Here is a 54,967-nt window from a genome sequence, read left to right as displayed (position 1 = left end):
TATTTGTTTTTTGGTCTCTATTTTTTATATTTTAAGGAAGGAGCCATCTGGCGACTGACGCGACTGAGGCGCAGCGTAGCGGAGTCGAAGTGCCGCATGAGCGAGTAAACGGCAGTAAAGTTATGAGAAAGATATAAGGATACTTAATATCTGTCATTATGAATCTATTTTTTTATGGGGCGAGGCCCCAAACGCAGGCGCAGTGAAACGGAGCGGAGTTGCAGCTTCATTTAACGACAGTAATTTTAGGAGCAATCTGAAACGGATGTATACTATAAAATATCGATAACATGAGAGATTCATGTTATAATAAAGGAATGCACTAATATAATTTCAGTAGTAAATGTCATGGGAGCCGATAATGAAAAAAAACTTACCATTATTATTGCCGGTATTACCATATCTGGTAATGACAGCCGTGATCTTTTTTATCTTGCCGATGCTGGAGCCGGATTCAAAATATTTTTTGTTCTTTATGCTCTTGATTATTCCCGGATATTGTTTAATAGCTGGGTTTGTATATGGATTTAAAAATGGTATCGTCTGGTTTTATCCGGTTTTTATAAGCATCATTTTTCTCCCGCTTGTATTCTCGATGATATATATGAAAGTAGTTATATATGGTTGCATATATGGGTGTTTATCATTAATGGGAATGTATTTGGGCAATCTTTTCAAAAAAAAGAAAGATAAAGATTCTGACGTGTAGGAAAAAAGATTCGAAATCGTCAATTGCAAAAAAAGGGTGTCAACAGTGATTGAAGCGAATGGCTGAATGTGATAAAATGTAAAAATTATAAATGAAATAGAATAGACTCCTTCAAATAATTATCATTAGACGAGACAATCGGCTATAACTAATAACTTTAAAGAGGTGTAAGATGGATGAAGTTGGATTTTTAGAAAAACTTAGGTACAAATTTGACAATCTGATGTCAAAAGGAACGGGTATACTATTATTGTCATTAGCCAGTGCGACGGCAATTATGATTGCTGTGATTTCCTTGATCGTCTGGATTACCCAATCCGGGCCAACCTCAAGTTTTACTGAGCTGCTGTGGATGGGATTAATGCGTGCCATTGATTCTGGAACGGTCAGTGGAGATACCGGTAGTGCTGGTTATATCTTTTTAATGTTTGTCACTACGCTTGGCGGTATCTTTATCCTCAGTATCCTGATTGGGATTTTAACAACTGGGATTGAAGCAAAATTGGAATCGCTAAGAAAAGGAAGATCCCGAGTGATTGAAAAGGATCAAACCATTATTCTGGGATGGTCTGAGCAAATTTTTACAATTATTGAAGAATTGATTGAAGCGAACAGCAATCGTAAACATGCTTGTATTGTTGTGATGGGGAATCATGATAAGTCCGAAATGGATGACGCCATTCGTGAGCGGATCACCGATCTAAAAACGACCCGAATCGTCACCCGTCAGGGAAATCCAATCGATATTGATGATCTGGAAATCGTCAGTTTAAATACGTCCCGATCAATTATCATCATTCCGGAGGATGATACCCGAGTAATAAAGACGATTCTGGCTATTACCAATAATCCGAATAAGCGCAGTGAGCCTTATAATATTGTTACCGTCTTGCGAGATCCTGAGAACGTTCAAGTGGCCCAAATTGCCGGAAACAATCAGGCGGAAATAATTCTCAGTGATACACTCATCTCCCGCATAATTGCTCAAACCTGCCGTCAGCCAGGTCTTTCGACAGTTTACACTGAACTACTGGATTTTGGCGGTGATGAAATTTATTTCAGTGATTGTCCAGAAGCGATTGGAAAAACATTTGGCGAGACCCTGTTTTTGTTTGAGAAATCAACGGTGATCGGCGTTCAGTCCCAGGGGAAAACATATTTGAACCCGCCGATGGACACGGTACTAAAACCGGGAGACCAAATTATTGCCATTTCAGAAGATGATGATACGATTCGAGTAAAATCAGATCAGCAATCTTCGGTTGATGTTGAAGCAATTCGTCAAAACGCATCATCGCAACCGGACCGACCCGAAAAGACGCTGATCCTAGGTTGGAATGACAATGCTCACTTAATTATTCAGGAAATTGACAATTATGTACCGCAAGGTTCGCTTTTGACTGTTGTATCAGATTGTGTTGAAGACGAAGAGTTTCAAATTGCTCTTAGTCAGGTAGTGAATCAGCAAATCGAATTATTGAAGGGAGATCCAAAAGATCGCCGGATTTTAGACGAACTGATGGTCAAAAATTACGATCATGTCATCATCCTGTCAAATAATTCGGAACTCGATGTGCAGGAGTCAGATGCCAATACGCTGGTCGTTCTGCTTCAGCTTCGAGATATTTCCGAAAAACTGAACTGTCGTTTTTCAGTTGTCAGTGAAATGCTGGATTTTAGAAATAAGAAACTGGCCGAAGTAACCAGAGTCAACGACTTTATTGTCAGTGAAAAACTGATCAGTTTAATGCTAACTCAGGTTTCGGAAAACAGAATGATTAATACTGTCTTTGAAGACCTGTTTGATGCAGATGGTTCGGAGCTTTATATAAAAAGGGCGTCAAAATACATTCAGCCAGATAAAGCAGTTAATTATTATACGCTGGTTGAAGCAGCAAAAAGGAAGAACGAAATCGTTATTGGTTATGTGATTGCGGCAGAACAAAAGGATGCTAAAAAGGATTACGGTATTTATATTAATCCCAGTAAATCAACGATGGTTAGCTTGGGAGAAATGGATGGTTTGATTGTAATCGCCGAAGATTAAATGACGATGGATACTATTTTTATCTGTTATAGAAGTCGCTGCAAGAATAATTTTTGCAGTGGCTTTTTTATGGGGATGACGGTTTTTAACGAATTTATATGGGAGGATGCAATTATCGTAAAGATACGATGACATGCAGCGGTTTTAAAAGAAATGGTGTTGAAAAAAATGTCCCGGCAGGACTCAGAAGCAGAACGAGCGGTTATAATCATTCCGGAAATTTATGGGATGAATCAGTATATTCATGACTGGGCAGAGTTTTTTAGAGTGCAGGATTATGACATTTTTTGTGTGGATTTAAGTCCGGAAGAACGTGTTTATCAATACGCTCAAAGCAATGAAGCTTACCAGGCGTTTGTAGAGAATAACAGCTTTGAACGATATCGTGAAATTGCTACCGACATTGAAGAATTAAAGAAATTTTATAATAAAATTATTGTTTTTGGTTCAAGTGTGGGAGCAACCATCGCCTGGCGTTTGACAGAAAATCCATATTGTGATGGAATGATCGGATTTTACGGGTCACGAATCAGAGACTATCTTGATGTCAGCCCAGTCTGTCCCTGCCTGCTGATTTTTTCGGAGCAGGAGGCATCCTTTGAGGTGCGGTCAATCATTCCTCGACTTAATCAGAAGGAAACGGTTGATACTTTTGTGTTATCAGGATGTCATGGATTTGCTGATCGATATGGGGATTGTTATTGTGAACAGTCAGGAAATAAGGGACTGGATATGGTAAAATACTTCCTGAGAAAAATAGGTTAACAAAAAATATTAAAAAAGAGGTCAAATCATGAACGAGATCGAAATGTTACAAGAAATGATTGCCAAGGCTGGAAATATTGTGTTTTTTGGTGGCGCTGGCGTATCCACAGAAAGTGGTATTCCTGATTTTAGGAGTGTCGATGGGCTCTACAATCAAACCTATCGTTATCCGCCGGAAACGATTCTTTCCCATGAATTTTTTATAAATAACACAGAAGAATTCTATCATTTTTACCGGAATAAAATGCTCTATCTGCAGGCAAAACCCAATGATGCCCATCAAAAACTGGCAGAGCTGGAGAAACAACAGCTGTTGACAGCAGTCATTACTCAGAATATTGATGGACTCCATCAATTGGCCGGTAGTAAACGGGTGCTTGAGTTGCATGGATCGGTTCATCGCAATTACTGTATGCGCTGTCATCAGTTTTATCCGGTTAATATGATCGAGGAAAGTCAGGGAGTACCTAAATGCAGTTGTGGCGGAACCATCAAGCCAGATGTGGTTTTATATGGGGAAGGGCTCGATAGCGATGTGATGAATCAGTCGGTTGCGGCCATCAGTAATGCTGACGTGTTGATTATTGGCGGAACGTCGCTGGGCGTTTACCCGGCGGCAGGTTTGATCGATTATTATCGGGGTAGAAATCTGGTTCTGGTCAATAAATCCTCAACCCCGATGGATTCACGGGCGAACCTTGTCATCAACGATAGCATAGGCAAGGTATTTAAACAATTGAAATGGAGTAAAAAATAAAGCACAACGATGGAAAGTCAAACTGAACTGAGATACCGACAGAGCAATCGCTTATTAAGTCTATTACTGGATAATCACACAGTCGAAGAGGTGGTGGAAACCATCAGTTATCTGATGGAAAAACCGGTGGTTTTTATTGATATCAACTTTTCCATTCGCGGCGTCAGCCGAACCAATGAGATCACCGATCCCTCCTGGAATTTAGCCATCGCCAAAGGCTTTTGCAGCCATGAGTTTATATTTGAAATTGTCAACATTGAAGAAGTCAAACGTTTTCCCAAGGAACGAACACCTTATATAGTTGGTCTGGAAAGTGAGTCGAAGGTATTGGTGTCTCCGGTGATTATCCGGGAAAAATATGCTGGTGCCATGGTGATGTTTTTTCAAGATGCAGAAGTGACAAATCAGCATCTAGAGTTGTTGCTTTTGGCCAACGAGGTGTTAACAGAGATTATTCTAAAAATTCCCCAATATAAATATATTCGTGGCAACATGAATGAGGGTATTCTGATGGATTTGATTGAAGGCCGAGATAAGGAAAACGCTGATTTTAAATCATGGGTTCTGGAATCGGAGCTAAACAGCAGTAACAATCTGTGTGTACTGGTTTCGGAGCAAAATGACGATGGTCTCTATCAGGAAGGGATCAAAGATTCATTACGAGATGATTTTTATCATGTTTTTCCGAAATCCCATGCAATTTTTTATGGCAATCAAATGGTTGTTTTATGTACCGACCTGGAAAAAGAAAAAACCGAAAAAGGAATCAGACGTCTGAAGAGTTTTATGGAAAAACACGGCCTACGAATTGGGATGAGTGATTTTTTTAATGGGATTGAAAATTTTCAGTACTATTATTTACAGGCGGGGGCAGCTATCCGAATCGGTGTGTCTGTTCATCAAAAAAAGCGATTCTACCATTATGGGGATTACAAATTTTTTCATCTGATTGAAAAGATTCATGGTGACACAAGAAATAATCTTAAGGACTTTGTGCAAAGCAGCTTGCTGATCCTTGAGAAATATGACCGTCAGCATCAATCAGAATTGTTTTATACGTTAAATACACTGATTGATCATGGATGTAATTACAAAGAAACCTGCGCAAATCTCCACATCCATCGCAATACGCTCAGCTATCGCATGGAGCGGATTAAGGCCCTTACTCAGCTTGATCTTGCTGATCCAAAGGTTCAATTTGATTTAGCCTATTCGTTTCGGATTTTAGAATTTCTTAGACATCAATAAGTGTTGTGATAAAAATGGGATGATAAACCGAAAAGTTTAAAAGTGTATAATGAATTGAGCAATTATCTGTGCAGAATGCACAGATTAACCATGCTGTTTTGTAACCAAGGGCTGATGATTTTAACTAAAAAATAGGATATGATAGCACATAGGGATTGTGACCCCTGTTTAGCATGGCGTAAAGTTTATACTAAACCCCTTAATTTAAGAGAGCTCAGGCTCTTTTTTTATTTTGCGAAGAATAAGTGTTAGATCATAAAACAGTTTGATGGATATTATTGATTGCCCATGATGCTAATCGTTTGACTTGTGATTAATGCACAAAGATGAATAGATATTTTGGCAATGATGACCATAGCAAAATTTTGTTCTTCTTGTTAAACTGATCTTGTAAACATTATCAGAGCCACTCGATGAACGTTAATGTGTTTACGATAATCTCAATACAATTAAAAGGAGAAAAGAAATGGACTTAACATTATTAATTGCTGCGTTTGGCGGCGGGCTGTTTGCAGCTGCCATCGGCGGTGTGCCATCATTTATTTTTACCGGGTTAACAGTTGTTGCCGCAATTCTTGCCGGAGATTTCGGAGCGCCAGCGATTGGTATCGTCAGCTTTGGATCATGGTTCTCACCATGTATTGCTTTTGCTGGTGCAGTAGCAGCTGCCGGTTATGCTAAAAAAATTGGTAAATTGGAAGTCGGCGGCGATATTATCACACCGCTTGCTGGCTTAAAAGACGCTTCAGTACTGCTGGTTGGTGGAATCTTTGGTATTATTGGTTACTTATTAAACTTTACCATTGGCACCCTAATCGGAGCTAATGTATTTGGATCAGCAGCGTGGACCGATACGGTTGCCTTAAGCGTGGTTATTTCGGCGATTCTGGTGCGTTTGCTTTTCACAAATTCTGGTTTAACCGGAAAAACGCCAGCCGGTGTGACCCGGCATTATCTGCCTCAGGGTTCAGACATGATTTTCACCCTGGTGATCGGTGCCGGATTTGGGATTCTGGTTGGCGGAATCGTGGCAGCTTTTGGAAACATGGCGTTGGCTGGTTCTGAAGAAGCCGCATATATTTTCTCACAGATGGGTGGCTTTGCCTTTGGGATCGCCGCATTTGGACTGATTTTTGCCTGCATGGGACTACCTTTCTATGGCTGTCATCATATCGTATTGCCAGCAGCATCCACCGCGATTGTTGTATTCTCGGGTACATTAAGCCCATTGGCAGCGATTATTGCTGCCGCCATCACTGGGGTTTTGGGTGCTTTAATCGGAGAGTTTGCCGGTTTAACCTTTAACAGTTATGCAGATAGTCACATTGACCCGCCAGCCTGTACGATCTGGGTGCTGCAATTGATTAATTTTTCCGTACTACCATTAATTTTGCCATCTATTATGTAGTTTATCATCGAGTGGTAGAGACTTTTGCTTCGGCAGAAGTCTTTTTTTTGCGTACGTACATTACTTTAACGATAAATTGCGTTGCAAGTTGACGACAAAATCCTGGATATTGGTGATAATTGATTTGGAGCTGAGGCTGCCCCGATCTTTGAGTTTATTTACCACAAACTCGGAGATATCAACAGTATAAAAATAAACCGGTCGCACTGCGCCATTAATGACCTGGTAGGAGGGGGTCATATTGCCAGTGGCAATGGTATGGAGTTGGGTTGCCAGACAGATGATCGTGGTGGCTTTTCTGGTGTGTACCCGCAGCGCATCCTGGGCGCTGTAAACATCAGCATAGACGCCCGGTAAGGGGCCATCATCCCGAATCGAACCGGCTAAAACCAGGGGAATATTATTGGTAATACAGGAACTGACGATACCATCCGTAATTTTATATTTTTCGATCAGGTTTTTCAGGGAACCGCAGCTCCTGGCCCGATTGATGGTTTCAATATGATGATAGTGACCCAGGGACTTATTTTCTTTGGAGTAAATGTCCTGACCCAAAGCGGTGTTAAAAAAGTGGGATTCCAAATCGTGGGTTGCCAGTGCGTTACCTGCAAAGAGGGCATCGACATAGCCCATCTCGATCAGATGGGTCATGGCATTGCGGGAGTCCTGATCAAAGGTAACCGCCGGGCCGAGAACCCACAAAATATAGCCGTTCTCTCGTTCAAACTCGAGTAATTCATAAAGTCGGTCATAGTCCCGGGAGTAAGCGGTTTCCCGGGAGTTTGACGTTCGAAACGAGAAGTTATCGCCGTTTTCCTGTTTTTTTCTGAAAGCAAAATGATCGACATAAACACCGTTTTCGCCGTCTTCATGACGTCCAACCACAACCGCATCGCCTTTCTTGACGTTTCTGAATTCAATGGCATGGGGCCGATCATCGGCGATCACGACCACGCAGTCCATCCGGCTTTCAGCCATTAGCTGCCAGCTATCATGAATTTTAAAATATTCGGGGAAGATAGTGGTGGCATAAAAGTTTTCCGGAACCACCCCATTCATGGGAGCTGGCATGGTTCGAACACTGGGGGCTTTAACAAAAAAGCTTTCTGTAAAATCAGGAGCTGTGTAAGTTGGCAGAGTAAACATCGGTATACCTCGTTCGATAATTATAGGTTTATTGGTTGCCTATAGTATACCATATCAGCGTCGCCAGCTGGTATCATAAATCGGTGATCGCATAGCGATTAAAAAACACCGCCACCACAGTGATTAGAGACTGAGCTTGACGGTGTTATTAAAAATATCGAGGGAATTAAGCCTGTTCAGGCAATTCAAAATGGGGTTTTTCAAAATCAAATAAATTTGATGCATCAGGTTCATTCAGCAGGAAGTCTTCCATTTCATCACGCTCCATTGCTGGCAGCTCTTTTAAAATCAACCGGACACTCGCACCGGTGGTTTGATTAAAAACCGAAAAAGCCTGTTTTCCACCTTGAATGAAAAACAGATTGCCTTTTTGGCCAGTGCATTCCAGCACCACCCGGATTCCATCAACACTGCAGGATTCATTCTCGGCGACACAGACAATTTTGTCATTGCTGCTCATATCGAGCGAAAGCGCTTTGATCGCTTCCAGCGAAGCCCGGACGCCAATCGCCAGGCCCGGACAGTGATGTCCGTGAAAGGTTACACATTTTTCCCATAATTCTTGATTCATTTAGTTACTCCTTGTATAAAACAGGAGACCTGCTGTTGCAGGCCTCCTGGGTTGATCCGTTGTTAGTTTTTAAAGCTGTGAATCGGGGCTGGGATCTGACCGCCACGATTTACAAAAACTGAACAGTCATTTTTATTGATGGGCATAATCGGAGCTCGTCCCAGAAGGCCACCAAATTCGGCAGTATCGCCGACGTCTTTGCCATAAACGGGAATTACCCGAACCCCGGTGGTTTTATTGTTGATGACGCCGATGGCGGCTTCATCAGCTAAAATACCAGAAATGGTGGAAGCTGGGGTGTCACCCGGGATGGCGACCATATCGATCCCAACTGAACAGACGCTGGTCATGGCTTCCAGTTTATCAAAGGTCAGAGCGCCGCATTCGACTGCTTCAATCATCCCTTCGTCTTCACTGACCGGGATAAAGGCGCCACTGAAGCCACCTACCGAGGTGGATGCCATAATACCACCTTTTTTAACGGCATCATTAAGCATCGCCAGTGCTGCGGTAGTCCCATGGGTACCACAATGTTCCAGGCCCATTTCTTCCAGAATTCGAGCCACGCTGTCGCCGATTTCGGGAGTTGGTGCCAGGGATAAATCTAAAATACCAAAGGGGACATTCAGGCGTTCAGCGACCGTTGTGCCAACCAGATGACCGGCTCGGGTAATTTTAAAAGCGGTTTTTTTGATAATTTCGGCCATTTCGCCAAAGGAAGCGTCCTGGGCTTTTTCCAGGGCCCGCTTGACAACACCGGGGCCGCTGACCCCGACATTGAGAACCGATTCCGCTTCGCCGACGCCGTGAAAGGCGCCAGCCATAAAGGGATTGTCTTCGACGGCATTGGCAAAGGCCACAAACTTGGCACAGCCGATCGAATCAGCATTCCGGGTCAGGTAGGCGGTTTCTTTAATCACCTCACCCAGTCGTTTAACAGCGTCCATATTAATACCGGCTTTTGAGGAACCAAGATTAACCGATGAACAGACGCAATTGGTGGTTGCCAGAGCTTCAGGAATGGAGTCGATCAGAATCCGGTCGCCTTTGGTGAAACCCTTGGGAACCAGGGCTGAAAAACCGCCGATAAAGTTAATCCCGACGGTTGCGGCAGCGGCATCGAGGATTTTGGCGTATTCAACATAGTTAAGATCATCACTGCTACCAGCGATGAGTGATATCGGGGTCACCGAGATGCGTTTATTGACAATCGGGATGCCCAATTCATTTTCAATCCGCTCCCCTTCTTTAACCAGGTTTTCGGCTAAGCGCGTGATCTTATCATAAATTTTCTGGCGGCTTTTGGCTCCGGAGGAATCAATGCAATCCAGCAATGAAATTCCCATGGTGATGGTACGGATGTCCAATCGCTCTTTTTCAATCATTCTTACCGTCTCAAGGACGTCTTTAAACATTGCCATAATCAGGCCGCCTAAATGGTGTGCATGGCATTGAAAAGATCTTCATGCTGAATGCGGATTGACATCCCGATGTCTTCGCCAACGGTTTCCAGGGCGTTTTTCAGGACATTAAAATCGACAGACATATTTGACATGTCCACCAGCATGATCATGGTGAAAAAATCATGCATAACCGTCTGGCTGATGTCTTCGATATTGACTTCATTTTCAGCCAGAATTTTAGATACATTATAAATTATTCCGGTGCGGTCTTTTCCAATAACCGTAACTACTGCTCTCATTTAAAATAACTCCTTAATTTTCATTATTTTATTAGTTTAAACCAAAACGGATACAATCACAAGTTTTAATGTAGAAATTAAGAACAATCAGTAACAGGCGAATTTATTTTTAAGCTATTTGATGTAAAATCAATACAAATGTAGGGAATTTTTAACAAAATAAATCTTTGTTTTTTGCTTAATAGCCGCTTTCGTAACTTGTGAAGGGTGGTGGAGTGTGGTATAATGTGGAAGAAAATGGAAGAGTAAAGTAAGAAGGAGGAGGATCTGAATGTTTTTTGGAGAGTATGAACATAATATCGACGACAAGGGACGATTGATCATTCCTTCAAAATTCAGAGAATCTCTGGGCGGAGAATTTGTTCTAACAAAAGGACTGGATTGCTGCCTGTTTGTTTTTTCCATGGAAGAGTGGGGTAATTTTGAAAGTAAATTAAAAGCACTGCCGGTATCGGATAAAGATGCCCGGGCGTTTACCCGATTTTTCTTTGCTGGTGCTGCTGACTGCGAATTGGATCGACAGGGTCGAGCCAGCATACCACTTTCTTTGCGAAAATATGCAAAAATTACCAAAGAGGTAACCATTATCGGGGTGTCAAATCGCCTGGAAATATGGGACAGTCAACTGTGGACGGACTATAACGATAATGAAGACTTAAACTATGAGGACATTGCCAATAACATGGCAATGCTGGGAATATAAATGAAACCACAAACATTTTCACATACCACTGTATTATTGCGGGAATCCATTGACGGTCTGGACATCAAACCAAAAGGCATCTATGTGGATTGCACTCTGGGTGGTGGTGGCCATTCTCAATGGATTTGTGAGTCACTCGATGAAAGCGGCATTTTGGTTGGCATCGATCAGGATGATTTTGCTTTGGAGTATGCGAAGAATCGCTTGGCGGCCTTTGCCTGTCAGCGACATTTTGTAAAAAGTAATTTTGCCAGTTTAGCCAAGGTTCTAAAGGGCCTCCATCTCTTTGGGATCGACGGTATTCTATATGACCTCGGGGTTTCGTCATTTCAACTGGATGACGATACCCGAGGCTTTTCTTATCATAACGATGGTCCGCTGGATATGCGGATGAACCAGTCGGCAGATTTAACCGCCGAAATGGTGGTAAATGACTACGCTCCCGGAGAACTAAAAAAAATACTATTTCTTTATGGCGAAGAAAAATTTGCCAGTCAAATTGTAAAATCCATCGTTAAAGCCAGAACGCTTAAACGAATCACTACCACGCTGGAATTAAGTGAAATAGTTAAAAATGCATATCCGCCCAAGGAACGTTTTAAAGAAAAACATCCCTCACGTAAAACCTTCCAAGCTATTCGACTGGAAGTCAATGGGGAACTAAAGATATTGGAAGATGCCTTGAACCAGGGGCTGGAAGCCCTCAAACCAGGCGGCAGAATGTGCGTGATCACCTTTCATTCCCTGGAGGATCGGGTAGTCAAGCAACTGTTTAAAGATAAAGCCAACCCCTGTACCTGCCCTGCAGATTTTCCCCAATGTGTTTGTGGAAAATTGCCGGTGGTAAAACTTATTTCCAGAAAACCAATGGTCCCAGGGGCTGATGAGCTGGAAGAAAACCGACGTTCGCGTAGTGCTAAGCTGCGGATTGTCGAAAAGCTGGGAACAGAAAGTTAAACAAAGGAGTGTTCCATGGCAACTACGCAAAAAAGAGTTAAAATGCCGAAACAAAACAGGAAGCGGATGACCACAAGTTCATATGTGATGATCATTGGCCTGTTAGCGTTTGTGGCGATGATCGGCATCTTGTTTCAACATGCCGTCATAACCGAAAAAAACACGGAGATCCGGGAGCTTCAGAAAACACTGGAGGATGCCGTACAGGTTAATGACAGCAAAGAAGGTCAGCTGGTCACCAACATGAACCTTCAATCGATTGAGGCCCAGGCCAGAGGTTATGGGATGACTGAGCCGGTTCAGGAGCAATACCGGCGGGAGCTGGTAACTGAAAAAGCAGACGAATCACTGATGACAGACTCACAAATTGTCAGAAGCTGGTTTGAAAATTTGTTTTAGTTAGGGTTTATTTAAGCTGAATCAGGTAAGCTTAGCTAAATAAAAATGTGGAGAAAAAATGTGAATATAAAAAAGAAGGCACAACGAGAGATTGGACCGGTCGGCAAGCAGAATCGCATTATGATTGCCATGGTTGTACTTTCATTGTGCTTAATTATTGTTATTGGGAAATTATTTTCCCTGCAAATTGTAAACTCAACCGGAAAATATGAACGGCAAGTTGATCAGCTTGTTGAAGAAGTGCCAATCAAGGCATCCCGGGGCGACATTTATGACCGAAACAAAAATGTGCTGGCCAAGGATTCTTCGGCTACGGCAGTTAACGTCATTCCATATGAGGTCGAAGACCCGGAACGTCTGGCCAAAACACTTAGTAGCAAATTGGGCTTGAAGATTGAAGAAATTCAGAAAAAGATCTCCGTTCTGGAGAATGATATTGTTGAGGTAAAAACTGGGATCAGCCAGGGTGCGGCGGTCATTGTGCTCAGTCATAACTTTGCCGGGGTGACGGTTGAAGATGGTACCTTGTATTTTGAACCGATTAATATAAAAGATCCCGAGGCAGTAGCATCGGCAATTGCTAAAGATCTGGATTATAATTATGAAACGCTCTATGACAAAGCCACCCGAAAAGAAAACCAGCCGGTGCTGATTTTAGGGAAGGTGGACAACGCCCTGGCACTGGAAATCAAAGAATCGGAAGCGATTAAGGATGAAGATGGCGAAATCGAGAGTTACAATGGCATTGAACTGCTGGATGATTACCGGCGGTATTATACCAACGGGAACTTCGCCTCCTATATTCTCGGTTTTACCGGTACCGATTATAGTGGACTCTATGGTGTCGAAGCAACTTATGAAGATGTCTTAAGTGGTGAAGACGGGGTTGTTTATTTTCAGAAAGATGCTGATGGCAACCAGATTCCATCCCAAACCAAAATATTAAAAGAACCGGTTCAGGGGGAAGATATTGTCTTAACCATCGACAGTAATATTCAGCTGATGGCTGAAAAGGCGGTGGAAGAAGCGGCAGCAACCTGGAAAACAAAGAGTGTAACGGCGATCGTGATGGAAACAAAAACCGGTGAAGTGGTGGCCATGGCCACCACTCCGGATTATAACCTTAACGATCCGTTTACCCTGGATGCCAATTTTGCAGCTACCCATGCAGCGGATTTGACGGGCAAAACCGAGCAGGAAAAACTGGCTGAGATGTATAAAAATCAGGCCGTCAGTTTTATCTACGAACCCGGTTCGACCTTTAAAGCCCTGACCGGGGCGGCTGCTCTGGAAGAAGGGGTAGTTACCCCAGATACGGTGGTTTATTGTGGGGGATCGATTCAAATTGGTGATGCTGTAATCAACTGCGCGACTGGGCCCCATGGCAGTGTTACCGTATCGGATGCCATTGCCCATTCCTGTAATCCCGGACTGGTACAGATTATTGAAAAATTGAACCCCGATGTTTTCTATCAGTATGTCTATAATTTTGGACTGGGTGAAACCACTGGTATTGAGTTGGATGGTGAGGAAGCCGGGATTGTCAATCGTTTGTCCACCGCAAATGGTGGTGTCAACGAAGTCGATTATGCGACCTTTTCATTTGGGCAGGGTTTGGCAGTAACGCCAATTCAAATCGTCAGTGCCTTGAACTGTGTTGTCAATAATGGCTATTATGTCAAACCGACCATTATTTCCAGTGAAACCAAGGGACAGGCAAGTGAGTCCCCGAAACAGATTATTTCAAAAGAAACATCGGCTGCCACCAGAGAAATCATGCGCAAGGTGGTGGGTTATGATGCCGATATGACTGCACTCTCAGAAGGTTACAGCATTGGCGGGAAAACCGGGACGGCTGAAAAGTTTATCGATGGTGAGTATTCCAGTTCCAAGTATGTTACTTCCTTTTATTGCTTTTCCCCGGTGGAAGATCCCAAGTATTCGGTGTACGTCGTATTGGATGAGCCGGCGGCAGGGGCCTATGGAAGCACCAGTGCAGCGCCAACTGCCATCAGTCTGATCAAACAGGCCCTCAATTATAACTCGGCAGATACCACCCTCAGTGGCGCAGCAACTGAAGAAATTCAAAAAGGAACCATCACGGTGCCCGACCTGGTCGGACAGAACATTGATTTTGCAGCCAGTATTCTTAATGAAAAGGGAATAAAATATGTCGTTGATCCAGCCACCAGCGGTTCCACAGTGGTCAGTCAAAGCTTACCCACCAATTCGGTTTACGATCCGAATAGTGAATTGATCCTGGCTTTGGGAAATGATGACAGTACGGCAGCTGGAACGGTCATTGTTCCTGACTTAAAAGGGTTATCGATTCAAAGTGCCAATGAAATCCTCACGGGATTAGGACTTAAGCTTAAGATAACCGGGAATGGTTTTGCATCAAGTCAGACACCAGCTGCAACAACGGTTGTGGAAAAGGGCAGTGACGTCAGCGTAACATTTACCCCATAAAAGATGAAAAGAAAAGCGAGGGGGAAATCCTTGCTTTTCTTTATGTTTAAAGTTTGATATAATATCTAGGTCTTTTTGGGCAACGTGTTTTGTTGGTAAGGACGGCACAACGCCGATGAACGGACTCAAATACGAAAGAAAGTTCAGGTAGTATCCATGGAAAGTATCAGTATTGATGAAATACTTCAGATAACCCGGGGAGGATTGCTCCAGGGTAATCCCGCAATGTCGATTACAAATGTGGCCATCGACAGCCGTAAAATTAATAATAATGCATTATATATCCCCATTATCGGGGAAACCAATAACGGTCATGATTACATCAGTCAGGCCTTTTCAAATGGTTCGATGGTTTGTCTGACTCAGGAGCGAAACCGCTCCTTCCCAGCGAAAATGACGGTCATTTATGTGGACTCCACCCTGGCGGCGATGAAAGCATTGGCCAGCTTTAACCGGCATCGTTACAATCTGCCAGTGATTGCCATAACTGGCAGTAGTGGCAAGACAACCACCAAAGACCTGGTGGCCGCAGTGCTGTCGCAAAAGTTCAATACGTTAAAAACAGAAGGAAACTTCAATAATGAGTACGGTATTCCCCAGACCTTATTTAATTTGGGACCAAATCATCAAATCGCCGTGATCGAAATGGGCATGGATCATCTGGGAGATATAAAAAAATCAATCGAGTTGGTGGATCCATCAATCAGTGTGATCACCAATGTTGGTCTGAGCCATATTGAACGCTTGGGAACCCAGGATAATATTTTCCTGGCCAAAAAAGAAATTCTTCAAACCTTAACTGCTGATGGTGTAGCCTATGTAAATGGTGATGATGATTTTTTGAAGAAAATAAAAACAGAGAAGCGTCCTTACCAGGTTAGAACCTTTGGTATTGATGGGGAACATGCTGTTAAAGCCACCCACTATACATCAACTCAAGCGGGCCTGAAAATCCAGGTGGCCTGGGAAGAACGCAAAGAAGTCTATACATTTAACTACCCTGGCAAACATAATGTTTATAATTGCCTGGTAGCGATCGGTTTGGGGTATTTTTATGGAATGACTCAAGCAGAAATTCAAAGCGGGCTGGACGCTTTTGTTCCCAGCGGCAATCGGATGGATATTTTCACGATGGGCTCAATTAAGGTGATAAATGACTCATACAATGCCAATCCGGATGCCATGAAAGCCTCGCTGGATGTTTTAGCGGCGCTGGGGAGTGACTACCAGCGAAAGATTGCCGTTCTGGGGGACATGCTGGAAATGGGCGAACATGGACCGGCAGCCCATGTTGAAGTAGGAAACTATGCCAGGGATAAAGCAGAGCTTCTGATTGGTGTTGGCCAGCTGGGACAGGCGATTTGTCAGGGTTATGATCATGCCGGAAGCGTCTATCAGGTTGCCGATGCACTGGCGGCCGGGGCCTGTTTAAAAGAGCTTATTGAGCCGGGCGATATTATTCTGATCAAAGCATCCCGGGGTATGCGATTGGAACGGGTGATTGATTTTATCAAGGAAGGTGGAAAAGAATGGAAATGACAAGTTTGCAAACAGGGTTGATTAGTCTACTGATTTCCTTTTTGGTTGTCTATTTTGTGACACCCCGCTTTATCCCGATGCTTAAACGCCTGAAATTCGGGCAGGCGATCCGGGAAGAAGGCCCGCAAAGCCATCTGGAAAAATCGGGGACGCCAACCATGGGGGGCCTGGTGATTCAATTGGGCGTTCTGGTGGCGTTTATTGTTTTATCGGCGTTGATTGGAAGCTGGGATTTTTTTCCGATTCTGGTGATGCTCTATTTTGGTTGTGTCGGATTTATTGATGATTATATTAAGGTCGCAAAAAAACATAATCTGGGACTGCGGGCCTGGCAGAAAATGGCACTGCAATGTATTGGTGCGCTGGTCATTGCCCTCTATGCCTATTATTCACCAGCCATTGGTTCGGAACTGGTGATACCCTTGCTGAATCGGACTGTTGATTTTGGAATCTGGTATGTACCTTTTACTTTTTTTGCCGTGGTATCAATTGTCAATGCGGTTAATTTAACCGATGGTTTGGACGGATTGGCGTCAGGCGTTACCCTGATTGTTGCCATATTCTTTTTTGTGGGTTCACTGATTTTGCCCCAGGCCAATACCAGTATTTTTATTGGTGCCATCATTGGTGGCTGTTTGGGCTTTTTAAGACATAATTCCAATCCGGCGGACATTTTTATGGGAGACACCGGTTCCATGGCATTAGGCGGAGCGGTGGTGGTGATGGCCATTATCACCCAGTTGCAGATTTTTTTGCTGATTGCTGGAGCACTGTTTGTCATCGAGGCCTTATCGGTTGTCATTCAGGTGGGCTATTTTAAATCCACCGGGGGAAAGCGATTTTTTAAGATGGCTCCGATTCATCATCATTTTGAATTGTCAGGCTGGAGCGAAACCCGGGTTGTCACCGTTTTTTGGGTCGCCACCGCTATTTTTGTAACCATTGCATTTATTTGTTTAGGATAGGAGAACGCATTATGAGAAAAAGGACTCTGGTGATCGGAGCCGCACGGAGTGGGGTTGCTGTCACCGAATTATTGTTAAAACACGGTGAAGCAGTGGTGTTAACGGACACCCGGGCAGCAGGAATTGTTTTAAAAGAGTTTCCCCAGATTCTGGATTATGAAAAAAACCCCAATTTTGAATCGATTTTTGGAATGCAACCAGGCCTGGAGATTTTAAAGGTAATTGATGAAGTGGTGGTCAGTCCGGGAGTTCCTCTGATCATCCCAATTATTCAAGCGGCCTACGAACAGGGTATTCCTGTCACTGGAGAGGTTGAAGCGGCCTATCGATTGACAAGAACACCTTTTATTGCGGTAACTGGAACCAATGGAAAAACCACCACCACAACGCTGCTGGGCGAACTATTCAAAGCTTCCGGCCGGGGAACCTATGTGGTGGGAAATATCGGCGATCCGATTACCAACTATGTCGACAGCGCTACCGCCGATGAAGTCTTTGTGACCGAGATCAGCAGCTTTCAACTGGAGACCATTCATACCTTTAGGCCCCGGGCGGCAGCGATTCTCAATCTGACCCCTGATCATCTGGATCGTCACCTGACGATGGAGAACTATGTGAATGCCAAGGGACGAATCTTTGAAAATCAAACCAGTGAAGATCTGCTGGTACTCAATGGCGATGACCCCTTAGTCTGCCAATTGGGCGAAAAGGCAGTTTCTAAAAAAGCAGTGTTCAGTTATCAAAAAACGGTTGCTTATGGTGCCTGGTGTTTAAATGGCGAAATCTATATCAATGACGGCCAGGAAAAGATCTTTGTTTGTCGGGAAGATGAGCTGGGCATCATCGGGCCCCACAACACCATGAATGCTCTGGCAGCACTGACTCTGGCTTATTTTTCAGACGTTCAGTTGGATGTTATTGTCGAGGTGCTGAGAAGCTTTAAAGGCGTGGAACATCGGTTGGAAATGGTTGGCTGTTTTGCAGGGGTGACCTATATCAACGATTCTAAAGGGACCAACACCAATGCCACCATCACGGCGCTCAATGCGGTAAAAGAACCGATTATTCTGCTGGCCGGAGGCTATGATAAAAAAGAAGATTATTCTGAGCTGATGGAACTGGTAGCAAAACGAGTTAAACTGCTGATTGTCTTAGGCGTGACTGCCGATGACCTGATTAAAGCGGCTAAGGCCAAGGGCGTTTTAGCCATCACCAAGGTGGACAATTACGAGGAAGCGGTTGCCTGTGCCAAAGCACAAGCAGAGTCCGGCGATACCGTCTTGTTATCGCCTGCCTGTGCCAGCTGGGATATGTTTGACAATTATGAGATCCGCGGTCGGGTATTCAAGCGATTGGTGACCGAAAATCAATAAGAAACCGAGGAGTAAACCATGAAGAATGGAAAAATAGATCGCCCCTTTTTGATTGCTTTGATGATATTAGCGGGTATTGGGGTGATTATGGTATTCAGTGCCAGCATGTACTCATCCACAATCAGTGGTGAAAAAGGCTACGCCCTGTTCTTGAAACAACTGGTTTTTGTCATTTTGGGTGTGACTGTCATGGGGATTATGAGCAGGATCGATTACCGGATTTATAAAAAATACTATCTGGTGGGCATTGTGATTTCCGTTTTTCTATTGATTATTGTTTTAATCCCGGGAATCGGGCTGAAGGTAAATGATGCCAGGCGGTGGATCGATTTTAAAGTGACCACCTTCCAGCCATCAGAATTAGCCAAGGTTGCTGTAATACTTTATTTCAGCACCATTATTTCCCGAAAACCCGGTATTATTAAAGAAAACATGCCATTTTTATTAAATTGCATGCTGCCGCTGGGGCTGATCTGCGGGCTGACGGCCATTGAACCATCGCTAAGTGCAGCCATGGCCATTGCTCTGGCCGCCGGTGGGGTGCTTTATTTTGGCGGGATAAAATTTAAACTTTTCTACCCCTATCTGGGCTTTGGATTATTGGCGGTGGTCGGTTTAATGATCGCCGAACCCTGGCGGCTCGATCGTTTCAATGTTTTTTTGGGCAAAGGTGGGTATGATTACCAGATCTCCCAGTCGCTGTTAGCGATTGGGACGGGTGGAATTTTTGGCCGGGGCTTGGGTAATGGCAAACAGAAGTATCTGTTTTTACCGGAGTTACAGAATGATTTTATCTTTGCCAACATCGCCGAAGAATTCGGTTTTATTGGCTGTTTGCTGGTTTTGGGGCTGTTTGCCTTTGTCATCTGGCGGGGCTTTCAGATTGCCCAAAAATCTCAGGACACCTTCGCCTATCTGTATACCAGCAGTGTTATGCTGCTACTGGCATTTCAGGTATTGGTTAATATTGGGGTGGCTTCAGCCATTATCCCGGTAACCGGGATGGCCCTGCCTTTTATCAGTGCCGGTGGGTCCTCGATGGTTATTCTATTCGGGATGATGGGGCCGATTCTGAATATTTCCAGAAATGTTGATCTTGGCAAGAAATTGGAGCTGACCAGAAAACCAGCGGCGAAAAAGAAAAAGATTGTGAGGTAGACGGTGAAAGTACTGATTGCAGCTGGCGGAACCGGGGGACATATTTATCCGGGACTGGCCATTGCTGAAAAGATAAAAACAGAAAATCCCGGCGCCGAGATTATTTTTATTGGATCACTGGTTGGGATGGAAAAAAATATAATTCCCCAGTATGGCTATCCGATTGAGTATATTCGGGTCAGGGGCTTTGAACGAAAAGCTTCCCTGGAAACTCTGGCAGCGATTAAAGGAATTTTTGACGGACTCAGCGATGCCAAAAAAATAATTGCCAAACATCAGCCCGACCTGGTGATTGGTACTGGCGGCTTTACCGCTGGACCCCTGCTTTTAATTGCCAGTCGTCGAAAGATCAAAACGATGATTCATGAACAGAATGCCTACCCCGGGAAAACAAATTTGATGCTGGGCAAACGGGTCGACCGAATTGCCATCAGTTTTAATGAGGCAAAACAATACTTTCCCGGAGAAGGCACCTTTCTGGCCGGAAACCCGGTGCGGGCAGAATATTATCAGATCAACCGCTGCGAATTGCGAAAGCACTTAAACCTTTCTGATGCTCAAAAAATGGTGCTGATTATGGGTGGGAGCCAGGGTGCTGGCTCCATCAATCAGAGTGCGCTATCGCTGATTGCATCATATCAGAATCGGGAGGATCGGGTCATTTATCATTTGACCGGGAAAGATCAGTACCAGTTGATCAAAAAAGAAGTTCAAAACCTGGGGCTTTTCCCATCCGGTCATATTTTCGTTGAAGCTTACAGTAATGAGGTGCATCGTCTTTTAGGGGCGGCGGATCTGGTGATCAGCCGTTCGGGTGCCATGTCAGTGGCGGAAATTCAAGCGGTGGGAGTACCTTCAATTCTGGTACCTTACCCAATGGCCGCCGGAAACCATCAGGAATTCAATGCCAGGGTGATTACGGATCCGGGCGGCGGGGTTCTGATTAAAGACAAAGATCTGACTGGAGCGCTACTGATTCAAACGGTTGAAACGCTGTTGGATGACGAAAAAAAACGTCAGACTATGGGTCAAATTACCAAAGCGCTCAGTATAAATAATGCCGGAGATCGGATTTATGATGAAATCAAGAAATTAATGGAGAATTAATGAAACGATCAAAGAAGAAGAAACCCAAAGAAAAAATCATCAATAAACCGCAAAACCACGAGCCGACAAAGCAGGAACTTCGGGAGCAACGGCGTCGGCAACGAAAGGCCAATAAGCGAAAACGGATCATGAAAGGGCTGACTACCATTCTGGTTATTTTAGGGGTAATTGGTGCGATCAGTTTTGGCGCTTATCAGGCTGTTAATCTGGGAATATTTAATGTTGCTGAAATAGAAGTGGTTGGAAATGAGATTGTTGATACTGAGACCGTTGTAAAAGCATCAGGCATCAACGTGGGCGAAAGTATTTTTTTGATCGATGTCAATCAGGCAAATTACAATATTAATGCCCTGATGAATCTGGATGAATTGGAAATTTCAAAGATCATGCCCAATAAGATTCTGATCCGCATGGTTGAGTCGGTACCGATTTGTGCAGTCAATTATGATAACAAGGTTTATTATCTCACTGAAGACAAAAAACTGATTGAAGACGGGGAGTATTTAAGAAAAACGGATATCCCATTAATTTTTGGCAGTGATGCGGTATCGATATCGGAGATCGGTAAGGAAGTGGTGGTTGAGCCCTACTGGCGCTTTGATACCGTTATGAATATTCTGAAAGATTTGAAAAGTGATGGTAACTTGGCAAAGATTTCCGAAGTGCGGATGACGGATGTGAACACTTACGAAATTGTCACTAAAAATGGAACCGTCATTATTCTTTGGGATTATAATAATTATCTCGATAATAAGGCTTACATTCAAACCAATCTGGATAAAAACACCAGTAACATGATTATTAATCTGGCCGCAGGGACAAAACCAGTCATTAAACCCCGCTAAAGATTCTGCTACATCCCGGCATTTCGGCAAGACATTATTGTGAACAATAAAATATTAACGTTATTTTACTTAATTTATTATTCAATAGTTGAAAAATTTGTCAATAAAGGTTAATATAAAGGGGTGAACATTTCTTTAAGCCCGAATGGGGGAAAGCGATGTTTTAAACGATTAAAAGCAACTGAAATTAGCTAAGTGTTTCAGAAAAAAAGATACAAGTAATATCAATTTAGTAGGGAAAGCTGTTTAGTAAGAGGAGGAATAAAAGTGTTTGAATTAGATGGGAATTACGATAATTTTGCAAAAATTCGGGTTATAGGTGTTGGTGGTGGCGGAAATAACGCCATTAATCGCATGATTGAAGCCGGAATGAAGGGCGTGGATTTTATTGCAATCAATACCGATAAGCAAGCCCTGGCCTTAGCTTTGTCTGAAAAGAAGCTTCAAATCGGGGAAAAAATCACTCAAGGGCTAGGTTCTGGAGGAAATCCTGAGATTGGACAGAAAGCTGCTGAAGAAAGCAAAGATGCCATTGCCGATATGATCAAAGACACTGATCTCCTGTTTTTAACAGCAGGAATGGGCGGCGGAACTGGCTCTGGAGCTGCTCCGATTATTGCAAAAATTGCCAAAGACATGGGCATTTTAACCATTGGTGTGGTCACTAAGCCGTTCTCTTTTGAAGGCCGGGTGCGGATGCGTAATGCTCAGATTGCCAGTGAATTTTTACAGGAAAATGTCGATTCGCTGGTAACGATCCCAAATGATCGGCTATTAAGAATGGCCGATAAATCAACCTCGCTAAAGGATGCCTTTAAATTGGCCGATGATGTGTTACTCCAGGGGGTTAAGAGTATTTCGGATCTCATCGCTATGCCAGGTCTGATCAGCCTTGATTTTGCCGATGTTAAAACAATCATGAAAGATACTGGACTCGCTCATATGGGTGTTGGCCGGGCGACCGGCGATAACCGTGCTGAAGAGGCTGCTAAACAGGCGATTCTCAGTCCCTTACTGGAAACCCAGATTGATGGCGCAACCGGTGTACTGCTTAATATCACTGCTGGTGAAGACCTGTCATTATTTGAAGTGGATAAGGCTGCCAGCATCGCCAGAGAAGCGTCAGATCCAGATGCCAACGTTATTTTTGGGGCCACCATTGATGAATCGCTTGGCGATGAAATCAAGATTACCGTTATCGCTACCGGTTTTTTATCCGGCGGTGAAAAAGAAAAGAAGGCCGTTATTAAAAAAGTTGTCAAGAGCGCCAATGATTCCGTTGGTGAATTTTCAATTCCAGATTTTCTGACTCAAGAATAATCCCGATGAAATGTCCGTATTGTGCGTTTGATGACAGTAAGGTGGTCGATTCCCGTCCATCTGAAGAAGGAACAATGATTCGCCGTCGTCGGGAATGCAACCGCTGTAATAAACGGTTTACCACCTACGAACGGGTCGAGAATATTCCCCTGATCGTTGTTAAAAAGGGTGGTCAGCGAACAGCCTTCGATAAAAATAAGATATTTAATGGGATGATTAAGGCCTGTGAAAAACGACCGGTGCCCATTGATGCGATTAAAACAGTGGTTGATGATCTGGAACGGAGTCTGTACCAAAGCGAAATGAAAGAAGTGCCATCCTCACTGATTGGAGAACAGGTGATGGTTGCCTTAAAGAGTATGGATCAGGTCGCCTATGTCCGTTTTGCGTCAGTATATCGACAATTTAAGGATGTTGCATCATTTATGGATGAACTGGAACGATTAATTTCCGAAAAACAGACCGAGGGTGGACATGAAACAGTTTGAAAAAACCATAAAGAGCGACGTAATTTATGAGGGTCGGATTGTTAAGCTTAGAGTTGATCAGGTTGAACTTCCTGATGGTAGCTTGTCAAAGCGAGAGATTGTAGACCATCAGGGGGCAGTAGCTGTTTTGGCGGTTAAAGATGGACAGATGCTTTTTGTGAAACAATACCGGATTGCCAGTCAGCAGCTGTTGACCGAAATACCGGCCGGACTGCTGGAAAGCGGCGAAGATCCGGAAGCAGCGGCGATTCGGGAATGTCGGGAGGAAATTGGCTATCGGCCACTTAATCTTTTTAGACTGGGTGAGTTTATTCCGACGCCGGGTTATTGTACGGAAAAAATTACCCTATTTTGTTCTACGGAGTTTGTTTGGGATCCTCTGGATGAAGATCCCGATGAATTTATCCGAGTTGTTAAAATCCCCGTACGGACGGTGCGAACCCTGTTTATCAACGGACAGTTCATTGACGGTAAAACCGTGGCAGCTCTGGGTTACTATTTCACCATTGCCGCCAGAAGACTGATAGTAGAATAATAATGTTCAATGAGGATAGATGGTTTATTTCGATGCAGAGCATTAGAATAAATCATCTATTTTGTATTATACATCATCGCTTCGACTTATCTGATAAACACCTAAGCGAAGGAGCTACAAAAAAGTAAAATTGGTTTGATCAAGTGGCAGCTTCAATGGAAATGCGGTTTGAATAAATCAAAGATGCAATGTCAAATTACGAGGTAAGGATAATGTTTAATTTTACACCAGACTATTTTTATAATCTAATCTTGAGCCTTCCGGGAATACTGATTGCCATCAGTTTTCATGAAATGGCTCACGGCTATGCCGCTGATTCAATGGGGGATCCAACCCCTAAAAATGCCGGGCGATTAACCTTAAACCCGCTGAAACACATCGATCCCCTGGGATTCATCTCAATGCTGCTGTTTCGCTTTGGTTGGGCCAAACCGGTACCAGTCAATCCCGGAAATTTCAAAGATCGCAAGAAAGGCATGATTGTGGTATCGCTGTCTGGGGTGCTCACCAATCTGATTTTGGCATTTTTAGGAATGGCTGCCTATCTGGCAGTGGTTCCGCTTAACAATGAAGTATTGATGCTGGTGCTGCAGTATATTTATATTTACAATATTATGTTTGCGGTCTTTAATATTATTCCGATTCCACCGCTGGACGGATCCCAGATTCTGGTTTTATTTTTACCGCCAAAAGCATTGATGACTTACTATAAATATCAGCGCTACGGCATGATTGCAATTTTTGTTCTGGCATTTACCGGGTTATTGGGACTCATTATCAATCCGGTTATTAATGGGATATCGAGCCTGTTTTTTGCGATATTACTGCCAATTTTTAATCTGATCTGGTCCTGATTATGGCATATGCAGTTAGTTTGGAGACGTTTGAAGGGCCTCTGGATCTGTTAATCAATCTGATCCAGAAAAACAAGATCGATATTTGTGACATTTCCATCGCTGACATCACCAACCAGTATTTATTGCAGATTCGCAGCTGGCAGGACATGGATATGGATGTGGCTAGTGAGTTCATTGTCATGGCGGCCAGACTGCTGGAGATCAAGGCCAAGGCATTACTGCCAAAAACCGAGACCGAGCAGGAAGACGCCGAAGATCTTCAGGCCAGATTGGTTCGTCAACTGGTGGAATATAAGGTCTTTAAAGAGATCAGTCGTTATTTTGCGTCCAGGGAGCAAGAGGAGCTTTGTGCCATTTATCGCGATCCGGAGTACATTCCACAAAATACGGAAGCGGCGCCACTGATTATTGATCCCTACGCCCTGGAACAGTGCTTTAAACGACTCTTGTTTCAGAAGGAAGAGGAGAATGAGGCGATTGCTCCGCCGCAGAAGATCATCCGGGAATTATTCAGTATTGAAGAAAAAATTGCCGAAATAACGGAGGTTCTGGTTCAGGCCGGCGATGACGGAGTCAGCTTTTCAGAGCTGCTGCATCCGAATATATCCCGGGAGGAAGTGGTGGTAACCCTGCTGTCGTTGTTGGAGATGGTTAAAACCAGCGGGCTTAGATTGCTTCAAAATCGGGTGTTTATTGATTTTCAAATACATAGGGAGGTGGAGAAAAGTGAACAGTGATGAACTGGCTGGCGTCATCGAAGGGATTCTGTTTGGTGCTGGTGATGGGGTGTCGGTGTCGGAACTGTGTCGATGTCTGGACAAACCGGTAGCGGAAGTGCAATTTGCGATGGAGATTCTTAGACAGGATTATCAATCACAAGCCAGAGGTATTCGTCTGGTTCAAACAAAGGATACCTACCAGCTTTCCACAAAACCGGAATACTATACGTACATCAAAGAAATTACCCGCCAGCAGGAAAAAACCGGTTTATCCCGGGCTGCTTTGGAAACCCTGGCGATTATTGCCTACCGTCAGCCGGTTACCCGGCTGGCCGTTGATGAACTCAGGGGAGTCAGCTCCAGCAGTGCCATTCAGCGATTGTTGGATCGGGGGTTGATTTGTGATGGTGGCCGTCTGGAAGCACCGGGTCGACCGATTCTTTATAAAACGACCAACGCCTTTTTAAAAACCATGGGCTTAAGCAGTTTAAAAGAAATGCCGGAATTTGAGGTGTTTTCTCAGGGTAAACAGGAAAGCTTTGATCTGGAGTTGCTCAAGACTGATTCGCAAAACACAGCAGAGTCCAGTGAAGCGTTGCTGGCTGGGATGCTGGAAAAAACCATGGGCGATGCCCGGATTTTGGAGGCAGCCCAGTGAGAATTCAAAAATACATGGCGCAATGCGGGGTGGCATCCCGGAGAAAATCTGAAGAATTGATCCAGAAGGGCCTGGTTATGGTCAATGGGATCACGATTCATGAGCCAGGTTTTCCGGTTGAACCGGAACAAGATGAGATTATTGTTGCCGGAACACGACTGAGTACTGCAGTAAAAATTTATGTGATGATTAATAAACCCAAAGGGGTTTTATCGACGTCAGAAGATACCCATGGTCGTCAACGGGTGCTGGATCTGGTGCCGATAAAAGAACGGCTTTACACCGTCGGACGCCTGGACATGGACACCGAAGGTCTGCTGCTGTTGACAAATGACGGCGATCTGACATTTCGGTTGACTCACCCCAGTCATGAGTTTATAAAGATCTACATTGGTCTGGTCAAGGGCTGTCCTGACAACAGCAGTCTGGAAGCCTTCCGTCACGGTATCGATATCGAGGATTACCACACTGCCCCGGCTGCCATCAAGGTGCTCAAAGTGGATCGGCAGACCAGTCTGCTGGAAATGCGGATTCACGAAGGAAAAAAACGACAGATCCGCAAAATGTGCGCAGCGATCGGTCACCCGGTCATTGACTTAAAGCGGGTGGCTGTTGGTGAGCTGACTTTGGGAAATCTAAAACCCGGGGAATGGCGGTATTTAAATCATGACGAAATTACTTATTTAAAAGGAGAAAAGCAATGATAAAAATAGGATTTCCAAGAGCGTTTAGTCAAATTCAGGCGTTGTTTCCAGAAAAAGAAAAAGAACGGGATCTATATATCGTGGCAGAGGACACAGCCAAGTCTGAAGTTTTGGGAGCCGTTCGCTTTTTTTATGGGGAAGAACAGGTCGATATTTACGAGATGATTATGACCTTTCAGGGTGATCAGGCGATGGCGGTATTTGATGGCATTATTCGAACCCTGCTTTATAAAATGGCCGAAGAAGGCTGTACCACTCTGTCAGTACAGGGGGCCACTGGCGAATTTGCTGCGTACTTCAAAGATCATGAATTTATCGAAGAAGGGGAAACGCTGATCCATCGTGATTTTGTCGGAGAGTTTTTCAAGCCCTGTGCTGGTTGCAGTGAAAAATAAGCCCTTGCGGGTCACTGACCTGGCTTGGGAATTTTTGCGACCGGTACTGAAACCGGGAGACACTGTAGTTGATGCCACCGCTGGAACCGGCCAGGATACGCTGTTCCTGAGGCAATGTGTTGGTGAAAGCGGCCGGGTTTTTGCTTTTGATATTCAGGCGGTTGCGCTGCAACAGACTAAAAGTTTGCTGGATAACAGCAAATCTGTGGACAACGTAACGCTGATATGTGATAGTCACGAATTTATAATGACGAGGTTAATAGATGCCGAAATTGAGGAGGGATCTGTTAAAGCGGTTATGTTTAATCTGGGCTATTTCCCCGGCGGTGATCCAGCTATTATTACAAAAGTTGAAACAACGATCAAAGCACTCAGTAGTGCATTGCGACTATTATCGACTGGCGGAATGATGACCATCTGTCTCTATCCGGGGCATCCCGGGGGAGCTGAAGAAGCGCAGGCAGTGATTGCCTGGGGTGAAATGCTGGAAGCTCCTTTTGTGGCCCATCATTTTCAAACATTAAATCGAAAATCCCCCCCGACATTAGTCATCATCCAGAGAACGAGGTAGAAATGAAAGATGTTTCAAGTGTAAAAGAAAGCCGGGATATTTTTTCAGCAATTAAGAAGCGCTATCCAAAGCTCAGTAAATCCCATAAATTAATTGCTGACTTTATGCTGAGTCATTATGAAAATGCGGCTGAAATGTCGGCGGTATCAGTAGCTAAAAGTGTTGGTGTTAGTGAAGCAACGGTGGTGCGTTTTTCGGTGACTTTGGGTTATGAAGGTTACCCGGAATTTCGTCGGGCGATAAAAAATGAAATCAACAGCAAGCTAACAACCATCGAGCGGATCGATATGACCTTGCGAAACGAGCAAAAAGAAAAGGCCTTGCAGGAAACAGTGCAAAATGTTTTAAAGTCAGATCTTTCAAATATCAACGCCACTTTTGAGGAATTTGACTATGAGATTTTCAAGTCCTGTATTGATCTGATTCTTGATGCCCGAAAGGTGATTATCATCGGCTTTCGGACTACCACCCTGCTAACCGAGCATCTTGGTTATTATCTTAATCTAATTTTGGACAATGTGCGGGTGGTCAATTATGGGGTGTCCGATATCTATGAGCATTTGATCCGGGTTAATGAAGAAGATGTCGTCATTGCCATCAGTTTTCCCCGTTATGCCCAAAAAACTTATGAGGCAGTTGAATTTTTAAAAAACAAAGGGGTAAAAATCATTACGATTTCTGATAATGAGAATGCCCCGATTAATGTCTTTACCCAACACCGGTTGATTGCCAAAAGCAATGTTTACTCGTTTGTGGATTCACTGGTGGCACCGCTATCGCTCATCAATGCCCTGGTGATTTCGGTGGGGCTCCGAAATATTGGTAAGACCAGAGAAACCTTTAATGAACTAGAAGAAATTTGGCGAGAACATTATATTTATACCGGCGATGAATTGGAAAAATAGTTCAGGAAAGGAAAAAATAATCAATGAGTAGGATAGCAGTAATTGGCGGAGGCCCCGGCGGCATGATGGCGGCGGTAGCAGCGGCCGAAAAAGGGCATCAGGTTGATTTGTATGACAGCAACGAAAAACTGGGAAAAAAACTGTATATCACCGGTAAAGGTCGCTGTAATTTGACCAATGCTGTTGACATTGGTGACTATTTTGACAGTATCGTCCACAATCACAGTTTTATGTACAGCGCCTTATATTCGTATACGAATGCGGATTTTATGGCCTTTCTGGAAAAACATGGGGTACCCTTAAAAACAGAACGGGGAGATCGGGTTTTTCCGGCATCGGATAAATCCAGTGATGTCATTAGCGGCTTTAAGGCGGCATTGAAACACAACTGTTGCCGGGTTTATTTAAATACTAGAATAATCGATCTGTTAATTACGAATAATATCGTCAATGGAATTGTGCTGGAAAACGGTGATATGCAGAGTTATGATGCGGTAATTCTGGCAACTGGTGGCAAGAGTTACCCATCCACCGGTTCGGACGGTAATTTTTTTCAGATCTTAGAAAAAAACGGTCATCAGATCACACCTTTGTCCCCAGGACTGGTGCCTATTAATACCAAAGAAGATTGGCCCCGAGATCTGCAGGGGCTGGCACTGAAAAATGTGGTATTAACCCTATATAAAAAAACACCAAAGGGACAAAAAAAGGTCAAGTCAATGCTGGGTGAGATGCTCTTCACCCATTTTGGAATCTCAGGTCCGCTGGTTTTATCACTAAGTTCTTATATGGTAGGGAATACCAAAGATTATTGTCTGGAATTGGATTTGAAACCGGCTTTAAGCAGTGATCAAATGGATGCCCGGATTCAACGGGACTTCCTTAAATATCAGAACAAGGATTTTGGAAATGCCCTGGGGGATTTGTTGCCATCAAAAATGATTCCGGTGATGGTAGACTTGTCGGGGATTAATCCAGCTGTTAAGGTGAATCAGATTACCAAAGAGCAGCGAAAAAAGCTGGTGGCGTGCTTTAAACAGTTAAGAATCGGCATTGCCGGTTTGCGGGATTTTAATGAAGCCATTATTACCGTTGGCGGTGTGAATGTTAAAGAGGTGGATCCGGGAACGATGGAATCAAAAAAGATTAAAAATCTTTATATCGCTGGAGAGATGCTCGATGTCGATGCTCTGACCGGTGGTTATAATATTCAAATTGCCGTTTCCACCGGCTGGCTGGCCGGAAACGCAGTTAAATAGTTTTTTGTAAAGAGTTGAAAGAGGGAGAGTAAGATGCAAATTGCCATTGACGGACCTGCTGGCGCAGGAAAAAGTACGATCGCAAAAAAAATAGCCGCCGCCTATAACATGACTTATCTGGACACGGGTGCCATGTATCGGTGTATTGCCCATTGCGTTTTAAATCAGATCGGTGATCGTTTTGATAACGAGGATGATATTATAAAAATTGCCCAGTCGACTGTGATCCGCTTTGAGGGGAATCAGGTATTTTGTAATGAAAAAGATGTTACCCAGGAAATTAGGACGCCCCTGGTTTCCCGGCATACTTCCGATGTGGCCAGGATCAAAGCGGTTCGGGATCTGATGGTTGCTCAACAACGGGAATATGCCAAAGATCATGAGGTGGTCATGGATGGTAGAGACATTGGTTCAGTGGTTTTACCGGATGCGCAAGTGAAGTTTTTTCTGGATGCCGATGTTCTGGAACGGGCAAAACGCAGAAAAATTGAATTGGATGAAAAAGGCAACGGTAAAGCGCTGGCAGAAATCAAAAACGACATCGAGAAGCGCGACACGAATGATCGCAATCGCTCAGAAGGTCCATTGGTGAAGGTTGCCGATGCCATTGTCGTTGACACCACCGGGAAAAGCATCGAAGAAGTATACCAGGAAATGAAAACCTATATTGATGAGGTTTGCCGATGATTTATAAAATTGGCCGATTTTTAACTTATCTGCTTAGTTTGATTCTTTTTCGAATCACCATTACCGGCAAGGAGAACATTCCAAAGAGCGGTGGTGCACTGATCTGCCCCAATCACATCAGTAATATTGATCCGGTCGTCATTTCCTTTACAACCCCCCGGGAAATCCACTATATGGCCAAGGTGGAGCTGTTTAAAAATCCCTTGTTGAGCTGGTTTTTCAAAAAGGTCAATGCCTTTCCGGTTAATCGCGAAAAGGTCGGGGTGGAAACCATTAAGACATCCTTAAAAATTCTCAAGGAAGACAAGGTTCTGGGGATTTTTCCGGAAGGGCATCGGGTTAACCCGGAAGATCGAACCCCACCGGCCAGTGGTTTTGTCGTCTTTGCGATCAAGACAAAATCGCCGATTGTTCCGGTGCGGATCAAAGGACACTACCGGTTTAGAAGTAAAATCGAAATTATTATTGGCAAGCCCGTTTATCTGGAAGAATACTATGGAAAAAAACTGACAGATGAAGAAACCCGGCAGCTCAGTGAGAAAATTATGGATACAGTTTATGGATTGGAATTGACTTGAGGTTAATATGGAAATAATTATAGCCGACAAGGCGGGTTATTGTTTTGGAATCGAAAACGCCATGAAAATGGTTCAGGATACACTTGAGTCCGGTCCGGAAAAAATATATACATTGGGACCCATCAGCCATAACCGTCAGGAAACCAACCGTTTGGCTGATCAGGGCGTAACAATTATTGCAGACGAGGATATTGTAAACATTGATAGCGGCTGTATCATTCTGCGCTCACATGGGGTTGGCAAGAATATTATTGAAGCGATCAGGGAAAAAGGACTTCCTATCATCAATGCCACTTGTCCTTTTGTTCGGGCGGTTCAAAAAAAAGTTGAAAGCCATGATGCGGCCGGATATCAGATCGTTATTGTGGGAAACAAGGATCATCCGGAGGTAATTGGAGCTAACGGCTGGTGTAGGGAAAAAGCTTTAATAATTAATGATATAAATCAGTTGGAAAATATTGAAAGATATGATAGAATATGTATCGTGGCTCAGACCACCATCATCGAATCCAGATTCAATGAAATTTGTGATGCGATCCGGTCAAGAGTCAAAGAAGTTGTTATATTTAATACTATTTGCAGTGCCACCGCTGAAAGACAAGCAGCGGCAGCAAAAACTGCAAAAGAAGTAGAATATATGATCGTAATCGGTGGATACCACAGTTCGAACACCCAAAAATTGGTGGATATCTGTAAATCCCATTGCGAAAAAACTTGTCACATAGAAACCATCCGGGATTTAGATCTCTCTGAGGTAATGAAATACCAAAAAATTGGTATTACGGCAGGAGCGTCAACACCGGATTGGATCGTTAAGGAGGTATTGGAAGGTATGGAAGAGCAAAACAAAATTGCTGAGGAAAACGTGGTCGTAGAAGTGGCGACTGAAGAACAGCCACCTGTTGTAGTTGAGGAAGTGGTGGAAACCATTGAAAAAGACGAGTATGATGATGCTAATTTCGATTTCGCTGCTGAAATTGAAGAATCATTAAAAACAATTCGTCGGGGTGCTGAAATCGAAGGTGAAGTTATCCACATTGCCGAAGATGAAGTAATCTTAAACATTGGCTACAAAGCAGATGGTATCATCAAAAAGAATGATTTCACATGGAGAAGCGATGAGGTATTATCTGAACTTGTACAATTAGGAGACAAAGTTTGGTGTATCGTAACGGATTTAAATGAGGGTTCAGGAAATGTAAAACTTTCAAAAATCAAATATGATAACCGTCTCGTACAGAAACAGTTAAGTGACGCCTTTGATAATAAAACGATCTTAGAAGGAACAATCAAAGATATTTCTGGAAATGGTTTAATTGTTGATATCGGATTTACCGATATTTATATGCCAGCGTCACAATATCATGTTCGTTACGTTAAAGATTTGAACACCCTGATCGGCGAAAAAGTTAAAGGGATCATCATTGATTACAATCCTAAACGACGTCGTGCGATTCTTTCTCAAAAAATTATTCTGGAAAAAGATATGAAAGAACGTCGGGAACAAGTCAAAGAAATGAAAGACAAGCGTTTTGACGAATTAAACGTGGATGATGTCGTCAAGGGTGTGGTTAAAACCATTACGAACTTCGGAATCTTTGTCGATCTTGACGGTATCGATGGGTTTGTTCATCGCTCCGATCTGACTTGGGAAAAAATTAATGAGCCGAAAGATATTGTTGAAAAAGGCCAGGAAATTGAAGCCAAGGTAATCGCTAAAAATGATGAAGACAAAAAAATCAAATTAAGCGTTAAAGCATTAATGGATCGTCCCTGGGATGATTTCATTGCTAAATATAATGTTGATGATGAAGTAGAAGTTACCATCACGAACATTTTAGATTTTGGTGCCTTTGCTGAAGTGATTCCAGGTGTTGAAGGTTTAATTCACGTTTCTGAAATCAGCTACAACCGGGTTGAATCGGTTGCTTCAGTTTTAAATACTGGTGATGTCTTAAAAGTAAAAATCATCGGCATTAATCCTGAAAAAGAAAAAATCAGCTTAAGTAAAAAAGCAACTGAAGAAGCGCCTGCACGTCCGGCTCCTACACCACGAAGCAGTAACAGCAGCAATGCCAGTTCAGGTGATCGCGAAAGATCCAGCAACTATGGTGGCGGTGATAGAAATCGTAGACCGCAACAAAACCATAGCAGCAACAATCGGAATAAAACAGTTTATGAAGAAACCGCTAATGTAACTCTTGGGGATTCATTCGGTAACTTATTCGATGGTCTTTTCGGAGATAGCGAAGACGAAAAATAAGAATGCATTAATTAAAAGATCCATGCTCTGGTTTTCCGGAGCTTGGGTCTTTTTTTTGAAACTTTTTTTATTTACCTCTTGAAAAATTTAAAATTCGTGCTATAATGACATTAAATCCCGGTGGAATACTCGGAAATAATCCAGGGAGGTGTTGCAATTGAGACTTTCAACAAAAGGACGATATGGTGTGCTTGCCATGGTGGAATTGGCGCTTCAATTTGGAGATGGTCCGGTTTCAATTAAGGAAATCGCCGAAAAGCAAAATTTTTCGGATTCTTACATGGAACAGCTTTTTTCAACCTTAAAAAACGCCGGTCTGGTCAAAAGCATTAGAGGTGCCCGGGGTGGCTATGTGTTAGCTCGGGAGCCTGGTGATATTACTGTTGGTGAAATTATCAGAGCACTTGAAGGTCCGATCGAATTAGCAGAATGTATTGATGGCGGTGGGAAGCTTACCTGTGTCAAATCACCGGAGTGCGTGACCAGAGGGCTTTGGAAAGATATTAGCGACAGTATCAGTAATGTCATTGACAATCGCACATTACAGGACTTATTAAGTAAATAATCAAGAAAGAGGTAATTGTTATGAAACGAATATATTTAGATCATGCCGCAACAACGCCTGTTGATCCAGCCGTTGTTGAAACCATGTTGCCATTTTTTACCGAATATTTCGGAAATCCTTCTTCCGTTTACACCGAAGGCCGGGGCGTTAAAAAAAGCATTGAGGCAGCCCGGCTCCAGATTGCTAAAGCCATCAACGCCGATCCCCGGGAAATTTATTTTACCGGAAGTGGATCAGAAGCCGATAACTGGGCCATTAAAGGCATTGCCATGAAAAATCAGGCTAAGGGAAAACACATTATCACTTCTACCATCGAGCATCATGCGGTGCTTCACACCTGTGAATATCTGGAAAAGCAGGGCTTTGAAGTAACCTATCTGCCGGTTGACGAATATGGCTTGATCTCGTTGGATGATTTACGAAATGCCATCCGCAAAGACACGATTCTGGTGACAATCATGTTTGCCAACAATGAGATCGGAACCATTGAACCGATCAAAGAAATTGGCGAGATTGTCAAGGAAAAAGGAATTATTTTTCACACCGATGCGGTTCAGGCCCTGGGGAATATCCCGGTTGATGTAAAGGATTTAAACGTTGATTTATTGTCGGTATCGGCGCATAAAATATACGGCCCGAAAGGGATCGGTGCTTTATTTATTCGAAAAGGGGTACCCATTGATAATTTAATCCATGGTGGCGCTCAGGAGCGAAAAAAACGGGCTGGGACAGAAAATACCGCCGAAATAGTGGCTTTTGGTAAGGCCGCCGAAATGGCCACGGAACAGCTTGAAGAAAATGCTGCTCATATGAAGAAATTACGAGATTTGCTGATTAAAGGGGTCATGGATAATATCCCGCAGGTTCGTTTAAACGGTCATCCGGAAAAACGGTTGCCCGGAAATGTGAATTTCTGTTTTGATTATATTGAGGGGGAATCGATTCTACTCAGTTTGGATATCATCGGCGTGGCTGGATCCAGTGGGTCGGCCTGTACATCAGGGTCGCTGGATCCATCCCATGTGTTGCTGGCGATTGGCTTACCGGCGGGAGTTGCCCACGGATCACTGCGACTTACGATTGGCAAACACACAACAGCAGAAGATATTAACTATGTAGTTGACAATCTGATCCAGATTATTGAGCGTTTGCGAAAAATGTCCCCAATCAATGCCGATTGTCCGATTGATGATGCGGTTTTTGATAAAGCCGACCACCACCATCATTAAAAATAAACTAAACTATAAATAAGGAGAAAATAAAATGGAATATACAGATGTAGTAATGGAGAATTTTACCTGTCCCAAACACGTGGGTGAGATTGAAGGAGCAAACGGTATTGGTCAGGTTGGCAGCCCTGCTTGTGGTGATATTATGAAAATCTTCCTGAAGATTAACGATGACGGTATCATCGAGGATGCGTCCTTTAAAACCTTTGGCTGCGGGGCTGCAGTAGCCAGTAGTAGCATGGCTACCGATATGATTATCGGTAAGAGTATTGAAGAAGCGGGAAAATTTAAAAACTCGGATGTCGTTGATGCCTTAGGCGGATTGCCTGCTGAAAAAATTCACTGTTCAGTGCTGGCAGCGGAAGCGATTCAGGCTGCGATTGAAGACTATCACAATAAAAAAGCACAACAATAGTCATATAGACGGCAAAGACGCAGTTTCTGTTACTGGAGACTGCGTCTTTCTTTTGAAAAAATGGAGGACTTCGCATGAGGAATAATAAACTATTTCAGGTTTCAACGCTGACGGCTTTTAAAAACAAAGGGTATGATGGAATAATCTCGGTAAAAAAGATGTTAACCTTTGGCGACACCGGATTTGGCACGTTTGATAAACTCAATGGCGAAATGATTGTTGTCGATGGCGTGGTATATCGTGCGTTAGGAGATTGCTCCATTGAAGTGGCGGGTTTGGCAGACACAACACCTTTTGCAACCCTGGGTGCTTTGGGGAAATGTGAGGGTCAGATATTGGCAATAAACGGCGATATGATTTGTGCGGGTGAAAAGCTTAATCACGCTATTGCCCATCCTGAAAACCCGATATTGGCCAGAATTTCAGGGGAATTTGAGAGTATTGAGATTCATGGAGTGTGGCCCCAGAAAAAGCCCTATGAAGCGCTGGATAGAATTGTCAGTGACCAATCGGTGGTGGTTTTAAAAAACATTAACGGTTGCCTAGTAGGGATTTTTTGCCCGGCCTCGGCGCAGGGTATAAACGTGGTGGGGTGGCACTTTCATTTTATCTCTGATGATAAAAAAATCGGCGGCCATGTCAATCATTTTAGCGCCAGGCATCTCAATGTAGCCTTTAATGTTAAAGATGAATTGGCGATTATTAAATAGAAGTTGCATTAGAGCGTCCTTTTGTTTACAAAAAAAGAAAAATCGACATTGCCATAAAAAAAATAATAGGGTAAGATAAACAATAATAGGGTAAAATAAACACAATGACAAAAAAAGAAAGGAACACAAAATGAAAGCGAACATTTTACTCAATGTGGTGGTTATTTCTCAAAATAATGGCCGACGTCATGGACTGGTCAAGAGTCTGGTGGTGGTGGATCACGTTGTGAAATATCTGGTGATCAATCCCGGCGGTATTCTCTCCAAGGCTCAGTTTTTCAAACCTGAAAATATTGTCGACGTTAATTACAAACGGATGGTGATCGGAAACGAAAAAGACATTATTAAAGTCAACGGCAAAAAAGTGAAAGCGTATCTGGAAGAGGCTTTTCCACTGATGGATTATCAGGTCGTGGATATAAACGGGGAGGCTTTTGGGCACGTGGTCAATGCGACCATTGAAGATGATACATTTGCTATTACTGAATATGAAATTTCCCGAAGTTTTTTTGATGACATCGATCATGGCTTTGCGATCATTCCGGCCGCTGATCTGGTCTATAAGGATCAGGTCTTATATTACGAAAAAGAGATGTTTGATATCGGGTTTAAAAATCAGGGGACAGGCATCGCCAATAAATTGCTGGGGGTTAAATAATGGAAGATTCATCAAACAAAAAGAGATTGTTATTTCTTAACCTTATTGTCGTCGTTTTAATTGCGGCGCTGTGCTTTTTTATCTGGCCAACGCTGGCCGGAATGTTCGCACCCTTCTTTTTTGCGATTGTGTTGGCTTATCTGCTTAATCCACTGGTCAGGATTCTTGAAAATAAAGGGTTAAGCCGGGGCAGTTCGGTATTGATCGTGTTTTTTGCGGTTCTGGCACTGGTGATTGGCGCTTTCATGAGTTTTATTCCCAGTCTGATTACCAATATAGCCAGTATGATCAAGAGCATTCCAAGCTTTGTAACGCAGATGCAGACCTACATAACCAATCTATCGGACTATATTTCAAATTTTACTGGATATGATATTACTCAGTTTTTCAATCTGGAGCAAGTGTTGGGAAATGTCCTGCAGGGATTTGCAACAGCACTTCAGGGGATTTCGAATGCGCTGATTCAGAACAGTGGGCAGCTGATGAACATTATCATTGTTCCACTGGTGACCATTTTTCTGATGATCGATAAAGAATTCTTTATTAAGGGGATTATGTATCTGGTTCCACTACAGTATCGTAATAGTATGCTAAAAATGTGTTGTGATATTGATCTGGTCATTGGCGGTTTTATCAAGGGACAGGGTTTGACTTCGCTGATCGCTGGGATTGCCACCGGGATTGGAGCTTTTTTTCTGGGACTCCCCTATGCCAGTATTATCGGCGTAATCGCCGGGGTTACCACGATGGTGCCTTATTTTGGACCAGCGGTGGGTACCATTGTGATTATGCTGCTGGTACTATTCACCAATCCAATGATGATGATTCCAATGTTGATTGTGATTGGCGTGGTTCAGGTAGTGTGCGGCAATTTTTTGGCACCAGCCCTGATGTCCGGCAATGTGGGGCTTCATCCGGTCTTTATTATTTTCTCAATCTTCTTTTTCGGCGCCATGTTTGGCGGTGTCGGGATGATTATGGCAGTGCCGATAATGGGTACGATTAAGGTAATTGGTGGTTATATTATTTCCTTATTTGCCTCAAAAGACGTCACGGATCTAAAAAAGGATTGACATTTAAATATGGAATTAATATAATCATCCTTACAGGTTAATATTAAAATGCATTGAGAACGAAGGCTCTAAATACAACCATTTCAGAGAGAGAGACGCGGCTGAAAGTCTTTTATCGTTGGTTTAGAGTTGCCCCGTTTGAGCAGCTGAAGAAGAAAGTCGTAATCCCATATTCGATCAGTATTTTCAGTCGGGAAACCGTTATTTAGTAAAGTGAGTTGCCAATGATTTTGCAGCTAATTTGGGTGGTACCGCGGATTAAACCGTCCCTTGCAGACTTGCAGGGGATTTTTTTGTTTTACAAACACCGGAAGGCATTAAAAGCTTTTAAATTAGAAAATCAAAATTTGAATAGGAGAAAAAATGAAACCATTAGGATTAAATGAAATTAGAGAAAAATATCTGGCATTTTTTGAAGAAAAGGGGCATTTGCGGTTAAACAGTTTTCCGTTAGTGCCCATTAATGACAAGAGCTTGTTACTGATTAACTCGGGGATGGCACCGCTGAAACCCTATTTTACCGGCGACGAAATTCCGCCCCGTAATCGGGTTACCACCTGTCAGAAGTGTATTCGTACCCCGGATATTGAAAATGTCGGAAAAACGGCAAGACATGGTACTTTTTTTGAAATGCTGGGAAACTTTTCTTTCGGCGATTATTTTAAAAAAGAAGCGATTCCCTGGGCCTGGGAATTTTGCACCAAGGTGATGGAAATACCAGAAGATAAGATCTGGATTACTATTTATTTGGATGATGATGAAGCCTTTAAAATCTGGAACGAAGACGTCGGTATTCCCAAAGAAAAAATTGTCCGGATGGGAAAAGAGGATAATTTCTGGGAGCATGGTTTAGGACCCTGTGGCCCCTGTTCCGAGCTTTATTTTGATCGTGGCGAAGAATTTGGCTGTGACAGTCCCACCTGCGGGGTTGGCTGTGATTGCGACCGCTATGTTGAGTTCTGGAACCTGGTCTTCACCCAGTTTGATAAAGATGAAGCGGGCAACTATAATCCCTTGCCTAAACCCAATATTGATACCGGGATGGGGTTGGAACGTTTGGCCGTCGTGATGCAGGGGGTCGGAACGATTTTTGAAATAGATACGGTTGGCCATGTGCTCAACTATATCTGTAAAAAAGCTGGAGTAACCTATGGCGATGACCCACAGGATGATATTTCGATCCGGGTTGTTACTGATCATATCCGCAGTGTCACCTTTATGATTGCGGATGGGGTTATGCCAGGGAATGAAGGCCGGGGGTATGTATTGCGGCGGTTGCTGCGTCGGGCTGTTCGTCACGGCAAATTATTGGGGATCAAGGATCTGTTCCTATATGATGTGGCCAAAGAGGCAATTCGGGTTTCGGAAGGCGCTTATCCCGAACTGCGTGAAAAACAGGACTTTATTCAAAAACTGATCCGGATTGAAGAAGAACGCTTTAAAGAAACCATTGATCAGGGTCTGGTCATTTTGAATAAAGAGATTGATCGACTACTGGAAATGGAAGAAAAAACATTTCCTGGACAAGGCGCATTTAAACTCTATGATACCTATGGTTTCCCCTTTGATCTGACCAAAGAGATTATTATGGAACGGGGACTTAATATTTTTGAGTCCGAGTTTGAAAAAGAGATGCAGGTACAGCGTGAACGGGCTCGCCAGGACCGTTTGAACAGTGATCTGGCTGTATGGGCGGACGATCCCTTTAATCCTCTGGGTCCGGATGCGGTTAATACCTTTGTCGGCTATGATAACCTCGAAGCTGAAGGAACCATCTTAGGGCTCTATGTGAATGAAGCCCTGGTGGATGAAGCCAAGGCCGGAGATGAGGTGTTGGTATTACTTGATCAGACATCGTTTTATGCTGAAAGTGGCGGACAAACCGGCGATCATGGCGTGATCCAAAAAGGCGATGGTTTAATTGAAATCCGTGATTGTAAAAAAGGCAGCCTGAGCCGCCATATTCATTCCGGGATCGTTAAATCGGGAACCTTTAAGGTTGGCGAAAGCGTCATTACCGAGGTTAATAAAGAATTAAGAGATGCGGTACAGCGAAACCACACCTCCACCCACTTATTGCACAAAGCCTTAAAACAGGTCTTAGGTGATCATGTCGAACAGGCCGGATCGTTTGTATCACCGGATCGTTTACGTTTTGACTTCAACCATTTCCAGGCGATGACCCGGGATGAAAAACGACAGGTGGAAGATATTGTTAACACCGCTATTTTAGCAGCTTATGATGTCTCGATTTTTGAAACCAATATTGACAAGGCCAAAGAACTGGGAGCAACCGCTTTATTTGGCGAGAAATATGGTGAGATTGTCCGGGTTGTCAAGGTTGGTGATTTCAGTACCGAACTTTGCGGCGGCTGTCATATCAGTAATTCAGCCAAGGTGGGGATGTTTAAGATCATCAGTGAAGGCGGTGTAGCAGCCGGTGTCCGTCGAATTGAAGCGGCAACCGGTTTTAACGCCTGGCATCTGGTCGAAAAAATGGACGACACCCTGATTGAGGTGTCCAACCTGATGAAAACCAATCCCGATCAATTGTTGGAAAAAGTAACGGAACTGGCTGAAACCAACAAACAGAAGGAACGAACCATTGCCGAACTGAAACAAAAATTTGCCGGCAATGCGATTATGGATATTCACCAGAAAATGGAGATCATCAGTGGTGTTCAGGTGACCATTGCTGAAGTGGAAAAAATGCCCATGGAAGAGCTACGAACCATCGGGGATTTATTAAAAGATCGAATGGGCTCCGGGGTTGTCTTGTTGGGCAGTGCGCTGGATGGTAAGGTTAATTTTGTTGCAACAGCTACTCCGGACATCGTTAAACGCGGCTTCCACGCTGGTAAAGTCATTAAAGAAGTGGCGACAATCGCTGGCGGAGGTGGTGGAGGACGCCCGGATATGGCGCAGGCTGGGGGGAAACTACCAGAAAAACTGGCAGAATCCTTGTCAAAGGGTGAGGCCTGCATTCGGGAGCAGTTGAATTAATTTATTAAGAAAAAGAAAAATTACGTCATATGACTTGTCTTTTCTTTTACGATGGGTTAAAATGATATAAATTGATTGTGAAGGAGGTCAGATGACAATGGGAGAAAATACGGTGATTGATCGAGGAACCATTATGTTTGAGGTCGATAGCGAAAAGTCTCAGAAGATCGACGAAGTGATGCGCAATGTACATAAGGCTCTAGTTGAAAAAGGGTATAACCCCGTCAATCAAATTGTAGGTTATGTCATGTCAGGAGATCCGACCTATATCACAAGTCACAGAGAAGCGCGAAATGCCATACAGAAAATTGAGCGGGATGAGTTACTCGAAGAACTTGTACGACGTTACTTAAAAAGTATTTAGTAGGCTGAAAATTTGGGGCTGTCTCAACCGAGGCAGTCCTATTTTGTTTTGCTTAGGTTAAGGAAAACAAAGGCGCACAAACATTAAGCTTGTGGTTAGGAAACGATTTGCAGATGAAAATGAATACGCTTGGTAATACCGGCATTATGGTATCGCGAATGTGCTTTGGTAGCTTGACCATAGGTCCCCTTCAGAAGAACAAACCCCTTCGGGAGAGTCGGGAAATCATCGCTGCCGCCTTAGATGGTGGCGTGAATTTCTTTGATACCGCCGATCTCTATAATAATTATGATCACTTGCGGCAGGCAATTCAGATGCAGCATGAGGTGGTGATTGCTACAAAGTCCTATGACTATACAGCAGTTGGGGTCCAGAAAAGTCTTCATCGGGCCCTGACTGAGTTGGGTCGCGATTATATTGATCTTTACCTGCTCCATGAGCAGGAAAGTCGCAAAACCATCGAAGGTCATTGGGAAGCCATCGAGGCGTTGATTGCTGCAAGACAGGCGGGAAAAGTCAGAGCCATTGGGATTTCCACCCATCGGGTGGAAGGTGTTTCTGGGGCCAGTCTTTTTCCCGAATTGGAGGTGATTCATCCACTGATCAATTTGACTGGTATCGGTATTGAAGATGGAACGACGGATGAAATGGTCGCCGCCATTCATCAGGCCAAAATCCTGGGGAAGGGCATTTATGGGATGAAGCCATTAGGTGGCGGGAATTTGCTTTCTCAAAAACAGGCCAGTTTTGAGTTTGTTTTAAATTTAAGCGATCTGGATGCCATTGCCATTGGGGTTCAATCAGTTGACGAAGTGCAGTATAATGTAAAAAAATTTAACGGTGAAGTGATACCCGAAGGGTTGGAGAGTGCGGTTGCCAGTGCTCCCAAAAAGCTGCATATCAGTGACTGGTGCAGCGGTTGCGGGGAATGTGTGCGGCGTTGTAACCAGCAGGCCCTGAGCGTAGCGGATGGCAAAGCTCGGGTGGATCAAAAGAAATGTGTGCTTTGTTGCTATTGCAGTGCTGCTTGCAGAGATTTTTGTATTAAGGTGATTTAAACAGCCAAAATAAACAGATGGGATTATGAATGGAAAGAATTTTAGGAATTGATGTCGGCGACAAACGGATTGGGGTGGCTGTGACGGACCCCTTACAGATTACTGCCCAGGGGGTGATGACCCTTAAGCGAAAGACCCGGGATGATGATTTAGAAGCGTTTCGTGACCTCATTGCCAGATATGAGATCAAAAAAGTAGTAGCCGGACTGCCCCTGAATATGGATGGTTCAGAATCGGCTCAAACCCGAAAAACAATAAACTTTTGTCAGTTTATCAAGAAACGGCTGAAGATTGAAATCATCTACATTGATGAACGATTAACCTCATCCTGGTCTGAAAAAGTGCTGATTGAAGGTAACGTTTCCCGGGAGAACCGCAAAGACTACATTGATATGCTGGCTGCCCAGATGATCCTCCAATCCTATATGGATCGGGCCGTTAAATAGTTCATAAATAATGGATTGTTTAAGCATAAAAAGGTATAATTACAAGATTATGAACGAAAAAAATAAAGTTGAAAGAGAAGTTGATATGGAAGAAAAAATTATTTTAGAAGATGAAAATGGCGTTGCAAGAGAGTTTGATTTAGAGATTTCATTTCCGCTCGGCGAAAAGACCTATGTGCTGTTAACCGAAGGTGAAGAAAGTGATGATGTTTTTGCTTTCTTTATCGATGAAGACGAAGAAGGAGAAATTCTGGTTCCGGTTGAAGATGAAGCAGAATTTGCTTTAATTGAAGCGGAATATGATCGCATTATGGACGAAGAATACGAAGATTTTGAGGAAGACGAAGATGAAGGTGAAGTTGAGTAAATATCCCCTTGTAAGTGGGATATTTCTTAGCCGACCCAATCGGTTTATTGCCAAGGTAATGATTAATCAGGAAGAGATCGTCGCTCATGTGCCCAATACCGGTCGCATGAGCGAGCTTCTTGTTTCTGGGGTACGGGCCATTTTGGCATGGAATCCGGCGCCGCATCGTAAAACCGACTATACCCTGTTGCTGGTCGAAAAAGACGGCCATTGGGTCTCGGTCAATTCGATGTTGGCTAACCAGATTGCCTACGAATTTTTAAACGCTCAAGCAGATGTTTCAGAACTCAAGCAAGAAGTAACCTACGGCAACAGTCGGTTTGACCTGGCCTGTCTTAAAGGTGGCGAATATGCCTATTACGAGGTCAAAAGCGTCAATCTGGTGGTGGATCAGATTGCCATGTTTCCCGATGCACCAACGGAGCGGGGATCTAAACACCTTGCCGAATTACTCAGGGCTCACCAGGAGGGGTACCATGCCGGGGTTATTTTTGTTGTGCAACGCAATGATGCGAAATCGTTTCAACCGAACAAAAAAATGGATCCCAAATTTTCACGTTTATTGGGTCAATGTCATAGTCTGGGAATAGAGATCCGTGCGCTTTCCTGTGATATTGATGGAGTAAATATAGAAATGATCAGCGAGTTGCCTGTAACTGTTTTATCAGAAGAGACTGTAAAAGAGGTGTGACAACCATGAATAACCAAAAACAAATTGTGGATGCGCTCAGAAAAAGAGGGAACAAAGTAACCCCTCAGCGTCTGGTTACCATTGAGGTTTTGATGACCTTCAGGGAGCAGCACTTTAGTGTTGAAGAATTATTTCAGGGTGTTAAACAGCGCAATCCTGATGTGGGAATGTCGACCATTTATCGAACGGTGCAAATATTGGAAGAAATGGGATTCATTACCAAACGTAACTTTGATGATGGCTTTGCTCGGTACGAACTCTGCGAGTTGGATGAAAAACACTGGCATCATCATTTAATTTGTTTAAAGTGCGGAAAGGTTATCGAAATGCAAGACGATTTCCTGGAAGTTCTGGAAAAAGAAATCGAAGAAAAGAAGGAGTTTATTATAATCAATCACGAACTTAAGGTGTACGGATACTGTTCGGATTGTTATGGAATAACGAAAGGAGAACAATTTGACTGAAAACAAAAACTTAATAACAACGGGGGCCCAACGACTGGAAGGTCGTTCACGATCCAGACGAAAACCTCAGGCTCAGAAAAACAAAGATAAGCTGAGATTAATACCACTAGGAGGCCTAGGTGAAATCGGGAAGAACCTGAACGTATTTGAGTACAAGGATGACATCATTCTTGTCGATTGCGGTCTCAAGTTTCCCGATGATGATATGTTCGGAATCGATATCGTCCTACCGGATTTTAATTACCTGATCGAAAATCAGGAAAAGATTAAAGGGGTCGTTATCACCCATGGCCATGAGGATCATATTGGGGGGCTGGTTTATCTCTTGAAAAAGATCAATATCCCCATTTATGCGACCAAATTCACTGTGGGCCTGATCGATAAAAAGCTGAAGGAACATGGCTTATTAACAAAAACTACACGAATTATTGTTAAGCCCAAAGATCGGATTGATATTGGCGAATTTAATGTTGAGTTTATCCGGGTCAACCACAGTATCGCCGATGCCGTGGGACTCTGTATCAAATGTGCAGCAGCAACCGTTGTCCATACCGGTGATTTTAAAATTGACTATCATCCCATTGGCGGCGAAATAATCGACTTGCAGCGATTTGCCAAAATTGGTTCCCAGGGTGTGGATCTGCTGATGTCAGACAGTACCAATGTTGAAGGGGCTGGGTTTACACCCTCAGAAAGTACCGTGGGACCAACCTTGTATAATTTGTTTCGAGGAGCTAAAGGGAGAATTATCGTAACCACCTTTGCCTCCAATGTCCATCGGCTGCAACAGGTAATTGACGCTGCGGTTGAATATAATCGAAAAGTCATTATTTGTGGCCGAAGTATGGAAAACGTCACCGAAGTGGCCATGGATTTGGGATACATGAAAATACCACCCAACGTATTGGTTCAACTAAAAGATATCAAAAACTATAAAGACAAAGAACTGGTTATCATTACCACTGGCAGCCAGGGCGAGCCGATGGCAGCACTGGGAAGAATGGCATTGGGTGAGCACCGTCACCTGACCATAAAAAAAGAAGATATGGTTATTATTTCCGCATCACCGGTACCGGGAAACGAGAAAATGGTTTCTGAAGTGATTAATAAACTGGTGGAACTGGGATCGGATGTTGTTTACGGACGCTTTGCTGAAATCCACGTTTCTGGTCATGCCCGTCAGGAAGAATTAAAACTGATGATTACCCTAGTCAAGCCCAAACACTTTCTTCCTGTCCATGGTGAAAGTCGGATGCTGATGCAGCATGCTGAGCTGGCCCAAAATGTGGGAATGAATAAAGAAAGAACCTTTATTGCTGAAAACGGCAATATTCTGGAAATTGATAAACGGAGTGTCCAGGTTGTCGGCAAAACTCAGGCGGAGCCGATTCTGGTTGATGGACTGGGTGTTGGCGATATTGGTAATATCGTTCTTAATGACCGGAAGCGATTGTCAGAAGATGGTCTTTTCATTGTAGTGTGCACCATGCATAAAGGCAAAGCGGTTTCAGGACCGGATATTATCTCCCGGGGCTTTGTTTATGTAAGAGAATCAGAAGAACTGATCAATAATGCCCGGGAAGAGGTCAAGAAAGCCTTGATATCTTGTGAAGAAAAGGGTATTATTGACTGGAATTCCATCAAAAATGTGATTCGGGAAAGCTTGTTTAAATATCTCTATGAAAAAACCCAAAGAAAACCGATGATACTGCCCATCTTGATGGAAGTATAAATTGAATCGGGTGATTGTAAAAAATGTTTACAGTTACCACTATAATTTTAAATGAGGAGTAAGGTATGAATGTATATGATGAAGCCAACAATTTGGCACGAGCCCTGAAAGAATGCACCGAATACAAGAATTTTGTAGCGGCAAAAGAAAAACTGGAACAGGATCCGGAAAAATTTGAAATGGCCAAGGATTATATGCGCAGACAGATGGAAATTCAGTCCTTTCAAATGCTGGGCAATGAATTATCCGAAGAGCAGATCACGGCGTATAACACCTTAGCCAATACCATTATGGGCATTCCGGAAATTGCCGATTTTTTTCAGGCGCAAATGTATTTTTCCGTGATTTTTCAGGACATTACCGATATTATGGCAAAGGCTGTCGATCTGGGGATGCATCTGTTTGATTCCGAAGAAGAAGGCTGTGGCGCTTAAACAACCATTCAAATAGAAACAATTTTAAAAAGAATATAGGTGCCCACCTCTATCGCGGTCCTATATTCTTTTTATGGTTTTAGAAATGAAAGCAGGTGAACGATGCGTAATCGAAGCAATCAAACCAGACCCTCGTCCCGTAAAACGGGAAAACTTATTGCCATTATACTGTTATTATTAGTCGTTTTTGGCGCAACTGGGATATTCAGTTTTAATTATTTTATTGGTCAAATGTTAGAACCAGTAGGCGATGGAGAGCTTGTCTATGTTCAAATTGACGATGGGGCCGTGATCAGTGAGGTCGCCGAGACATTGGCAGAAAATAACCTGATCCGGGATGCTTTTGCCTTTGAAATGCTGGCCAAGAAAGAAAATACCGCCAACCAGATCCAATCGGGCTATTATGCCTTCAGTCCCACCGAATCCGCTCAACAGATTTTAGACCGTCTGGTCAGCGGTGATGTCGCTGATGCTACCGTGACCATTCCGGAAGGCCGCAATATTTCTGAATTTGCCGAAATTTTAGAAGAAAAGAATGTCTGCGATGCTGATGCCTTTATTGAAGAAACAAAGAAAGTGGCCGAATATCAAAAAAATTATCCGATCCTCAGTAGCATTCCCCTGACTGAAAAAGATGGGGTGAGCCGCACTCTGGAGGGCTACCTCTTTCCTGATACCTATAGCTTTTCACCGGATACTGAGCCATCAGAAGTTGTAACCGCCATGTTGGATCGTTTTGTGGAGGTTTATGATCAGGACTATTTAAAACGAACCAAAGAAATGGGTAAAACCGTGGATGAGATTGTCATTATGGCGTCGATTGTGGAATTGGAAACCAAACTGGTTGAAGATAAAGCCAATGCCGCCAGTGTCTTTTACAACCGGATTGCTGCCAATATGCCGCTGCAGTCTGATATCACGGTGGATTATGCCCGGGGTGAAAAAACAGCCGTTTTAACCACTGAACAAACCCAATTTCCATCGCCCTATAATACCTATATCAATACCGGATTACCCTATGGACCGATTTGCTCTTTTGGCGAAACATCCCTGGAAGCGGCTTTGTACCCGGCTGAAACCAACTATTTATACTTTGTCGCTGATATGAATTCGGGAAAAATATATTTTAATGAAACCTATGAAGAACATCTTCAGGATGTGGAAAAATACATGGGGAATTAGTCAATAATGAAACAACCAGATGGCCCCGTAAAGGGGCCATTATTTTAGAAGATTGAAGGAAAAACAGTGAGTGAAATTGTACAAGATTATATTGAAGACTATCTGAGAGGATTAATTCCGGCAGATCGTCCCCAAATTGAAGAATTCCGCAAAAGAGCCATGGATGATGCGATTCCGATCATCCATAAAGAAGTGCAAAAACACATTGAACTATTGATCGCGGCTCAAAAAATTCGAACCATTCTGGAAGTTGGTACAGCCGTCGGGTTTTCGGCATCAATTTTTGCCCAAGCCATGGGTTCTTTGGGACAGGTGGATACCATTGAACGAAATTTAAATATGGTGGTTCAAGCCGACGAAAATATTACCAGTCTGGGACTGAAAAATCAGATTAATCTGATGGTCGGGGATGCTCAGGAAAAACTGGCCAAATTGGAGAAAACCTATGATATGATTTTTTTAGATGGCGCCAAAGGTCACTATATCCACTTGCTGGATGATTGTTTGCGGTGCTTAAAACCTGGTGGACTATTGATTTCTGACAATGTGCTGTTTAAAGGTATGATTGCCACCAATGAGCTGGTTATTCGCCGGAAAATAACTATCGTTAAACGGATGCGGGTGTATCTGGAAACCATCTCGAATCACCCCCAATTGATAACTAGCATCCTGCCCTTAGGAGACGGGTTGGCAATCAGCTGGAAAAAGAATATTGAAACGATTTAGTTATTATTAATAGGAAGAGAATTTAAACAAGAGTTAAAGAACGGAGAAACATATGAAAAAACCGGAACTATTAGCACCGGCAGGAAATTTTGAAAAATTGAAGTATGCCCTCCATTACGGTGCCGATGCAGTCTATTGCGCCGGCAAGAAATTTGGGCTCCGCGCTAAGGCGGACAACTTTGACAATGAAGAACTGGCAGAGGCTGTTGCGTATGTTCATGAACAGAATAAAAAAATTTATGTCACCTTGAACATGATTCCCCACAATGACGACCTGGTAGGTCTGCCCGACTATGTCAGTGAACTGCAGAGTCTCGGAATTGATGGCGTAATCGTGGCTGATCCCGGGGTTTTTTCGGTGGTTCGGGAAGTGGCGCCGGACTTAAAAATATCGGTGAGCACCCAAGCCAACAATACCAATTGGCGGAGTGTGGCATTCTGGCATGCCCAGGGCGCCAGACGGATTGTCCTGGCCCGGGAGCTGGGCCTTCGTGAAATCCGGGAAATCCGGGAACAGGTGGCGCCGGAAATGGAAATTGAAATATTTGTACACGGTGCGATGTGTATCTCCTATTCGGGACGTTGTCTGCTCAGTCATTACATGACTGGTCGAAATTCCAATCAGGGCGACTGTGCCCATCCCTGTCGGTGGAAGTATCACTTGATTGAAGAAACCCGGCCCGATGAAGCGTTTTCGATTGAAGAGGATGCCAGCGGTTCGTTTATTTTCAACTCCAAGGATTTATGTCTGATTGATGAAATTCCCGATCTGATGAAAGCCGGGGTCGATAGCTTTAAAATCGAAGGACGGATGAAAAGTCTTTATTATGTGGCGACGGTGGTGTCAGCCTATCGTAAGGCCATCGATTATTGTCTTGATCACCCCGGCGTAACTGAGCTTGATGCGAGCTATTATGAGGAGCTTACCAAGGTCAGTCACCGTAATTACACAAAGGGGTTTTATAGTGGCAAAACGACAGCGGCTGACCAGAATTACGGAACCGGCAGTTATACCCGGGCTTATGATTTTGTCGGTCTGGTGCTGGAATATAATGAGCGCACCGGCATGGCCCTGATTGAACAGCGCAACAAGGTGTCAATTGGTGATACGGTCGAGATTATGATTCCCGGAAAAGGTTTTATCAGCCAAACGATTACGATGATGACAGATGTCGAGGGTACAACCATTGAGTCGACGCCCCACCCTAAAATGCGTTATTATCTACAGATGTGCGCACCAGTTAAACCGATGGATATACTACGAAAACAGGACAAAGTTTGATAGAAAAATAACGAAAAAACAGCGTCTCGTTTACATAAAAAATCACGTAAAATTATTATAAAAAGCCATTGACACATCAATTTCAAAGTGCTATACTTCAGGAAGTTTCATAAGTATACTAGGTTAACATCAATAATCAGTTAGTATACTGTTGTTTAGACTCGGACGTATCAAAGGTGATAACAAGGTGAGCCTATTTTGTTGTCGCCTTTTTTTTGCGCAAATTTTTTTGATGAATCAAAAGGAGAAAGAAATGTATAACTTTGATCAGTTGCTCATCCTGTTCAGCGCCCTGCTTTTTTTAGTCGTTGTGTTTAGTTTTATTAATGAAAAAACAATCAAACTACCCTACGAAATTGGACTGGTTGTTTTTGGTTTTATCTTTGTCGTGCTTTATATTATTGGCCGAAACCTGAATCTGGTTCATATCCCGATCGAGTTTTTAAATCTCTACCGCGAATTTGACTTTACGGATTTCTTATTTAAAGGTGTACTGTGCTTTATGCTCTTTAGTGGAGCCTCGCGAATTGAATTTGGCGATTTCAAGGCTGACAAGTTTTTAATTGCCAGTATGGCAATAATCGGAACCCTGGTCTCAACAGTGGTGTATGGACTCTTGTTCTTTGGTTTGGGCTATCTGATTCATGTCAACATTACCTTTCTGGAAGCCTGTATTCTGGGAGCGATTGTGGCGCCAACCGATCCGATTTCGGCGATGAGTATTCTGGCCAAGGCGGGTTTACCCAAACGCATTGGCCTGATCATTGAAGGTGAAGCCTTGTTCAATGACGGGGTGGCCGTAGCGATTTTTGCAACCCTGCTGACGGCTTTAAAACTTTCGAGCAACAGTGTCTCCGTGATGAGTTTTACCTGGGGTCTGGCTACCGAAATTTTGGGGGCCGTAGCAGTCGGTTTTATCATCTCTTTTCTGTTGTTTGAAGTGTTTAAGCAGTCAAATGATAACTTTATCAAAATCTTTACCAGTATTTTAACGGTAATGCTGTCTTACCTGGTTTGTGAATACTTTTCGTTCTCGGGTCCCATCGCCGCCGTGATCTGTGGCCTTTACTATGCCACTGCCATTGCCGGACTGCAGCGAAATAATCATATCTGTATGACCGAGGAATTACGTGATTTATTCTATTCCTTCTGGTCAGTGGTCGATAATCTGCTAAACGGGATCTTATTTTTGCTAGTCGGGGTATTATTACTTAACATCAAAAACATCAATACCCTGTCAGTGGGGATGATCTTCACCATTGCCATTGGATCGATTGTTTTCAATACCATCGCCAGACTGGCGGGAGTCTATGCATCAATGATCTTTAATAAAAATCCGCCAAAGAGCAAGGGCATGCCAAACCATAGATTTATTGCCTTTATGACCTGGGCCGGATTAAAAGGCGGCCTCTGCCTGGCTTTGATTATGGGCACCAGTATCTCGCTGACGACCCCAACCTATAACCTGTTTTTGGTAGCGACCTATGCCATTGTACTGTTTACCACCGTGGTGCAAGGGCTATCCGTGGGTAAGGGGTACATCATGCTTAGCGGCAATGGCAGTAAAGCCAAACCACAGAAGAAAAAAGTCAAAGTTGCTGGCAGTGCAGTAAAATAAATTATCCAATGATAATTTGACTGGTACAGCACGGTATTCCCAATCGGAAAGACGACCGCTACTTGTGAATAAGAGTAGAGCCGGTTATAATAAACAAAGAGCTTATCTTATTCGCAAAGTGGAGGAATCATGAGAATATATATTGCTGCATCATGGAAGCATCAGCATGCGGTTGAAATGCTGACTGATTTATTGGAAAGCCGGGGCCATACAATCCTGTCCTGGATCCGGGAAGGACGGCCGGAAGAAGCCTTTCTTTCGCAAAAAGAGCTGACCCATTTTATTGAGTCAGCTGAAGGAACACGGGTTTTTGATTTTTGTATCTCATCGGTTACCAGTGCCGACCTGATTATCTACGTCGGGCCATCCGGCTGTGATGCCTGGGCTGAAATTGGTGCGGCTTACGGCTCCAAAATTCCAATCTTTGGGCTGCTGGCCAAAGCTGAACAGGTGGGGCTGATGCGCCATATGATTAAAAACTGGTATGGATCGATTTTGGAGTTGATGACGGCTGTGGATGCCATCAACTAATAATAACTAAAGATTAACAGCACCAATGATGGGTGCTGGAACTTAAAAATAAAACTGAACATTTTTTTAGACGCTATCGTATTAACGGTGGCGTTTTTTTATTGTGGATTAAGAAATAAATACATCTTTAGCGGATTAAATAGCGACATTAAACTGGACAGTTGTTTTATTGTCATGTAAAATGATTTTATAAACCATAAAGAGAAGGTGCCCTGAATGTTTAGTATCGCAATCTGTGATGATCAGCGTGGAATCTGTTCGGAAATTGAAAGTATTATTTTACAATATAAAAAATCAACCCTGCAGGAAATGAAAATTGAAGTGTTTTATTCGGCTGAAAAACTTGGTATTTATATGGAACGTGAACATAATTTTGATTTAATCTTTTTGGACATTGAAATGAAGGGTTTTAATGGACTTGATCTGGGTCGCAAAATTCGCGAAGAAATGGACAACCAGGTCACGCAGATTGTCTATGTTTCGGGTAAAGATAGCTACTTTAAAGATTTGTTTGAGGTTCGGCCAATGCATTTTCTGTCAAAACCAGTGGAGCCGGATGAAGTAATCAAAGACGTTGAACTGGCCATGAAATTAGCAAACCGTTTAGGTGGCATTTTTAGTTATAAAATAGGATCGGAGACACATAAAATTCCTATAAAAAACATCATCTATTTTCAGAGTGTCAATCGAGAAATTAAAATTGTGACCACAACCGGGGAAAAATTATTTTATGGCAAACTCCATGAGGTATTTCGGCAAGTGGCAAAATATCGGTTTATTACCATTCACAAATCGTATATTATCAATTATGAACAGGTAGCCAAATTTAAGTATGACGAGGTTGTGATGTCAAATTCGGCTTGTCTGCCAATTAGTCAGTTAAAGCGGAAAGAAGTCAGAGGACTTCAGATGAAATACGAAAGTGAGAGGTTTCTTTAATGGCGCTAAGCACCTATGAAATGGTATATTTGATAACCAATATTTTTGGAACCTATATCGTTTATAAATTTATGCATATTTTCTTTGAGACCAAAGAAGTCAATCATAGGATAGAATTCTTATCCTATGCGGGATATTACATATTTATTGCACTGGTATATTTAACGATTAATATACCGGTCGTTACGATGATCGGTAATATCGTTGCTTATTTTGGTTTGTCATTTAACTATAAAGCTGGGATTAAAAGGCGTCTTTTGTCGGTATTGATGATTTATTTAATTGGAATGTGTATTGAGGTGATTGTTGCCTTGCTGAGTGGTTATTTTAAGTATTCTTTAATAACCGTTAACAACTATTCGTCAGTATATGGACTGTTCATTTTTCAAATTTTGCTATATCTGGTCATACGCATCCTAAACAATTATAAGAATATCAGAAAAGGAGAAATAATCCCGCTTGCTAATTGGGCAGCAATTATTATAATCCCGATTTCATCTCTATATATTATTCTAACCTTATTTCAAGCAACGGGTCTTTCCTGGGAGCAGATTTTAATTGGCGTGGTACTGATATTACTTGTTAATTTTACAACGTTTTATTTGTATGATGTCATTTCAGCTTCGATGGTCGATAAAATGGATAAAATTTTGCTTGGCCAGCAAAACAAATACTACCAAAAACAATTCGAACTAATGGAGTCATCCTTAAAAACAACGAAAGCAATGCGGCATGATCTGCGTAATCACTTATCGGTTATCTATGCATTGGTTGAAAAAGGGGAAAGAGACGCTGCTTTAAAGCATTTAGCAAAGATGACTGATGTTTATGACGATAAGAAACAATATGCGTGCACCGAAAACATCGATATTGACAGTATTTTAAATTTTAAAATTCAGGCAGCAGAACAACAAAATATAAAAATCGCACTTGATTTGAGTATTCCCGAAAAAATGGACATACCATCATTTGATTTGGCGATAATTTTAGGAAACTTACTGGATAACGCTATTGAGGCTGTTGCTGATTTGGAAGAAGAAAGACAGATAAAAACAAACATAAACTATGATAAAGGGCGTTTAATTATTCTGGTGGAAAATCCCTATCAGGGAGAACGTGTAAAAGTTGGCAATCGCTATCTGTCAACAAATAAGGAACCGAGTCAACATGGGTTAGGTCTGGAAAATGTTAAAAGTGTTTTACAAAAATACGATGGGTCGATGGATATTAACCAGCGGAGTAATATCTTCTCGGTTTCCCTGCTGTTATTTGTTTAGATGATTGCTGCGAGCATGCTTTTAATAAGCTTGCTCGTTTTTGTATATTCCGACCGGCAAACTCCATTTGCACGGTCATTTCGACCCAGCTTCACGGAGGGTGAGATCCACCCTCACGGAAGCTGAACCAGTCGTAACTAAATGCTAATACTCAGAATCATGGTGGCCATGAGCGAGGCGACAGATATGTTCGCACCACGCATCGGTTTCCATGGGATCCTGGTTATTATATAACAACTGAATATAGACCTGATAAGCGGGATGATCATTGTATCGCCGGCCCAGATCGGAGAGAATGTCACTTCTGAGATACTCATCATAGGGATATGCAAGATGACGGCTCAGCTCATAACGGGTTCTGACCGTTTCAGATTCGAGATGTTGGATGTCTTTTAT

The 54,967-nt window shown here is 43.1% G+C and carries 56 protein-coding genes, 1 pseudogene and 1 other annotated feature; of the genes and pseudogenes, 52 read left to right on the top strand and 5 right to left on the bottom strand.

Features of this window, described 5'->3' with window-relative positions; genetic code table 11:
- Positions 1-361: 361 nt before the first annotated feature.
- From ACWI_RS08985 to ACWI_RS08960, 6 genes are all read left to right on the top strand, one after another.
- Positions 362-709, top strand: a complete 348-nt coding sequence (locus ACWI_RS08985; RefSeq protein WP_070371101.1) for a hypothetical protein — start codon at positions 362-364, stop codon at positions 707-709.
- Between the two features lie 172 nt (positions 710-881).
- Positions 882-2,756 (top strand): CASTOR/POLLUX-related putative ion channel, encoded by a 1,875-nt coding sequence (locus ACWI_RS08980; RefSeq protein ID WP_070371100.1) that lies wholly within the window; start codon positions 882-884, stop codon positions 2,754-2,756.
- Positions 2,757-2,924: 168 nt separating this feature from the next.
- Positions 2,925-3,521 (top strand): dienelactone hydrolase family protein, encoded by a 597-nt coding sequence (locus ACWI_RS08975; protein ID WP_070371099.1) that lies wholly within the window; start codon positions 2,925-2,927, stop codon positions 3,519-3,521.
- 28 nt (positions 3,522-3,549) lie between these two features.
- A complete protein-coding gene (locus tag ACWI_RS08970; protein ID WP_070371098.1) occupies positions 3,550-4,278 on the top strand; it encodes an NAD-dependent protein deacylase in 729 nt (242 codons plus the stop codon).
- A 9-nt stretch (positions 4,279-4,287) separates the two neighbouring features.
- Positions 4,288-5,526 (top strand): PucR family transcriptional regulator, encoded by a 1,239-nt coding sequence (locus tag ACWI_RS08965; RefSeq protein WP_070371097.1) that lies wholly within the window; start codon positions 4,288-4,290, stop codon positions 5,524-5,526.
- A gap of 466 nt (positions 5,527-5,992) precedes the next feature.
- Positions 5,993-6,934, top strand: coding sequence for a DUF7973 family transport facilitator (locus ACWI_RS08960; protein ID WP_070371096.1), 942 nt, complete (start codon positions 5,993-5,995; stop codon positions 6,932-6,934).
- Positions 6,935-6,994: 60 nt separating this feature from the next.
- Here the strand turns inward: ACWI_RS08960 and ACWI_RS08955 are convergent, their stop codons facing one another.
- The 4 genes from ACWI_RS08955 to ACWI_RS08940 all read right to left on the bottom strand — a co-directional run bounded on the left by ACWI_RS08955 (position 6,995) and on the right by ACWI_RS08940 (position 10,353).
- Positions 6,995-8,080 (bottom strand): putative NPN-dependent ornithine cyclodeaminase, encoded by a 1,086-nt coding sequence (locus ACWI_RS08955; protein WP_070371095.1) that lies wholly within the window; start codon positions 8,078-8,080, stop codon positions 6,995-6,997.
- A gap of 166 nt (positions 8,081-8,246) precedes the next feature.
- Positions 8,247-8,651 carry a formylmethanofuran dehydrogenase subunit E family protein gene (locus ACWI_RS08950; RefSeq protein ID WP_070371094.1) on the bottom strand — a complete coding sequence of 135 codons (405 nt, stop codon included), beginning with the start codon at positions 8,649-8,651 and terminating at the stop codon, positions 8,247-8,249.
- Positions 8,652-8,713: 62 nt separating this feature from the next.
- Complete coding sequence (locus ACWI_RS08945) at positions 8,714-10,072, bottom strand: PFL family protein (RefSeq protein ID WP_070371093.1); 1,359 nt, start codon at positions 10,070-10,072, stop codon at positions 8,714-8,716.
- Positions 10,073-10,083: 11 nt separating this feature from the next.
- Positions 10,084-10,353, bottom strand: a complete 270-nt coding sequence (locus ACWI_RS08940; RefSeq protein WP_070371092.1) for an ACT domain-containing protein — start codon at positions 10,351-10,353, stop codon at positions 10,084-10,086.
- Between the two features lie 271 nt (positions 10,354-10,624).
- Here ACWI_RS08940 and mraZ point away from each other — a divergent pair, with 271 nt between their 5' ends.
- From mraZ to ACWI_RS08710, 46 genes are all read left to right on the top strand, one after another.
- Positions 10,625-11,056 carry a division/cell wall cluster transcriptional repressor MraZ gene (gene mraZ / locus ACWI_RS08935; protein ID WP_070371091.1) on the top strand — a complete coding sequence of 144 codons (432 nt, stop codon included), beginning with the start codon at positions 10,625-10,627 and terminating at the stop codon, positions 11,054-11,056.
- Positions 11,057-12,013, top strand: coding sequence for a 16S rRNA (cytosine(1402)-N(4))-methyltransferase RsmH (gene rsmH, locus ACWI_RS08930; RefSeq protein WP_070371090.1), 957 nt, complete (start codon positions 11,057-11,059; stop codon positions 12,011-12,013).
- Positions 12,014-12,028: 15 nt separating this feature from the next.
- Complete coding sequence (locus tag ACWI_RS08925) at positions 12,029-12,412, top strand: hypothetical protein (protein ID WP_070371089.1); 384 nt, start codon at positions 12,029-12,031, stop codon at positions 12,410-12,412.
- Positions 12,413-12,472: 60 nt separating this feature from the next.
- The gene (locus ACWI_RS08920; RefSeq protein ID WP_070371088.1) at positions 12,473-14,881 is read left to right on the top strand and encodes a PASTA domain-containing penicillin-binding protein; all 2,409 of its coding nucleotides are present in this window, start codon (positions 12,473-12,475) and stop codon (positions 14,879-14,881) included.
- Between the two features lie 156 nt (positions 14,882-15,037).
- Entirely contained in the window at positions 15,038-16,420 is a 1,383-nt protein-coding gene (locus ACWI_RS08915) for a UDP-N-acetylmuramoyl-tripeptide--D-alanyl-D-alanine ligase (RefSeq protein WP_070371087.1), read from the top strand.
- Positions 16,411-17,385 carry a phospho-N-acetylmuramoyl-pentapeptide-transferase gene (gene mraY, locus ACWI_RS08910; RefSeq protein ID WP_070371086.1) on the top strand — a complete coding sequence of 325 codons (975 nt, stop codon included), beginning with the start codon at positions 16,411-16,413 and terminating at the stop codon, positions 17,383-17,385. The genes ACWI_RS08915 and mraY overlap by 10 nt, the downstream gene beginning before the upstream one ends.
- A gap of 11 nt (positions 17,386-17,396) precedes the next feature.
- Positions 17,397-18,758, top strand: a complete 1,362-nt coding sequence (gene murD / locus ACWI_RS08905) for a UDP-N-acetylmuramoyl-L-alanine--D-glutamate ligase (RefSeq protein ID WP_070371085.1) — start codon at positions 17,397-17,399, stop codon at positions 18,756-18,758.
- Between the two features lie 18 nt (positions 18,759-18,776).
- The gene (gene ftsW / locus ACWI_RS08900; protein WP_070371084.1) at positions 18,777-19,916 is read left to right on the top strand and encodes a putative lipid II flippase FtsW; all 1,140 of its coding nucleotides are present in this window, start codon (positions 18,777-18,779) and stop codon (positions 19,914-19,916) included.
- Between the two features lie 3 nt (positions 19,917-19,919).
- Positions 19,920-21,023, top strand: coding sequence for an undecaprenyldiphospho-muramoylpentapeptide beta-N-acetylglucosaminyltransferase (gene murG / locus ACWI_RS08895; protein WP_070371083.1), 1,104 nt, complete (start codon positions 19,920-19,922; stop codon positions 21,021-21,023).
- Positions 21,023-21,868, top strand: coding sequence for a cell division protein FtsQ/DivIB (locus ACWI_RS08890; protein ID WP_070371082.1), 846 nt, complete (start codon positions 21,023-21,025; stop codon positions 21,866-21,868). The genes murG and ACWI_RS08890 overlap by 1 nt, the downstream gene beginning before the upstream one ends.
- Positions 21,869-22,135: 267 nt before the next feature.
- Positions 22,136-23,188 carry a cell division protein FtsZ gene (gene ftsZ / locus ACWI_RS08885; RefSeq protein WP_035356806.1) on the top strand — a complete coding sequence of 351 codons (1,053 nt, stop codon included), beginning with the start codon at positions 22,136-22,138 and terminating at the stop codon, positions 23,186-23,188.
- Positions 23,189-23,193: 5 nt separating this feature from the next.
- Positions 23,194-23,676: a transcriptional regulator NrdR gene (nrdR, locus tag ACWI_RS08880; protein ID WP_070371081.1), complete on the top strand. Its 483-nt coding sequence runs from the start codon at positions 23,194-23,196 to the stop codon at positions 23,674-23,676.
- Positions 23,663-24,211: an NUDIX hydrolase gene (locus ACWI_RS08875; RefSeq protein WP_070371080.1), complete on the top strand. Its 549-nt coding sequence runs from the start codon at positions 23,663-23,665 to the stop codon at positions 24,209-24,211. Before nrdR ends, ACWI_RS08875 begins: the two co-directional genes overlap by 14 nt.
- 212 nt (positions 24,212-24,423) lie before the next feature.
- Positions 24,424-25,065, top strand: coding sequence for a site-2 protease family protein (locus ACWI_RS08870; RefSeq protein WP_070371079.1), 642 nt, complete (start codon positions 24,424-24,426; stop codon positions 25,063-25,065).
- A gap of 2 nt (positions 25,066-25,067) precedes the next feature.
- Positions 25,068-25,805 carry a segregation and condensation protein A gene (locus ACWI_RS08865; protein ID WP_070371078.1) on the top strand — a complete coding sequence of 246 codons (738 nt, stop codon included), beginning with the start codon at positions 25,068-25,070 and terminating at the stop codon, positions 25,803-25,805.
- Positions 25,795-26,445, top strand: a complete 651-nt coding sequence (gene scpB, locus ACWI_RS08860; RefSeq protein WP_070371077.1) for an SMC-Scp complex subunit ScpB — start codon at positions 25,795-25,797, stop codon at positions 26,443-26,445. Before ACWI_RS08865 ends, scpB begins: the two co-directional genes overlap by 11 nt.
- Positions 26,446-26,459: 14 nt before the next feature.
- Positions 26,460-27,149, top strand: coding sequence for a pseudouridine synthase (locus tag ACWI_RS08855; RefSeq protein ID WP_070371107.1), 690 nt, complete (start codon positions 26,460-26,462; stop codon positions 27,147-27,149).
- On the top strand, positions 27,146-27,544 hold the full coding sequence (locus tag ACWI_RS08850; RefSeq protein ID WP_070371076.1) for a hypothetical protein: 399 nt from the start codon (positions 27,146-27,148) through the stop codon (positions 27,542-27,544). Before ACWI_RS08855 ends, ACWI_RS08850 begins: the two co-directional genes overlap by 4 nt.
- Positions 27,534-28,115 (top strand): tRNA 5-(aminomethyl)-2-thiouridylate-methyltransferase MnmM, encoded by a 582-nt coding sequence (mnmM, locus tag ACWI_RS08845; RefSeq protein WP_175440927.1) that lies wholly within the window; start codon positions 27,534-27,536, stop codon positions 28,113-28,115. The genes ACWI_RS08850 and mnmM overlap by 11 nt, the downstream gene beginning before the upstream one ends.
- Positions 28,116-28,117: 2 nt before the next feature.
- The gene (locus tag ACWI_RS08840; RefSeq protein WP_070371075.1) at positions 28,118-29,020 is read left to right on the top strand and encodes a MurR/RpiR family transcriptional regulator; all 903 of its coding nucleotides are present in this window, start codon (positions 28,118-28,120) and stop codon (positions 29,018-29,020) included.
- Positions 29,021-29,043: 23 nt separating this feature from the next.
- Complete coding sequence (locus ACWI_RS08835; protein ID WP_070371074.1) at positions 29,044-30,279, top strand: BaiN/RdsA family NAD(P)/FAD-dependent oxidoreductase; 1,236 nt, start codon at positions 29,044-29,046, stop codon at positions 30,277-30,279.
- Positions 30,280-30,312: 33 nt separating this feature from the next.
- Positions 30,313-30,966: a (d)CMP kinase gene (cmk, locus tag ACWI_RS08830; protein ID WP_070371073.1), complete on the top strand. Its 654-nt coding sequence runs from the start codon at positions 30,313-30,315 to the stop codon at positions 30,964-30,966.
- A complete protein-coding gene (locus tag ACWI_RS08825; RefSeq protein WP_070371072.1) occupies positions 30,963-31,544 on the top strand; it encodes a lysophospholipid acyltransferase family protein in 582 nt (193 codons plus the stop codon). The genes cmk and ACWI_RS08825 overlap by 4 nt, the downstream gene beginning before the upstream one ends.
- A gap of 61 nt (positions 31,545-31,605) precedes the next feature.
- Positions 31,606-33,807, top strand: coding sequence for a bifunctional 4-hydroxy-3-methylbut-2-enyl diphosphate reductase/30S ribosomal protein S1 (locus tag ACWI_RS08820; RefSeq protein ID WP_242871600.1), 2,202 nt, complete (start codon positions 31,606-31,608; stop codon positions 33,805-33,807).
- A 157-nt stretch (positions 33,808-33,964) separates the two neighbouring features.
- A complete protein-coding gene (locus tag ACWI_RS08815) occupies positions 33,965-34,372 on the top strand; it encodes an RrF2 family transcriptional regulator (protein ID WP_084633598.1) in 408 nt (135 codons plus the stop codon).
- 20 nt (positions 34,373-34,392) lie between these two features.
- Complete coding sequence (nifS, locus tag ACWI_RS08810; RefSeq protein ID WP_070371070.1) at positions 34,393-35,601, top strand: cysteine desulfurase NifS; 1,209 nt, start codon at positions 34,393-34,395, stop codon at positions 35,599-35,601.
- Positions 35,602-35,635: 34 nt separating this feature from the next.
- Positions 35,636-36,016 (top strand): iron-sulfur cluster assembly scaffold protein, encoded by a 381-nt coding sequence (locus tag ACWI_RS08805; protein ID WP_070371069.1) that lies wholly within the window; start codon positions 35,636-35,638, stop codon positions 36,014-36,016.
- Between the two features lie 74 nt (positions 36,017-36,090).
- Entirely contained in the window at positions 36,091-36,726 is a 636-nt protein-coding gene (locus tag ACWI_RS08800) for an acetolactate decarboxylase (RefSeq protein WP_070371068.1), read from the top strand.
- 130 nt (positions 36,727-36,856) lie between these two features.
- Entirely contained in the window at positions 36,857-37,384 is a 528-nt protein-coding gene (locus tag ACWI_RS08795; protein ID WP_070371067.1) for a PRC-barrel domain-containing protein, read from the top strand.
- On the top strand, positions 37,384-38,457 hold the full coding sequence (locus ACWI_RS08790) for an AI-2E family transporter (protein WP_070371066.1): 1,074 nt from the start codon (positions 37,384-37,386) through the stop codon (positions 38,455-38,457). The genes ACWI_RS08795 and ACWI_RS08790 overlap by 1 nt, the downstream gene beginning before the upstream one ends.
- Before the next feature lie 44 nt (positions 38,458-38,501).
- Positions 38,502-38,731: a binding site (T-box leader), on the top strand.
- An 89-nt stretch (positions 38,732-38,820) separates the two neighbouring features.
- On the top strand, positions 38,821-41,460 hold the full coding sequence (gene alaS / locus ACWI_RS08785; RefSeq protein ID WP_070371065.1) for an alanine--tRNA ligase: 2,640 nt from the start codon (positions 38,821-38,823) through the stop codon (positions 41,458-41,460).
- A 97-nt stretch (positions 41,461-41,557) separates the two neighbouring features.
- Entirely contained in the window at positions 41,558-41,824 is a 267-nt protein-coding gene (locus tag ACWI_RS08780; RefSeq protein ID WP_014355374.1) for an IreB family regulatory phosphoprotein, read from the top strand.
- Between the two features lie 113 nt (positions 41,825-41,937).
- A complete protein-coding gene (locus ACWI_RS08775; RefSeq protein WP_070371064.1) occupies positions 41,938-42,882 on the top strand; it encodes an aldo/keto reductase in 945 nt (314 codons plus the stop codon).
- A gap of 29 nt (positions 42,883-42,911) precedes the next feature.
- Complete coding sequence (ruvX, locus tag ACWI_RS08770; RefSeq protein WP_070371063.1) at positions 42,912-43,328, top strand: Holliday junction resolvase RuvX; 417 nt, start codon at positions 42,912-42,914, stop codon at positions 43,326-43,328.
- 85 nt (positions 43,329-43,413) lie between these two features.
- Positions 43,414-43,695 carry a DUF1292 domain-containing protein gene (locus ACWI_RS08765; RefSeq protein ID WP_070371104.1) on the top strand — a complete coding sequence of 94 codons (282 nt, stop codon included), beginning with the start codon at positions 43,414-43,416 and terminating at the stop codon, positions 43,693-43,695.
- Positions 43,676-44,386, top strand: a complete 711-nt coding sequence (gene sfsA, locus ACWI_RS08760) for a DNA/RNA nuclease SfsA (protein WP_175440926.1) — start codon at positions 43,676-43,678, stop codon at positions 44,384-44,386. The genes ACWI_RS08765 and sfsA overlap by 20 nt, the downstream gene beginning before the upstream one ends.
- 5 nt (positions 44,387-44,391) lie before the next feature.
- Positions 44,392-44,850, top strand: coding sequence for a Fur family transcriptional regulator (locus tag ACWI_RS08755; RefSeq protein WP_070371062.1), 459 nt, complete (start codon positions 44,392-44,394; stop codon positions 44,848-44,850).
- A 34-nt stretch (positions 44,851-44,884) separates the two neighbouring features.
- The gene (locus ACWI_RS08750; RefSeq protein WP_070371102.1) at positions 44,885-46,582 is read left to right on the top strand and encodes a ribonuclease J; all 1,698 of its coding nucleotides are present in this window, start codon (positions 44,885-44,887) and stop codon (positions 46,580-46,582) included.
- Between the two features lie 65 nt (positions 46,583-46,647).
- Complete coding sequence (locus ACWI_RS08745) at positions 46,648-47,016, top strand: YlbF/YmcA family competence regulator (protein WP_070371061.1); 369 nt, start codon at positions 46,648-46,650, stop codon at positions 47,014-47,016.
- A 102-nt stretch (positions 47,017-47,118) separates the two neighbouring features.
- Positions 47,119-48,198 carry an endolytic transglycosylase MltG gene (gene mltG, locus ACWI_RS08740; protein WP_070371060.1) on the top strand — a complete coding sequence of 360 codons (1,080 nt, stop codon included), beginning with the start codon at positions 47,119-47,121 and terminating at the stop codon, positions 48,196-48,198.
- 66 nt (positions 48,199-48,264) lie between these two features.
- Positions 48,265-48,924, top strand: coding sequence for an O-methyltransferase (locus tag ACWI_RS08735; RefSeq protein WP_070371059.1), 660 nt, complete (start codon positions 48,265-48,267; stop codon positions 48,922-48,924).
- Between the two features lie 52 nt (positions 48,925-48,976).
- On the top strand, positions 48,977-50,206 hold the full coding sequence (locus ACWI_RS08730) for a peptidase U32 family protein (protein ID WP_070371058.1): 1,230 nt from the start codon (positions 48,977-48,979) through the stop codon (positions 50,204-50,206).
- A gap of 253 nt (positions 50,207-50,459) precedes the next feature.
- On the top strand, positions 50,460-51,824 hold the full coding sequence (locus tag ACWI_RS08725) for a cation:proton antiporter (protein WP_070371057.1): 1,365 nt from the start codon (positions 50,460-50,462) through the stop codon (positions 51,822-51,824).
- Positions 51,825-51,953: 129 nt separating this feature from the next.
- The gene (locus tag ACWI_RS08720; protein WP_070371056.1) at positions 51,954-52,355 is read left to right on the top strand and encodes a hypothetical protein; all 402 of its coding nucleotides are present in this window, start codon (positions 51,954-51,956) and stop codon (positions 52,353-52,355) included.
- Between the two features lie 216 nt (positions 52,356-52,571).
- Positions 52,572-53,294 (top strand): LytR/AlgR family response regulator transcription factor, encoded by a 723-nt coding sequence (locus ACWI_RS08715; protein ID WP_070371055.1) that lies wholly within the window; start codon positions 52,572-52,574, stop codon positions 53,292-53,294.
- A complete protein-coding gene (locus ACWI_RS08710) occupies positions 53,294-54,571 on the top strand; it encodes a sensor histidine kinase (RefSeq protein ID WP_070371054.1) in 1,278 nt (425 codons plus the stop codon). The genes ACWI_RS08715 and ACWI_RS08710 overlap by 1 nt, the downstream gene beginning before the upstream one ends.
- Positions 54,572-54,715: 144 nt before the next feature.
- Here ACWI_RS08710 and ACWI_RS19010 read toward each other — a convergent pair.
- A pseudogene (locus ACWI_RS19010) lies at positions 54,716-54,967 on the bottom strand (hypothetical protein); the annotation flags it as partial.

The sequence above is a fragment of the Acetobacterium wieringae genome (assembly GCF_001766835.1).
Lineage (GTDB): Bacteria > Bacillota > Clostridia > Eubacteriales > Eubacteriaceae > Acetobacterium > Acetobacterium wieringae.
The sequence above is the reverse complement of the archived record's forward strand: the minus strand, read 5'-3'. Positions and strand labels throughout refer to the sequence as shown.

Coding starts and splice junctions, on each gene's coding strand:
- ACWI_RS08985 (WP_070371101.1), top strand. CDS start 362: ATGAAAAAAAACTTACCATTATTATTGCCGGTATTACCATATCTGGTA.
- ACWI_RS08980 (WP_070371100.1), top strand. CDS start 882: ATGGATGAAGTTGGATTTTTAGAAAAACTTAGGTACAAATTTGACAAT.
- ACWI_RS08975 (WP_070371099.1), top strand. CDS start 2,925: ATGTCCCGGCAGGACTCAGAAGCAGAACGAGCGGTTATAATCATTCCG.
- ACWI_RS08970 (WP_070371098.1), top strand. CDS start 3,550: ATGAACGAGATCGAAATGTTACAAGAAATGATTGCCAAGGCTGGAAAT.
- ACWI_RS08965 (WP_070371097.1), top strand. CDS start 4,288: ATGGAAAGTCAAACTGAACTGAGATACCGACAGAGCAATCGCTTATTA.
- ACWI_RS08960 (WP_070371096.1), top strand. CDS start 5,993: ATGGACTTAACATTATTAATTGCTGCGTTTGGCGGCGGGCTGTTTGCA.
- ACWI_RS08955 (WP_070371095.1), bottom strand. CDS start 8,080: ATGTTTACTCTGCCAACTTACACAGCTCCTGATTTTACAGAAAGCTTT.
- ACWI_RS08950 (WP_070371094.1), bottom strand. CDS start 8,651: ATGAATCAAGAATTATGGGAAAAATGTGTAACCTTTCACGGACATCAC.
- ACWI_RS08945 (WP_070371093.1), bottom strand. CDS start 10,072: ATGGCAATGTTTAAAGACGTCCTTGAGACGGTAAGAATGATTGAAAAA.
- ACWI_RS08940 (WP_070371092.1), bottom strand. CDS start 10,353: ATGAGAGCAGTAGTTACGGTTATTGGAAAAGACCGCACCGGAATAATT.
- mraZ (WP_070371091.1), top strand. CDS start 10,625: ATGTTTTTTGGAGAGTATGAACATAATATCGACGACAAGGGACGATTG.
- rsmH (WP_070371090.1), top strand. CDS start 11,057: ATGAAACCACAAACATTTTCACATACCACTGTATTATTGCGGGAATCC.
- ACWI_RS08925 (WP_070371089.1), top strand. CDS start 12,029: ATGGCAACTACGCAAAAAAGAGTTAAAATGCCGAAACAAAACAGGAAG.
- ACWI_RS08915 (WP_070371087.1), top strand. CDS start 15,038: ATGGAAAGTATCAGTATTGATGAAATACTTCAGATAACCCGGGGAGGA.
- mraY (WP_070371086.1), top strand. CDS start 16,411: ATGGAAATGACAAGTTTGCAAACAGGGTTGATTAGTCTACTGATTTCC.
- murD (WP_070371085.1), top strand. CDS start 17,397: ATGAGAAAAAGGACTCTGGTGATCGGAGCCGCACGGAGTGGGGTTGCT.
- ftsW (WP_070371084.1), top strand. CDS start 18,777: ATGAAGAATGGAAAAATAGATCGCCCCTTTTTGATTGCTTTGATGATA.
- ACWI_RS08890 (WP_070371082.1), top strand. CDS start 21,023: ATGAAACGATCAAAGAAGAAGAAACCCAAAGAAAAAATCATCAATAAA.
- nrdR (WP_070371081.1), top strand. CDS start 23,194: ATGAAATGTCCGTATTGTGCGTTTGATGACAGTAAGGTGGTCGATTCC.
- ACWI_RS08875 (WP_070371080.1), top strand. CDS start 23,663: ATGAAACAGTTTGAAAAAACCATAAAGAGCGACGTAATTTATGAGGGT.
- ACWI_RS08870 (WP_070371079.1), top strand. CDS start 24,424: ATGTTTAATTTTACACCAGACTATTTTTATAATCTAATCTTGAGCCTT.
- ACWI_RS08865 (WP_070371078.1), top strand. CDS start 25,068: ATGGCATATGCAGTTAGTTTGGAGACGTTTGAAGGGCCTCTGGATCTG.
- ACWI_RS08855 (WP_070371107.1), top strand. CDS start 26,460: ATGGCGCAATGCGGGGTGGCATCCCGGAGAAAATCTGAAGAATTGATC.
- ACWI_RS08850 (WP_070371076.1), top strand. CDS start 27,146: ATGATAAAAATAGGATTTCCAAGAGCGTTTAGTCAAATTCAGGCGTTG.
- ACWI_RS08840 (WP_070371075.1), top strand. CDS start 28,118: ATGAAAGATGTTTCAAGTGTAAAAGAAAGCCGGGATATTTTTTCAGCA.
- ACWI_RS08835 (WP_070371074.1), top strand. CDS start 29,044: ATGAGTAGGATAGCAGTAATTGGCGGAGGCCCCGGCGGCATGATGGCG.
- cmk (WP_070371073.1), top strand. CDS start 30,313: ATGCAAATTGCCATTGACGGACCTGCTGGCGCAGGAAAAAGTACGATC.
- ACWI_RS08825 (WP_070371072.1), top strand. CDS start 30,963: ATGATTTATAAAATTGGCCGATTTTTAACTTATCTGCTTAGTTTGATT.
- ACWI_RS08820 (WP_242871600.1), top strand. CDS start 31,606: ATGAAAATGGTTCAGGATACACTTGAGTCCGGTCCGGAAAAAATATAT.
- nifS (WP_070371070.1), top strand. CDS start 34,393: ATGAAACGAATATATTTAGATCATGCCGCAACAACGCCTGTTGATCCA.
- ACWI_RS08805 (WP_070371069.1), top strand. CDS start 35,636: ATGGAATATACAGATGTAGTAATGGAGAATTTTACCTGTCCCAAACAC.
- ACWI_RS08800 (WP_070371068.1), top strand. CDS start 36,091: ATGAGGAATAATAAACTATTTCAGGTTTCAACGCTGACGGCTTTTAAA.
- ACWI_RS08795 (WP_070371067.1), top strand. CDS start 36,857: ATGAAAGCGAACATTTTACTCAATGTGGTGGTTATTTCTCAAAATAAT.
- ACWI_RS08790 (WP_070371066.1), top strand. CDS start 37,384: ATGGAAGATTCATCAAACAAAAAGAGATTGTTATTTCTTAACCTTATT.
- alaS (WP_070371065.1), top strand. CDS start 38,821: ATGAAACCATTAGGATTAAATGAAATTAGAGAAAAATATCTGGCATTT.
- ACWI_RS08780 (WP_014355374.1), top strand. CDS start 41,558: ATGGGAGAAAATACGGTGATTGATCGAGGAACCATTATGTTTGAGGTC.
- ACWI_RS08775 (WP_070371064.1), top strand. CDS start 41,938: ATGAAAATGAATACGCTTGGTAATACCGGCATTATGGTATCGCGAATG.
- ruvX (WP_070371063.1), top strand. CDS start 42,912: ATGGAAAGAATTTTAGGAATTGATGTCGGCGACAAACGGATTGGGGTG.
- ACWI_RS08765 (WP_070371104.1), top strand. CDS start 43,414: ATGGAAGAAAAAATTATTTTAGAAGATGAAAATGGCGTTGCAAGAGAG.
- sfsA (WP_175440926.1), top strand. CDS start 43,676: ATGAAGGTGAAGTTGAGTAAATATCCCCTTGTAAGTGGGATATTTCTT.
- ACWI_RS08755 (WP_070371062.1), top strand. CDS start 44,392: ATGAATAACCAAAAACAAATTGTGGATGCGCTCAGAAAAAGAGGGAAC.
- ACWI_RS08745 (WP_070371061.1), top strand. CDS start 46,648: ATGAATGTATATGATGAAGCCAACAATTTGGCACGAGCCCTGAAAGAA.
- mltG (WP_070371060.1), top strand. CDS start 47,119: ATGCGTAATCGAAGCAATCAAACCAGACCCTCGTCCCGTAAAACGGGA.
- ACWI_RS08730 (WP_070371058.1), top strand. CDS start 48,977: ATGAAAAAACCGGAACTATTAGCACCGGCAGGAAATTTTGAAAAATTG.
- ACWI_RS08725 (WP_070371057.1), top strand. CDS start 50,460: ATGTATAACTTTGATCAGTTGCTCATCCTGTTCAGCGCCCTGCTTTTT.
- ACWI_RS08720 (WP_070371056.1), top strand. CDS start 51,954: ATGAGAATATATATTGCTGCATCATGGAAGCATCAGCATGCGGTTGAA.
- ACWI_RS08715 (WP_070371055.1), top strand. CDS start 52,572: ATGTTTAGTATCGCAATCTGTGATGATCAGCGTGGAATCTGTTCGGAA.
- ACWI_RS08710 (WP_070371054.1), top strand. CDS start 53,294: ATGGCGCTAAGCACCTATGAAATGGTATATTTGATAACCAATATTTTT.